General features: G+C 64.1%; 51 protein-coding genes and 1 pseudogene (2 of these 52 running past the window's edge). 36 read left to right on the plus strand and 16 right to left on the minus strand.

Going from position 1 to position 57,002, the window contains the following annotated elements; translation table 11 throughout:
• The 4 genes from FPJ27_RS26440 to bamC all read left to right on the plus strand — a co-directional run.
• Positions 1–925, plus strand: the 3' portion of a protein-coding gene (locus FPJ27_RS26440) for a hypothetical protein (RefSeq protein WP_204426243.1). It extends 206 nt beyond the left edge of the window; 925 of the gene's 1,131 nt are visible here — the last part of the coding sequence; its start codon lies beyond the left edge, outside the window; its stop codon occupies positions 923–925.
• A gap of 37 nt (positions 926–962) precedes the next feature.
• A complete protein-coding gene (locus FPJ27_RS26445) occupies positions 963–1,874 on the plus strand; it encodes a hypothetical protein (protein WP_204426244.1) in 912 nt (303 codons plus the stop codon).
• 16 nt (positions 1,875–1,890) lie between these two features.
• Positions 1,891–2,175 (plus strand): PAAR domain-containing protein, encoded by a 285-nt coding sequence (locus tag FPJ27_RS26450; protein ID WP_204426245.1) that lies wholly within the window; start codon positions 1,891–1,893, stop codon positions 2,173–2,175.
• A 420-nt stretch (positions 2,176–2,595) separates the two neighbouring features.
• A complete protein-coding gene (bamC, locus tag FPJ27_RS26455; RefSeq protein WP_204426246.1) occupies positions 2,596–3,804 on the plus strand; it encodes an outer membrane protein assembly factor BamC in 1,209 nt (402 codons plus the stop codon).
• Positions 3,805–4,055: 251 nt separating this feature from the next.
• On the opposite strand, the gene FPJ27_RS26460 is transcribed toward bamC, so the two are convergent.
• Complete coding sequence (locus FPJ27_RS26460; RefSeq protein WP_204426247.1) at positions 4,056–4,283, minus strand: hypothetical protein; 228 nt, start codon at positions 4,281–4,283, stop codon at positions 4,056–4,058.
• Positions 4,284–4,349: 66 nt separating this feature from the next.
• On the opposite strand from FPJ27_RS26460, the gene FPJ27_RS26465 reads away from it, so the two are divergent.
• Positions 4,350–4,640 (plus strand): putative quinol monooxygenase, encoded by a 291-nt coding sequence (locus tag FPJ27_RS26465; protein ID WP_204426248.1) that lies wholly within the window; start codon positions 4,350–4,352, stop codon positions 4,638–4,640.
• A 41-nt stretch (positions 4,641–4,681) separates the two neighbouring features.
• On the opposite strand, the gene FPJ27_RS26470 is transcribed toward FPJ27_RS26465, so the two are convergent.
• The 3 genes from FPJ27_RS26470 to FPJ27_RS26480 all read right to left on the minus strand — a co-directional run bounded on the left by FPJ27_RS26470 (position 4,682) and on the right by FPJ27_RS26480 (position 6,294).
• Positions 4,682–4,939, minus strand: a complete 258-nt coding sequence (locus tag FPJ27_RS26470; RefSeq protein WP_034184019.1) for a hypothetical protein — start codon at positions 4,937–4,939, stop codon at positions 4,682–4,684.
• A gap of 136 nt (positions 4,940–5,075) precedes the next feature.
• Entirely contained in the window at positions 5,076–5,357 is a 282-nt protein-coding gene (locus FPJ27_RS26475; RefSeq protein ID WP_072441725.1) for a hypothetical protein, read from the minus strand.
• Between the two features lie 220 nt (positions 5,358–5,577).
• Positions 5,578–6,294 carry a YdcF family protein gene (locus tag FPJ27_RS26480; protein WP_072441724.1) on the minus strand — a complete coding sequence of 239 codons (717 nt, stop codon included), beginning with the start codon at positions 6,292–6,294 and terminating at the stop codon, positions 5,578–5,580.
• A 157-nt stretch (positions 6,295–6,451) separates the two neighbouring features.
• On the opposite strand from FPJ27_RS26480, the gene FPJ27_RS26485 reads away from it, so the two are divergent.
• Positions 6,452–6,769: a hypothetical protein gene (locus FPJ27_RS26485; RefSeq protein WP_006495354.1), complete on the plus strand. Its 318-nt coding sequence runs from the start codon at positions 6,452–6,454 to the stop codon at positions 6,767–6,769.
• A 197-nt stretch (positions 6,770–6,966) separates the two neighbouring features.
• Here the strand turns inward: FPJ27_RS26485 and FPJ27_RS36630 are convergent, their stop codons facing one another.
• Both FPJ27_RS36630 and FPJ27_RS26495 read right to left on the minus strand, forming a co-directional pair.
• Complete coding sequence (locus tag FPJ27_RS36630) at positions 6,967–7,218, minus strand: hypothetical protein (protein WP_072441770.1); 252 nt, start codon at positions 7,216–7,218, stop codon at positions 6,967–6,969.
• 211 nt (positions 7,219–7,429) lie between these two features.
• Positions 7,430–7,816: pseudogene (locus FPJ27_RS26495) on the minus strand (transposase); the annotation flags it as partial.
• A gap of 429 nt (positions 7,817–8,245) precedes the next feature.
• Between FPJ27_RS26495 and FPJ27_RS26500 the strand changes: the two are divergent.
• From FPJ27_RS26500 to truB, 9 genes are all read left to right on the plus strand, one after another.
• On the plus strand, positions 8,246–9,148 hold the full coding sequence (locus FPJ27_RS26500) for a LysR family transcriptional regulator (RefSeq protein ID WP_034184023.1): 903 nt from the start codon (positions 8,246–8,248) through the stop codon (positions 9,146–9,148).
• A 75-nt stretch (positions 9,149–9,223) separates the two neighbouring features.
• Positions 9,224–10,426, plus strand: coding sequence for a pyridoxal phosphate-dependent aminotransferase (locus FPJ27_RS26505; RefSeq protein ID WP_204426250.1), 1,203 nt, complete (start codon positions 9,224–9,226; stop codon positions 10,424–10,426).
• A gap of 272 nt (positions 10,427–10,698) precedes the next feature.
• Entirely contained in the window at positions 10,699–11,754 is a 1,056-nt protein-coding gene (scpB, locus tag FPJ27_RS26510; protein ID WP_072441720.1) for an SMC-Scp complex subunit ScpB, read from the plus strand.
• Between the two features lie 60 nt (positions 11,755–11,814).
• Entirely contained in the window at positions 11,815–13,566 is a 1,752-nt protein-coding gene (rluB, locus tag FPJ27_RS26515) for a 23S rRNA pseudouridine(2605) synthase RluB (protein ID WP_204426251.1), read from the plus strand.
• Positions 13,567–14,025: 459 nt separating this feature from the next.
• On the plus strand, positions 14,026–14,484 hold the full coding sequence (rimP, locus tag FPJ27_RS26520) for a ribosome maturation factor RimP (protein ID WP_011351796.1): 459 nt from the start codon (positions 14,026–14,028) through the stop codon (positions 14,482–14,484).
• Positions 14,484–15,959 carry a transcription termination factor NusA gene (gene nusA / locus FPJ27_RS26525; RefSeq protein WP_034184027.1) on the plus strand — a complete coding sequence of 492 codons (1,476 nt, stop codon included), beginning with the start codon at positions 14,484–14,486 and terminating at the stop codon, positions 15,957–15,959. Before rimP ends, nusA begins: the two co-directional genes overlap by 1 nt.
• Positions 15,960–16,050: 91 nt before the next feature.
• On the plus strand, positions 16,051–18,987 hold the full coding sequence (gene infB, locus FPJ27_RS26530) for a translation initiation factor IF-2 (RefSeq protein ID WP_204426252.1): 2,937 nt from the start codon (positions 16,051–16,053) through the stop codon (positions 18,985–18,987).
• A 115-nt stretch (positions 18,988–19,102) separates the two neighbouring features.
• Positions 19,103–19,501: a 30S ribosome-binding factor RbfA gene (gene rbfA, locus FPJ27_RS26535; RefSeq protein ID WP_034184029.1), complete on the plus strand. Its 399-nt coding sequence runs from the start codon at positions 19,103–19,105 to the stop codon at positions 19,499–19,501.
• A 13-nt stretch (positions 19,502–19,514) separates the two neighbouring features.
• Positions 19,515–20,447, plus strand: coding sequence for a tRNA pseudouridine(55) synthase TruB (truB, locus tag FPJ27_RS26540; protein WP_204426253.1), 933 nt, complete (start codon positions 19,515–19,517; stop codon positions 20,445–20,447).
• 97 nt (positions 20,448–20,544) lie between these two features.
• On the opposite strand, the gene FPJ27_RS26545 is transcribed toward truB, so the two are convergent.
• The 4 genes from FPJ27_RS26545 to FPJ27_RS26560 all read right to left on the minus strand — a co-directional run bounded on the left by FPJ27_RS26545 (position 20,545) and on the right by FPJ27_RS26560 (position 25,481).
• A complete protein-coding gene (locus FPJ27_RS26545) occupies positions 20,545–22,104 on the minus strand; it encodes a DHA2 family efflux MFS transporter permease subunit (RefSeq protein WP_204426254.1) in 1,560 nt (519 codons plus the stop codon).
• A 28-nt stretch (positions 22,105–22,132) separates the two neighbouring features.
• On the minus strand, positions 22,133–23,353 hold the full coding sequence (locus FPJ27_RS26550) for an HlyD family efflux transporter periplasmic adaptor subunit (protein WP_204426255.1): 1,221 nt from the start codon (positions 23,351–23,353) through the stop codon (positions 22,133–22,135).
• A gap of 52 nt (positions 23,354–23,405) precedes the next feature.
• Positions 23,406–24,902: an efflux transporter outer membrane subunit gene (locus FPJ27_RS26555; RefSeq protein WP_204426256.1), complete on the minus strand. Its 1,497-nt coding sequence runs from the start codon at positions 24,900–24,902 to the stop codon at positions 23,406–23,408.
• An 87-nt stretch (positions 24,903–24,989) separates the two neighbouring features.
• Entirely contained in the window at positions 24,990–25,481 is a 492-nt protein-coding gene (locus FPJ27_RS26560; RefSeq protein WP_204426257.1) for a MarR family transcriptional regulator, read from the minus strand.
• A 327-nt stretch (positions 25,482–25,808) separates the two neighbouring features.
• Between FPJ27_RS26560 and typA the strand changes: the two genes are divergently transcribed.
• From typA to FPJ27_RS26590, 6 genes are all read left to right on the plus strand, one after another.
• Complete coding sequence (gene typA / locus FPJ27_RS26565) at positions 25,809–27,635, plus strand: translational GTPase TypA (protein ID WP_034184035.1); 1,827 nt, start codon at positions 25,809–25,811, stop codon at positions 27,633–27,635.
• 319 nt (positions 27,636–27,954) lie between these two features.
• Positions 27,955–30,819 (plus strand): 2-oxoglutarate dehydrogenase E1 component, encoded by a 2,865-nt coding sequence (locus FPJ27_RS26570; RefSeq protein WP_072441703.1) that lies wholly within the window; start codon positions 27,955–27,957, stop codon positions 30,817–30,819.
• A 135-nt stretch (positions 30,820–30,954) separates the two neighbouring features.
• The gene (gene odhB, locus FPJ27_RS26575; RefSeq protein ID WP_072441701.1) at positions 30,955–32,229 is read left to right on the plus strand and encodes a 2-oxoglutarate dehydrogenase complex dihydrolipoyllysine-residue succinyltransferase; all 1,275 of its coding nucleotides are present in this window, start codon (positions 30,955–30,957) and stop codon (positions 32,227–32,229) included.
• Positions 32,230–32,310: 81 nt separating this feature from the next.
• A complete protein-coding gene (gene lpdA, locus FPJ27_RS26580) occupies positions 32,311–33,741 on the plus strand; it encodes a dihydrolipoyl dehydrogenase (protein WP_072441699.1) in 1,431 nt (476 codons plus the stop codon).
• 97 nt (positions 33,742–33,838) lie between these two features.
• Positions 33,839–34,936, plus strand: coding sequence for a cell division protein ZapE (gene zapE, locus FPJ27_RS26585; protein WP_034184039.1), 1,098 nt, complete (start codon positions 33,839–33,841; stop codon positions 34,934–34,936).
• A 144-nt stretch (positions 34,937–35,080) separates the two neighbouring features.
• On the plus strand, positions 35,081–35,491 hold the full coding sequence (locus FPJ27_RS26590; RefSeq protein WP_204426258.1) for a transposase: 411 nt from the start codon (positions 35,081–35,083) through the stop codon (positions 35,489–35,491).
• Positions 35,492–35,594: 103 nt separating this feature from the next.
• Here the strand turns inward: FPJ27_RS26590 and FPJ27_RS26595 are convergent, their stop codons facing one another.
• The 4 genes from FPJ27_RS26595 to FPJ27_RS26610 form a co-directional block, all read right to left on the minus strand.
• On the minus strand, positions 35,595–36,056 hold the full coding sequence (locus tag FPJ27_RS26595) for a DUF2147 domain-containing protein (RefSeq protein ID WP_072441695.1): 462 nt from the start codon (positions 36,054–36,056) through the stop codon (positions 35,595–35,597).
• A 166-nt stretch (positions 36,057–36,222) separates the two neighbouring features.
• A complete protein-coding gene (locus FPJ27_RS26600) occupies positions 36,223–37,908 on the minus strand; it encodes a ShlB/FhaC/HecB family hemolysin secretion/activation protein (protein ID WP_204426259.1) in 1,686 nt (561 codons plus the stop codon).
• A 144-nt stretch (positions 37,909–38,052) separates the two neighbouring features.
• Positions 38,053–39,405, minus strand: a complete 1,353-nt coding sequence (locus FPJ27_RS26605) for a collagen-like triple helix repeat-containing protein (protein WP_072441690.1) — start codon at positions 39,403–39,405, stop codon at positions 38,053–38,055.
• A 40-nt stretch (positions 39,406–39,445) separates the two neighbouring features.
• Positions 39,446–41,041, minus strand: a complete 1,596-nt coding sequence (locus tag FPJ27_RS26610) for a collagen-like triple helix repeat-containing protein (RefSeq protein WP_204426260.1) — start codon at positions 41,039–41,041, stop codon at positions 39,446–39,448.
• A 683-nt stretch (positions 41,042–41,724) separates the two neighbouring features.
• Here FPJ27_RS26610 and FPJ27_RS26615 point away from each other — a divergent pair.
• From FPJ27_RS26615 to FPJ27_RS26680, 14 genes are all read left to right on the plus strand, one after another.
• Positions 41,725–41,952, plus strand: coding sequence for a Flp family type IVb pilin (locus FPJ27_RS26615; RefSeq protein ID WP_204426261.1), 228 nt, complete (start codon positions 41,725–41,727; stop codon positions 41,950–41,952).
• Between the two features lie 99 nt (positions 41,953–42,051).
• A complete protein-coding gene (locus FPJ27_RS26620; protein WP_204426262.1) occupies positions 42,052–42,552 on the plus strand; it encodes a prepilin peptidase in 501 nt (166 codons plus the stop codon).
• Positions 42,549–43,040 (plus strand): TadE/TadG family type IV pilus assembly protein, encoded by a 492-nt coding sequence (locus FPJ27_RS26625; RefSeq protein WP_204426263.1) that lies wholly within the window; start codon positions 42,549–42,551, stop codon positions 43,038–43,040. The genes FPJ27_RS26620 and FPJ27_RS26625 overlap by 4 nt, the downstream gene beginning before the upstream one ends.
• Positions 43,041–43,107: 67 nt before the next feature.
• A complete protein-coding gene (gene cpaB / locus FPJ27_RS26630; RefSeq protein ID WP_204426264.1) occupies positions 43,108–44,037 on the plus strand; it encodes a Flp pilus assembly protein CpaB in 930 nt (309 codons plus the stop codon).
• Positions 44,038–44,101: 64 nt separating this feature from the next.
• On the plus strand, positions 44,102–45,433 hold the full coding sequence (locus FPJ27_RS26635) for a type II and III secretion system protein family protein (protein ID WP_204426265.1): 1,332 nt from the start codon (positions 44,102–44,104) through the stop codon (positions 45,431–45,433).
• 60 nt (positions 45,434–45,493) lie between these two features.
• Entirely contained in the window at positions 45,494–46,768 is a 1,275-nt protein-coding gene (locus FPJ27_RS26640) for a fimbrial protein (RefSeq protein WP_204426266.1), read from the plus strand.
• A gap of 3 nt (positions 46,769–46,771) precedes the next feature.
• Complete coding sequence (locus FPJ27_RS26645) at positions 46,772–48,142, plus strand: CpaF family protein (protein ID WP_174421427.1); 1,371 nt, start codon at positions 46,772–46,774, stop codon at positions 48,140–48,142.
• A complete protein-coding gene (locus FPJ27_RS26650) occupies positions 48,135–49,133 on the plus strand; it encodes a type II secretion system F family protein (protein WP_204426267.1) in 999 nt (332 codons plus the stop codon). Before FPJ27_RS26645 ends, FPJ27_RS26650 begins: the two co-directional genes overlap by 8 nt.
• A 4-nt stretch (positions 49,134–49,137) precedes the next feature.
• Complete coding sequence (locus FPJ27_RS26655; RefSeq protein ID WP_204426268.1) at positions 49,138–50,130, plus strand: type II secretion system F family protein; 993 nt, start codon at positions 49,138–49,140, stop codon at positions 50,128–50,130.
• 18 nt (positions 50,131–50,148) lie between these two features.
• Complete coding sequence (locus FPJ27_RS26660; RefSeq protein WP_204426269.1) at positions 50,149–50,991, plus strand: pilus assembly protein; 843 nt, start codon at positions 50,149–50,151, stop codon at positions 50,989–50,991.
• Positions 50,992–51,011: 20 nt separating this feature from the next.
• Positions 51,012–51,341 (plus strand): DUF3613 domain-containing protein, encoded by a 330-nt coding sequence (locus FPJ27_RS26665; protein WP_204426270.1) that lies wholly within the window; start codon positions 51,012–51,014, stop codon positions 51,339–51,341.
• 11 nt (positions 51,342–51,352) lie between these two features.
• Positions 51,353–53,383 carry a pilus assembly protein TadG-related protein gene (locus FPJ27_RS26670; protein ID WP_204426271.1) on the plus strand — a complete coding sequence of 677 codons (2,031 nt, stop codon included), beginning with the start codon at positions 51,353–51,355 and terminating at the stop codon, positions 53,381–53,383.
• Between the two features lie 11 nt (positions 53,384–53,394).
• Positions 53,395–54,786 (plus strand): sigma-54 dependent transcriptional regulator, encoded by a 1,392-nt coding sequence (locus tag FPJ27_RS26675; protein ID WP_072441652.1) that lies wholly within the window; start codon positions 53,395–53,397, stop codon positions 54,784–54,786.
• A 56-nt stretch (positions 54,787–54,842) separates the two neighbouring features.
• Complete coding sequence (locus FPJ27_RS26680) at positions 54,843–55,550, plus strand: DUF2968 domain-containing protein (protein ID WP_072441650.1); 708 nt, start codon at positions 54,843–54,845, stop codon at positions 55,548–55,550.
• 79 nt (positions 55,551–55,629) lie between these two features.
• On the opposite strand, the gene hfq is transcribed toward FPJ27_RS26680, so the two are convergent.
• Positions 55,630–56,211, minus strand: a complete 582-nt coding sequence (hfq, locus tag FPJ27_RS26685; protein ID WP_034184055.1) for an RNA chaperone Hfq — start codon at positions 56,209–56,211, stop codon at positions 55,630–55,632.
• 294 nt (positions 56,212–56,505) lie between these two features.
• Here hfq and FPJ27_RS26690 point away from each other — a divergent pair, with 294 nt between their 5' ends.
• Entirely contained in the window at positions 56,506–56,790 is a 285-nt protein-coding gene (locus tag FPJ27_RS26690; protein WP_072441647.1) for a PXPV repeat protein, read from the plus strand.
• A 27-nt stretch (positions 56,791–56,817) separates the two neighbouring features.
• Here FPJ27_RS26690 and FPJ27_RS26695 read toward each other — a convergent pair whose 3' ends face one another.
• A protein-coding gene (locus tag FPJ27_RS26695; RefSeq protein ID WP_072441644.1) for a DUF1571 domain-containing protein crosses the window boundary here: on the minus strand, positions 56,818–57,002 show its 3' end. The gene runs 733 nt beyond the window's last position; 185 of the gene's 918 nt are visible here — the last part of the coding sequence; the start codon falls outside the window, past its right edge; the stop codon is at positions 56,818–56,820.

Consider the following 57,002-nt stretch of genomic DNA (forward strand, 5'->3'; position numbering starts at 1 on the left):
GGCAAGAGCCCGTCGGGTGGCATCAAGCTACGCACGCATGTTTCTTGAGGATTTTCATCTCGGAGAAAAGGACAAGCTTGGTCGGTTTTATTGGACTGGCCTAGGTGCGTTTGCGGCCAAACAGGTTTCAGCTAATTTGGAAAGTTGGCAGGTAGACAAGATGCCCGGCATGGGTATCGTCCATGAAGGATTGGGGAAAGGTAATCTGTGGATTTATAACGATCTTCTCGTCTGGTGCTACGGATATGCGGCGGACCCAGTGGCGTTCCAGGATTGCGCCAAGCAACGTGACAGTCGGCAATACCATCCCACCGTGCAGAAGAACCTGATGCGACAGCAGTGGGCGGTCGACGTGGTTCCAAAGTGCCCGGTGATCAATGAAGCCAGCGCCACAATGGACGATGCAGGATCCGGTAAATTCCTTGGCTCCAATTCGGAGAATCCGGGATATTTCAAATGGACTCCGCGAGTATCCATCGGCTTCAAGTTGGTCAAGCAATGGGAAGAAACGACCGACAGTACCTTTAAAGACAACTTTGCCTTCAATCATCTTTGGGTAATGGCGCAACATGAGCAGGGCGAAGTATTGCAAGGACTGATATATAATGACGCGGAATTCATCGGAAAGCTTAAATTTCAGCGAACTATGGATCAAGCGACTAGCTCGGAAAAATGGTGGGCTGCGCCGGCGCGTGCGTTCCACGCGTTAATCCCACCTTTGCAACTGAGCTTCACGGCCCAAAATGAAACGTCCGACATGAAGTATCGCTCCAACGCCCCGAAGGATCTAATCCTTGAAGATTACAAGCAACGAATGGCGTGGATTAAAGACACCGGGAAATTATTTCACTTTCTCATGCAAAAGCAGCGCAATTACATGCTAAGCGAACTAAAGGCAATTGCCGCAATGGGCGGCTTGACATGATTGGCCTGCTGATCGCGAACCATTATTCGAGCCATTCATGCGAAAGCCCTTGAAAATATTTGCATGCGCTTTAGCGGCCCTTTCCGCATGTTTCGCAATTATTGCATTGATGAACATTCAAGAGAAAAAGGACAAGCCAATGACGCCTCAAGTTGTCACGATAAAGTTCGGGGCCGACGGGAAATCCAATGCCCAGAATCAGGGTTTTTCCGTGATGAATCATCCATCTGGTGTGTATGCATACCAAATGAACTGGGATGACACAACGAAACTCGGATCGGTAAAATATATTCAAGGGCCTTATTCCTTCGATATCGACAACGCCATGATTGTAACTGGCTTGGGCGACAAAGACAGCCCCGAGGATGGCGTTGATAATTGGGACGTCAATTTTAATATCTCATCATCAAAAACAATTTCAGATGAAGAGGGGCGCGAAAAAATCATGTCCCTGCTTGGCAAACTGCGAGCCGCCGGATGGAAAAGGTATATATATGCCGCATCTCCTCGCCTCATTGGCAGAGAGGCGATGAAGTATGCCACTTCAGAATCCGGAACTCTTTACTCATTGGATTCCACCTATGTACCGACGATGGAAGAATGGAAGAGCTTGATTACCGTTGAGCCGCGATGGATTTTCTATGCTGATGGAGTGTTTCTTACTTTGTCGCTATCCCATCAACCATCCGGATCCCCTGGAATGGGATACTATTTGACCGACATTCAAGTCAGTACCGCATCTGATCACTACACCCCATACTTTACAGATAGTGTTGAACGCAGAAGAAACTGGAAGAAACTCATATCTAACGAGTTGAAACCGGCAGGGAACGAGCGATCAAAGAAAGAAGCTGAACTGAAAGCTTCCGGTTACACGATCGACACGACATACCAGGCTCCGCCGTTCGAGGCTCCAGACTTCTCGGCCAAGGCGGGTGCTGCTCATTGATCTGGAGGGGCAATCGATGCAACGAGCAAACTTGCACGGACGAGCGCAGATTGTGGTTGGCGATGCGACGAGCCACGGCGGCAAGGTGATTTCGGGTAGTCCGTCTTCGACCTGGGGCACGGCGAAGGTTCCCATTGCCCGCAAGGGGGATCAAGTGACTTGCCCGCTTTGTGCGCCGCATCTGTTTGAAATTGCTGAAGGGGTGGACGGGTGTGAGGATTTTGGGCAGCCGATGGCGCTGGAGGGTCATAAAACAACTTGCGGTGCGGTCTTGATCGCGCAGCCTGCGCCAAACGATTGACGGTCTTCAATTTGGTTCGCACACGTAGGGTCCCTGTTTTTTGCTCGACATTGTTTGCGCTTGGGAACTCTTAAAGGGCAGGAGCCGGGCGCTGCACCCTCGAGATGGTGAATACTCCTTGTAAGAGACGCGCCAGGCAGCCATCGCGGGTTTCTGCGCTTGCTCGTGCTACACTGCCTCGAACTGTGTCAATCGGCACGGCGGTTTTGACCGGTACACTCCCCGGAGAGCCTTATTCCACCGTGGGTTCGTAGAGGTTCAAATCCTCTCGCCCCGACCAGACAAGAACCCGCGTCAGTTCATGCTGACGCGGGTTTTTTCTTGCCGGTCGCTTTTTTGCACATCGCGGCGCGGCCCCGGTAAAATGCAAGGTTGATCCACGGAAAGCGCCGTGATTTAGCGGAAGAGGATTCCCCGAACATGACTGATCTTCGTCTTACCATGCGGTTCGCTGCAGTGCTCGCCACTGGCGCGCTCGTCGCCGGTTGCGGTACGTCGTCGCCCACGAAAGTGGACTACAAGAGCGATTCGAAATCGAAGGAAGCGTCGCTCGCAGTGCCGCCCAACATGCTCGACGAGACGGCCGATCAGCGTTCGCTGCCGCCCCAGGGCGGCGCGACTTCCCTGTCTGCGCTTCAGCAGGTCCAGCAGGCAGCGCCTGCGCTGGATACCGTCGCGCCAGCCGTGGCCGGCATGCATATCCAGCGCGACGGCACCGAGAGCTGGCTCGTGATCGACGGCAAGCAGCCGGCCGCCATCTGGCCGCAGGTGCGTCGTTTCTGGCAGGAGCAGGGCTTCCTGCTCGTCGTCGACCAGCGCGACAAGGGCGTGATGGAAACCGACTGGAACGAAACCCATCCACAGATCAACGACGGCCTGATCCGCAGCGTGATCTCGAAGGCGATGGGCAACTCGTACGTGACGGCCGAGCGCAACAAGTACCGCACGCGTCTCGATTCGGCACCGAACGGCGGCACCTACGTGTTCATCAGCCAGAAGGGGATGCGCGAGGCGATCACCGGCGCGAACAACGATTCGAGCAAGTGGGAGCCGAAGCCGAACGATCCGGCGCTCGAGACCGAGTACCTGAAGCGGTTGATGGCCGTGCTCGCGCAGAACGAGCAGCGTGCGAAGAACGGCGAGCCGCCGATCGCGAACATCAAGGACAACGAGGTGCCGAAGGACAAGAAGGCCGACGCCGACGCATCGTCGAAGGCTGCCGCCGCGATCGCCGCGCAGAACGTCTCGCGCACGTCGGCGCAGGGTAACGATGCGGCCGACGCGGCCGTGCCGTCCGAAGTCACGCTCGGCGAGCCGTACGACCGATCGTGGCTGCACGTCGGTCTCGCGCTTGATCGCGCGAACTTCACGGTCGACGATCGCGATCGCTCGAAGGGGTTGTATTTCGTGCGCTATGTCGATCCGAAGGACCTGAGCTCGGCCGAGCAGGGCTTCTGGAGCCAGCTGTTCCACGGCAAGAAGGAAAAGCAGGCGAAGCAGTACCGCGTCAACGTGAAGGCGCTCACGGCCGACCAGACGCGCGTCGCGGTCGTCGACGATTCGGGTTCTATCGACACGTCGTCGCCGGCGCGTCAGATCATGGGGCTGCTCGTGAATCAGCTCCGCTGATCCCGACGTTTCCCCGCATTCGTGCGAAGCCCGCCATTCGGCGGGCTTTTTTTATGACCGCTCGCCGGCGTGCGGCTTGCGCGCGCATGTGCGAGAGGTTCGGTCCCCCATCGTGACGTTACGTAACATCCGTGCGTTACGGCGGCAGAACGCGTGTCACATTGTTGTCGACCGAAAAATTGTCCTTATGAATCAATGGTATGGCCGGTGTTCGATGCTTGGCACGCAAACTGCTTTATATGTTGGAATCGTTAGAGCAGGGAGGATGACGTCAGATGCCGGGCGAGCGTCGCGAGCGCTCGATCAACGGTCTCGACGTTTTCAAATGCCGGCACAACCAGTGCCGGCGCAACTGATGACGATCCGTGCGCCAGCGCGCGGATCTCGATGGCCCCGTCGCCTATCCTCGTAGGGCGACGGTTTCGCCCGCGCTTCTCCGAAGCGCGGGCTATTTTTTTGGCCGTCGTGTAGTGCGGCATCGGCGTGGCCGATGCATGATGCGTGATTCGCGTATTCTCGGAATTTTCTGGATGAAGGAGTCGGGAATGGCGGAAATTGCAGTCGTGGCGCTGATCGTCGCGAAGCCGGGCGCCGAGGACAAGCTGCGCACCGTGCTCGAAGGGATCGTCGAGCCGACCCGCAACGAAGCCGGTGCCTTGCAGTACGACCTGCACCGGGATCTGAAGGAGCCCGCTCGGTTCGTGTTCGTCGAGCGCTGGGAGAGCGAGGAGGCGCTGGCCGCCCATGCGCGTTCCGCGCACATTCTCGCTTATCGCGAAGCGGCCGCGGACTGGATCGAAAGTTCCGAAATCCGCGTGCTGTCGAAGCTCGTCTGAGCAGGGTGGGGCGACCGGACGTGTCCGGTCGCAGTAGCGCGTCAGTGCGACGTGCCGGGTACGTCGAGGATCAGGATGATCGTCCAGTCGGCGTCGCCGTCGTGATGATACTGGCGCTCGGCGACGATGAACGGTTGCTGCTTGCCTTGCGGGCCGAGGAAAAGCACGTCGCCCTCCATCGGCAGGCACTCGATCGGCGGCAGCGCGAGGAATGCGTCGGCCGAGCCGCGGGGCATCAGTTGCTTGATCTGGCGAGTGGCGGCTTCGGTCCACTCGATGTCGAGTTGAATGTTGCTCATGCTGTCCTCCGCACCGGGGTGCGCACGGGTGGAAAATTTCGGTGCGCGACTTTAGCACAGCGCGCGGGCACCGCAACCAAAAAAGCCGAACCCGGTTGCCCGGATTCGGCTTTTCGCTTGTGCGGTATCGCCGAACTTACTGGCTGGCAGCTTCTGCCGGAGCGGCCTTGGCAGCCTTCTTGCCGGCCTTCTTCGCAGCAGCCTTGTGGTGAGCAGCCTTCTTGCCGTGATGCTCTTCCTGCATCGCCGGCTGAGCGGCTTCAGCCGCTTGTTGCTGCTGCAGCGCCTGTGCGCGCTGCTCGATCTCGGAGATCTTGGCCGGATCGGTAATGGTCTTGATTTCCGTGCTCTCTTGCGCATACGCTGCGCCAGTCAGCGCCGACATCGCTACCAGGATAGCCAGGGACGTCTTCTTCATTGCTTTACCTCCGCTAAGTGGTGATGAACCCGAATGTTGCCGTTTTGTCTGGCGACTGCAAACGAGTGCGTGTCGAGTGTAACAAAAGTGACGGATCAATGTGCACCGGATCTTGGCGCGACGCAAGGCCGCGTTGAAGTCGCGCAACACTTCGCGCACTTCGTCACGCGCCTGCCATCCTGGGCAGTACTGCCATTCCGCTCCCCTTTCCGCGCAGTTGTCAGAACCACCCGAGCCATCGGTAGACGTGGAATTGCGCGATGCCGACCAACTCGTGCAGCGCCTGCTCGGCGTTGGCCACATTGCGCCAGCGTGGCAGCCAGCCCGTTTGCGCGCGCCGTCGATTTGCATAAACGGGCTGCGGATCGATGCCGAATCGGCGGAAATCGAGCAGGGCACGGCGCATCTGGTACGACGAGGTGACGAGAATGCGTGCGTCGTCATACTGTGGGCGTAGTATAGACGCAGTGAATTTCGCGTTTTCGTAGGTTGTGCGGCTGTTCGGTTCGAGAACGAGGTCGCCGGGGGCGATGCCCTCCGCGACGAGCTGGCGTCCGTATACGGCCGCCTCGGTTTCGCCATGATGCTGCGGGTCGCCGCCCGACATCAATACGGTGCAGCGCTCGGCCTGCTGCCGGCACACGCGATAAAGTGCCGCCACCTTGTGGATGCGCGCAATGCCATCGGGCGGCGGTTGCAGCCCGGAGTCGGTGCGGTGCGTGCCGGTGCCGATGAGAATCAGCGTGGTTCGCCCATGCATGTCCGGGTGCTCGACCGGCACGACGCCCGCCTCGCTCCACGCGATCAGCGGCGCGGTGAGCCAGCCTGTCGCGAGCAGCCAGAACAGCGCAACGGCGGCGATCGAGATGACTCGTCGCCGCTTGCGGCAGAGCATGAAACAGATGAAGAGAAGTACAAATGAATCGAACAGAATCAATTTGATTGGGGTATGGTGTCTTTTTATGGACGGCTGACGATCCGGCCCTGAAGCGACGCCGAACGTCGGCCTCCAGAATCGGTGGCGGTATCGGCGGGCGGAGACCCTGCCCGGCGCACCGCTTCGCATTGTCGCTGCACTTTAAGAAAGAATCGAGATGGCCACGTATTCCAACGAAGCGGTGCTCGACGCATTGAGACGAGTGCAGTACCGCCAGGTACCGTGGGCACGCCGCCCGGGCGTGTTCGAGTATCTCCGTTCGCTCGGGCTGATGGACACGGTCAGGCAGAAGACCGTTGCCCCGGCGCCGGGTTTTCACGCACCGGTGGACATCGCCGTGCTGACCGACAGTGGTCGAGCCGAATTTTCGCGCCTCGAGCGCGACGAGAAATTACTTTCCTGGACCGATCGCCGCATGGACGACTACGCATTGAGCGAAGCCAGCGCCGTGGCGATTCTCGAAAGCCGCCTGTAGCGGCGTAGACCATCCCGCCTCGGGCGTCGCCGCGCAAGCCGGCGACGTCAAAAAAAAGCCCGTATCGCGAGGATACGGGCGTACCGGATACTTTTGCTGTTGCCACGCTGTGCTCATGGCAACGATGTGACTCGTCGCATGCGGCGCAGTTCCCGAAAACGGCCATTTTCTTCGGCGATATCCTGAAATTGGCAGGACTACGGATGACGCGGCATGTCGGACGGCTGCGAGCCGATGCGCGCCCGCGCATTGCTGGCGATATCGCCGCGCAGGTCGCCGCGCGGCACGGTTTGCCGGCCGGACGGGGCGGCAGACGGCGGCTGGCGGAGAGTATTGCGGTGATCCTGCTGGCGATGAGGCGGTTTCGCGCGATCGTCGGCGTGAACTGGAGCGGTCAGCGCCAGGGAAATGACAATGCCGCATGCGACAAGCAGTGACATTGGTTTCATGGCGGGGGCTCCCTTCAAGCCGTCGGCGCGGCCTGTTGATATTTCGCTAAGGTAAGCGTGGGAGTGCAGGCTTGCTGTAAATATTGGTAAATAGTTGTATCGCGGCACGACAACGGTATTCGACAGCAACGCAGGCGTCGCGAAAAGATCGCGTCGCGGAAAGAAACCGGGCGGCCGAAGCCGCCCGATCGAGCATTCGTTACGCCATCTTGACGGGGGCGCGCCAGGATTCCGGATTGGTCCAGAAGGCGCCGCGCAGCCGGTCGCGGCTCGGCGGTGCGGGCGGCTTCGCGGCGCTCGCGCCGATGCGCCCGCGCAGCGAGATCTGCCGGCCGCTCGTGCCGAGTCGCTTCACGATTTCGGCGAGCGTGCCGTCTGCCTGCCATTCGTCGAAGCGACGGCGGCAGGTCGGCGGCGACGGATAGCGGCCCGGCAGCTTCGACCAGCCTTCACCCGTCGACAGCACCCACAACACGGCGTTTACCACCGAGCGTGCTTCCACCCGGGGGCGGCCGCGCCGTTCACTCCGTGCGGGTTCCGAGCAAAACAGACCTTCGACCAGCGCCCACTCGTTATCTCTCAAATCGTCGAACAGCATCATGTCCTCACCTCAGCGAAGCTAACTCCGGTGCGCTGCCCTGCGCCGCGCACTCTTCAAGCACTCGATCGTCGAGTGCCGGGTGGGGGCGTCCGGTTGGCCGGCAGCGGCGTTTCTGCCTTTCCATCCGACGAAACCTACGCCCTGTGCGCCAGGTAATGCACGAAGCGTGCCACGTCGGAGGCGAATCCCTCGAGAGCCGCTTGGCAGCGAGCTAACGGCTAAGTCAGCTAGGGGCGTATAAGACGCCAAAATAACCCGCCAGCAAATCGGGACAATCACCAATCTTGTGCAGTTCGCCCGCGCTGCGTGCGTTTGCTTGTGTATTGCACCGCAGCGAAACATGTGCGGCCGGTGCCGGATTCGTACGTCGAAGCCGGTCGCGCATTAAAATCGTGCATCGATATCGACGATTGATGAGGTCAGGAGATGAACGTCACGCTGCGCCAGCTTCGCGTATTCATCGAGGTAGCGCGGCTCAAGAGCTTCAGTCGCGCGGGCGACGAAATCGGGCTCACGCAGTCCGCGGTCAGCCGCTGCGTGCGAGAACTCGAGGCCGAGCTTGGGCTGAAGTTGATCGACCGCACGACGCGCGACGTGCAACTGACCGACGTCGGCGCGAACCTGATCGCGAGCGTGTCGCGTCTGATCGACGATCTCGACGACACGCTGCGCGAGATTCGCGAGATCGGTGAGCAGCGCCGCGGGCGCGTGATCGTCGCGGCGAGCCCGACGATCGCCTGCAGGCTGATGCCGCGCGTGGTTGCATCGTGCGAGCGCCAGTTTCCGTTCGTGACGCTTGGCCTGCGAGACGACGTGCAGAGCGACGTGCTGCGCAAGGTGAAGTCGAGCGAAGTCGATTTCGGCGTCGTGATCGGGCCGCTTACGGTCGCCGATCTCGTCTGCGAACCGCTGATGACCGATTCGTTTTGCCTCGTCGCGCGTGCCGATCATCCGCTCGCGGCGCGTTCCGAGGTGCCGTGGACGGCGCTGGACGGCGAGCGCCTCGTGCTCCTCGATCACGCGTCGGGAAGCCGGCCGCTGATCGATGCCGCGCTGGCCGCCCATCATGTCAATGCGACGGTGATGCAGGAGCTCGGGCATTCGGCGACCGTGTTCGGGCTCGTCGAGGCCGGCGTCGGCGTGAGCGTGCAGCCGTGGCTGTCGCTGCCGCTGCCGGCCGGCTCGACACTCGTCGCTCGGCCGCTCACGCCGCGCACCGAGCGCACGGTCGAACTGGTGCGTCGCCGCGACAGGTCGTTGTCGCCCGCGGCGCAGGCGATCTGGGAACTCGTGCGGCAGATGCCGGCGAGGGCGGAAGACCTCGACTGACGTGCGCGGAAGCGACGCGGCCCGGCTTGCGGGCCGGTACACTACGCGGATCGTGTTCCTGGGCGGTGGTTCTCGATGACGCATTCCGCAGGTTTTTCCCCGACGACCGATGAGCCGGCGGCGCGCGCCGCGGTACACGCGCTGCGTCCGTCGCTGATTCGGGAGGTGGCGAACGCCGGCTTCGGCGTGCCTGACATGCTGCCGTTCTGGTTCGGCGAGTCCGATCGCGTGACGCCGGATTTCATCCGCGGCGCCGCGGCAGCGGCGCTGCGCGACGGCGCGACCTTCTACACGCACAACCTCGGCACCGCGCCGTTGCGCGATGCGATTGCGGCCTACGTGAGCGCGCGTCATGGTGCGACCGCGGCCGACACGGTCGCCGTGACGAGTTCGGGCGTGAACGCGCTGATGCTGGCCGCGCAGATGCTGGTCGGCCCGGGCGAGCGTGTCGTCGCGGTCACACCGCTGTGGCCGAATCTCGTCGAGATTCCGAAGATCCTCGGAGCGCAGGTCGATTGCGTACCGCTCGGCTATGGCGACGCAGGCTGGCAGCTCGATGTCGAGCGGCTGCTCGCCGCGCTGACGCCCGATACGCGGATGCTGCTGGTCAACTCGCCGAACAATCCGACCGGCTGGACGATGTCGCGCGACGATCAGCGGGCCGTGCTTGCCCATTGTCGGCGTCACGGCATCTGGCTGGTCGCCGACGAGGTGTACGAACGGCTTGCGTTCGGCGACGGCGGCGCGCCGTCGTTCCTCGATATCGCATCGCGCGACGAGCGGGTCGTTGTCGTGAATTCGTTCTCGAAGGCGTGGGCGATGACGGGCTGGCGGCTGGGATGGCTCATTGCGCCTGCATCGGTGATGGGCGATCTGTCGAAGCTCGTCGAATACAACACGTCGTGCGCGCCGGGCTTCGTGCAGGCCGCGGGCGAGGTCGCGCTGCGGGATGGCGAGCCGTTCGTGCGGTCGTTCGTCGCGGCGCTGCGCGAAGCGCGCGATCACCTGGTCGCCGCGCTGCGGACGCTGCCGGGCGTCGAGGTGCCGCCTCCGCCGGGCGCGATGTACCTGTTCCTGCGCCTGCCGGGCGCGGCCGACAGTCTCGCGTTCTGCAAGACGCTGGTGCGCGATGCGGGGCTCGGCCTTGCGCCCGGGCGGGCATTCGGCCCGGAGGGGGAAGGATTCGTGCGCTGGTGCTACGCATGCGATCCGGCACGACTCGACGCGGGCGTCGAGCGGCTGCGCCGGTTCCTCGCGCGCGGCGCGGCTGCCCGCTGAAGCAGGGCCGGAGCGGGCGCGGCGCACTGGCGGCGGGCCAATCTGCTCATCTTTACGCACCGGGCAATTTTGCGTAATATGGCGCTCAGTCACGCGGTTCCGTCGTTGAGCCGTGCTGTTCCGTCCGGTTTGGGCCTGGCCTGAAGTTGGTTCGCCGCCCCCGGTTCGTGCTCCCATCAATATGACCGATCAGAATCGGGCGAGCGCGTCTTCCGTTCCTTTCGTCTGTTTGTTGATCCGGTTCGTTTGACCACAGGGTCTGGCCTAGCTGCATGAATACCCAAGAGGCGAAGATCGTCCTCGAGACTGCTTTGATCTGCGCGCAGGAACCGCTGAAGCTCGGCGATTTGCGCAAGCTCTTTGCCGACGGCGTGTCGGCTGACACGGTCCGCACGTTGCTCGAAGATCTGAAACAGGATTGGTCCGGCCGCGGCGTCGAACTGGTGGCGCTGGCGACCGGATGGCGCTTCCAGAGCAAGCCGGCGATGCGTCACTATCTGGACCGCCTGCATCCCGAGAAGCCGCCGAAATATTCGCGCGCGGTGCTCGAAACGCTCGCGATCATCGCGTACCGGCAGCCCGTCACGCGCGGCGACATCGAAGAGATTCGCGGCGTCACGGTCAATACGCAGGTGGTCAAGCAACTCGAGGATCGCGGCTGGATCGAGGTGATCGGTCATCGTGACGTGCCGGGGCGTCCGGCGCTGTATGCGACGACCAAGCAGTTCCTCGACGATCTCGGCCTGAAGGCGCTGGACGAGCTGCCAGCGCTCGAAGAGCCGGCCGCGAACATCGAGGCCGCGCTGCTCGCGCAGCACGCAATGGACTTCGACGGCGGCGTACCGGTTGCCGACGACACGCCGCAAGCCGGTGACGCAACAGACGATGTGCCGCAGGCGCAGGCGGATGAAGCGTCTACCGGCCAATTGGCCGAATTGCCGGGGGATGTCGCGACCGATGTCGCGTCGACGCAGGAAATGCCGAACCGCGATACGCTCGATGCTGATCGCCGGCAAACGGAACAAACGGAACAGGTTGGCGCCGAAGCAGTGCCGACCGATGTGCAGCCCGAGCCGTTGCGCGCGGATCGGAGCGAGGAAGATCGCAACCCGGCCGCCGAAGCGGCTGCCGGAGACGGAGCGGAAGCGGCCGGCGACATGCCCGGCGAGGTTGGCCAGGCCGACGCCTCCCGTTCCCGTCCCGCGGACGGCGAGATGCTGGACGACACGTCCGACAGTCTCGCCGATGCCGTACGAAGCGCCAGTGCGCCCATCGGCGCCGACGCGCTGCCGGACGACGAAGCAGAACCCGAACAGCGTCGCGCCTGAACGCGGCCAACTTCTTGCCGCGCCCGCGCCGGGCGCGAGACCTGACATTTTGAGGTTGTTTTGACAGATATCCACGATATTGAATCGTCCGCGCCTGCCGTGCAGGCAGCGCGTGCCGACGATGCACCGGAGCAGGACGCTTCGGCCGCGGGTGGCGACGAGCGTCCCCGCCGCGGTCTGCGGCGAGGCCCGCGCAGCCTGATCGCACGGCGTCGCGCGGCGGCCAAGTCGAAGGGCGCCGAAGGCGAGCCGCAGGGCGGCGAAGGCGCGGACGCGCAGCCGGCCGAGGCCGTCGAAGCGCAGCCCGCGCGCGCGCCGCGCAAGGAAGGCGCGGCCAAGGGCGGCCGCAAGCCGGCCGGCAAGCGCGAAGGTGCTGCCAAGGGCGGCCAGGGTGCACAAGGCGGCCAAGGCCGCCGTGGCGGCGCACCGAAGGCTGAAGGCGGCTCGGCCAAGGCGGAGGGTGATGCGTCCCAGGACGAACTGTTCGCATACGTGACGTCGCCCGCATTCGACGCGGACAACTCCGCGGGCGGCAGCGGCGTGCGTGCGCCGATGCTGCGTCGCGGCCGCAGCCAGCCGGCGAACAAGCGCGTGCTGTCGCCGGACGACGACGCGCCGAAGCTGCACAAGGTGCTGGCGGAAGCGGGCATGGGCTCGCGTCGCGAAATGGAAGAGCTGATCGTCGCCGGCCGCGTGTCGGTGAACGGCGAGCCCGCGCACATCGGTCAGCGCATCATGCCGACCGACCAGGTGCGGATCAACGGCAAGCCGGTCAAGCGCAAGCTGCCGAACAAGCCGCCGCGCGTGCTGCTGTACCACAAGCCGACGGGCGAAATCGTCAGCCATGCGGATCCGGAAGGCCGTCCGTCGGTGTTCGACCGCCTGCCGCCGATGAAGACGGCAAAATGGCTTGCGGTGGGCCGCCTCGACTTCAATACCGAAGGTCTGCTGATGCTGACGACGTCGGGCGACCTCGCTAACCGCTTCATGCATCCGCGCTACAGCGTCGAGCGTGAGTACGCGGTGCGGGTGGTCGGCGAGCTCACCGAAGGCAACCGGCAGAAGCTGCTGCACGGCGTCGAGCTGGACGACGGCCCCGCCAATTTCCTGCGCATCCGCGATGGCGGCGGCGAAGGCACGAACCACTGGTATCACGTCGCGCTGGCCGAAGGCCGCAACCGCGAGGTGCGCCGGATGTTCGAGGCGGCCGGCCTGATGGTGAGCCGCCTGATTCGTACGCGTCACGGCCCGATCCCGCTGCCGCGCGGTCTGAAGCGCGGCCGCTGGGAGGAACTCGACGACGCGCAGGTGCGCAAGCTGATGGCGACCGTCGGCCTGAAGGCGCCGTCCGAGGAGAAAGGCAAGCGCGGCGGTGCCGGCCAGGCAGAGCGCCGCCAGCCCGATCCGATGCTGACGTCGATGGGCTTCATCAGTCGCGAGCCGGTGCTGACGACGCACGGGCAGCTCGACCAGCCGCGCCGTGGCGGTGGCCGTCGTGGCGGGCCGGGTCTGCCGGGCCTGAGCGGCTACGGCAGCCTGCCGGTTGCGCCGTCGGGCTACGGCAACCGTGCTGGCGGCGGCCGCGACGGTAACCGCTCGGGCGGTGGCCGAGATGGCAACCGCGCTGGCGGCGGCCGTGATGTCGACGGCAATCGCGCGTCGTACGGCGCTGGCCCCAAGCGTGAGGGCCCGGCGGGCGGCAAGCGAGGCGGCAGCAAGGGCGGCAATCGCAATCCGAACGGCAATCGTGCCGAAGGCGCCGGCAACAGCGGCGGCCCGCGTCCGCAGCGCAGCCGCACGCGCAGCCGCTAAGCGTCTCGCGGCATGCGGCGGCACAAAGCCGCCGACGTGCGGCAGGATCGGCATCCGTCCGGTTTTGTCGGCGCGACGCGTTGCGTTTTTTGATTGCGACTGTATATATATGCCGCGTGCCGCTGGATGGCGGCCGGCATGCCCGATCTCCGGTGCGGCCGGATTGCGCCGGTTGATCGGGTAGCCGGATTTCGCATTTTCGGTCCGTAAAGGCAGTCGAAACGCTGCTTTCACCGGCTGGCTTGGCGTTTGCGCCAAAAATCGCTATAATCGCGGAGTCGCTGGGCGTACGGATTCAATGTGCGGCTCAGGTGCGACCACCAGTAAGAAAGATGGGCGTTCCGCCCATTTTTTTTTGCTGAAACGGTTAGGCATCTCGGGTAGCGCTTCCTGCGCCGGCTAAGGCGCGCGCCCGCGGGTGAATCGCGAGCGGCGGGCGCGAACACCTGAGAGGACACTGTGCAACTGACGGAACTGATAGAAACCACGGTCACCGGGCTCGGCTACGAGCTGGTGGATCTCGAGCGCACCGGGCGCGGCATGCTTTGCATCTACATCGATCAGCCTGCCGGCATCTCGCTCGAAGATTGCGAAAAGGTCACGCGTCAGCTCCAGCACGTCTTGACGGTCGAAAACATCGATTACGAACGGCTCGAAGTCTCGTCCCCGGGGCTCGACCGCCCGTTGAAGAAGCTGGCCGACTTCGAGCGCTTCGCCGGCAGCGAAGTTTCCGTGACCTTGAAAAAGCCGCTGGACGGGCGCAAGACGTACCGGGGCATTCTGCACGCGCCGAATGGCGAAACGATCGGTTTGGAATTTGAAGGGAAGAAGGGCGAGGCGGCCATGCTGGATTTCACGCTGGCCGATATCGACAAAGCCCGCCTGATTCCGCAAGTTGACTTTAGGAGCCGCAAATAATGAGTCGCGAAGTGTTGATGCTGGTGGATGCGCTGGCGCGCGAGAAAAACGTCGACAAGGATGTGGTGCTGGGCGCCCTCGAGGCTGCGCTCGCGTCTGCTTCCAAGAAGCTGTTCGACGAAGGCGCCGAAATCCGCGTCCATATCGATCGCGAAAGCGGCGAGCACGAAACCTTCCGTCGCTGGCTCGTCGTGCCCGACGAGGCAGGCTTGCAGGAGCCGGATCGCGAGATCCTGCTGTTCGAAGCACGTGAGCAGAAGCCCGACGTCGAAGTCGGCGAATATGTCGAGGAACCCGTACCGTCGATCGAGTTCGGTCGCATCGGCGCGCAGGCCGCGAAGCAGGTGATCCTGCAGAAGGTGCGCGACGCGGAGCGCGAGCAGATCCTGAACGATTACCTCGAGCGCGGCGAAAAGATCATGACGGGCACGGTGAAGCGCCTCGACAAGGGCAACTTCATCGTCGAATCGGGCCGTGTCGAAGCGCTGCTGCGCCGCGACCAGCTGATCCCGAAGGAAAACCTGCGCGTGGGCGACCGCGTGCGCGCGTACATCGCGAAGGTCGACCGCACCGCGCGCGGCCCGCAGATCGAGCTGTCGCGCACGGCGCCCGAGTTCCTGATGAAGCTGTTCGAGATGGAAGTGCCGGAAATCGAGCAGGGCCTGCTCGAGATCAAGGCGGCGGCCCGCGACCCGGGCGTGCGCGCAAAGATCGGCGTCATCGCGTACGACAAGCGGATCGATCCGATCGGCACCTGCGTCGGCATTCGCGGCTCGCGCGTGCAGGCCGTGCGCAACGAGCTCGGTGGCGAAAACATCGACATCGTGCTATGGTCGGAGGATCCCGCCCAGTTCGTGATCGGCGCGCTCGCGCCGGCAGCTGTCCAGTCGATCGTCGTCGATGAAGAAAAGCACTCGATGGACGTCGTCGTCGACGAGAACGAGCTGGCTGTCGCGATCGGCCGCAGCGGTCAGAACGTTCGCCTTGCCGGCGAGTTGACCGGCTGGCAGATCAACATCATGACGCCGGACGAATCCGCCTTGAAGCAGGGTGAAGAGCGCGACCGGCTGCGTGCGCTGTTCATGGCGCGTCTCGACGTCGACGAAGAAGTTGCCGACATCCTGATCGACGAAGGCTTCACGAGCCTCGAAGAGATCGCGTACGTGCCGCTCAACGAAATGCTCGAAATCGAGGCGTTCGACGAGGACACCGTGCACGAACTGCGCAACCGCGCACGCGACGCGCTGTTGACGATGGCCATCGCGAACGAAGAAAAGGTCGAGAACGCAGCGCTGGATCTGAAGAGCCTCGACGGCGTCACGCCGGAGCTGCTCGCGAAGCTGGCCGAACATGGTGTGCAGACGCGAGACGATCTCGCCGAGCTTGCAGTGGATGAACTGGTCGACCTGACCGGGATGGAAGAGGATGCCGCTAAGGCGTTGATCATGAAAGCACGTGAACACTGGTTCCAGTGAGAAATGACCATGGCGCACTGATTTGATGGCGGCCGTATGGCCTGACCCGATGCTAACAGCAAGGAATCGGTCCTTGCACTAAGAGGAATGAATGGCGAGTAACAACGTAGCCCAATTTGCCGCGGAACTGAAAATGCCTGCTGGTGTGCTGCTCGAACAGCTGCAGGCAGCGGGCGTCCAGAAAGCGAGTGAAGACGATGCGCTGTCCGAAGCGGACAAGGCGCGTCTGCTCGATCATTTGCGCAAGTCGCACGGCGCAACCGACGGCGACAAGCGCAAGATCACGCTGACCCGCAAGCATACGTCGGAGATCAAGCAATCTGACGCGACGGGCAAGGCTCGCACCATTCAGGTCGAGGTCCGCAAGAAGCGCACGTTCGTCAAGCGCGACGACGTGAGCGATGGCGCGGAACAGGGTCAGGCGCAGGCCGCCGAAGCGGACGACGATGCAGAACTGAAGCGTCGCGAGGAAGAAGCGCGCCGCGAGGCCGAGCTGCTCGAGAAGCAGGCTCAGGAACTGCGCGAGCGCCAGGAGCGCCTTGAGCGCGAGGAAGCCGAGCGCCGCGCTCGCGAGGAAGCGGCTGAAGCCGAGCGCCGTCGCGCCGAGGAAGAAGCTGCGGCGAAGCGTGCCGAGGCCGAAGCCGCAGCGGCACAGCAGCAGGCGGCAGCGCAGCAGGCCGCCGCGGCCGAGCCGGAAGCACCGAGTGCGCAGTCCGCGCAGGACGAAGCGCGCGCGGCCGCCGAAGCCCGTGCGGCTGCCGAACGTGCGGCGCAGCGCGAAGCGGCGAAGAAGGCCGAGGATGCTGCCCGCGAGGCGGCGGACAAGGCGCGCGCCGAGCAGGAAGAGATCAGCAAGCGCCGTGCGGCCGCCGAGGCCGAAGCGCGCGCGATCCGCGAAATGATGAACACGCCGCGCAAGGCCGTGGTCAAGGCAGTCGAGCCGCCGAAGCCGGTCGAGCCGCCGAAGCCGGCCGAAGCGAAGGGCACGCTGCACAAGCCGGCGAAGCCTGAAGGCGCGCAGGCGCGTCCGGCAGTGAAGAAGCCGGCCGGCGCAGCACCGGCCACGACGCAGGCACCGGCAGGCGCGGGCGACCGCAACAAGAAGCCGGGCGCAGGCAAGGGCGGCTGGCAGGACGACGCGGCGAAGCGCCGCGGCATCAAGACGCGCGGCGATTCGAGCGGCGGCGTCGACCGCGGCTGGCGCGGCGGCCCGAAGGGCCGTGGCCGTCACCAGGACAGCGCATCGTCGTTCCAGGCGCCGACCGAGCCGATCGTGCGTGAAGTGCACGTGCCGGAAACCGTGTCGGTTGCCGATCTCGCGCACAAGATGTCGATCAAGGCCTCGGAAGTCATCAAGGTGATGATGAAGATGGGCCAGATGGTCACGATCAACCAGGTGCTGGACCAGGAAACGGCGATGATCGTCGTCGAGGAACTGGGCCACCGCGCGGTTGCCGCGAAGCTGGACGATCCGGAAGCGCTGCTCGTCGAAGGCGAAACGACCACCGATGCGGAGCAACTGCCGCGTCCGCCGGTCGTTACGGTGATGGGTCACGTCGACCACGGCAAGACCTCGCTGCTCGACCACATCCGCCGCGCGAAGGTTGCCGCGGGCGAAGCGGGCGGCATTACGCAGCACATCGGCGCATATCACGTCGATACGCCGCGCGGCGTCATCACGTTCCTCGATACGCCGGGTCACGAGGCGTTCACGGCAATGCGTGCACGCGGCGCGAAGGCGACCGACATCGTGGTGCTGGTGGTGGCGGCCGACGACGGCGTGATGCCGCAGACGAAGGAAGCAATCGCCCACGCGAAGGCGGGTGGCGTGCCGATCGTCGTCGCGATCAACAAGATCGACAAGCCGGATGCGAACCCCGAGCGCGTCAAGCAGGAGCTGGTCGCGGAAGGTGTCGTGCCGGAAGAGTACGGTGGCGATTCGCCGTTCGTGCCGGTGTCGGCGAAGACGGGTGCCGGCATCGACGATCTGCTCGAGAACGTGCTGCTTCAGGCCGAAGTGCTGGAACTGAAGGCACCGATCGAAGCGCCGGCCAAGGGCATCGTGATCGAAGCGAAGCTCGACAAGGGCAAGGGCCCGGTCGCGACGATCCTCGTGCAGTCCGGTACGCTGAACCGTGGCGACATCGTGCTGGCGGGTACGGCCTACGGCCGCGTGCGCGCGATGCTCGACGAGAACGGCAAGCCGACGAAGGAAGCCGGCCCGTCGATCCCGGTCGAAATCCAGGGTCTGTCGGAAGTGCCGGGTGCGGGCGAGGAAGTGATCGTGCTGCCGGACGAACGCAAGGCACGTGAAATCGCGCTGTTCCGTCAGGGCAAGTTCCGTGACGTGAAGCTCGCGAAGCAGCAGGCCGCAAAGCTGGAAAGCATGCTCGAGCAGATGGGCGAAGGCGAAGTACAGAACCTGCCGCTCATCATCAAGGCAGACGTGCAGGGTTCGCAGGAAGCGCTCGTGCAGTCGCTGCTCAAGCTGTCGACCGACGAAGTGCGCGTGCAGATCGTGCACAGCGCGGTGGGCGGCATCAGCGAAAACGACGTCAACCTCGCGACGGCATCGAAGGCGGTCATCATCGGCTTCAACACGCGTGCGGATGCACAGGCGCGCAAGCTGGCCGAGTCGAACGGCATCGACATCCGCTACTACAACATCATCTACGACGCAGTGGATGAGGTGAAGGCGGCAATGTCGGGCATGCTGGCGCCGGAGAAGCGCGAAGTCATCACCGGCATGGTCGAGGTGCGTCAGGTCTTCAAGGTACCGAAGGTCGGCACGGTCGCCGGCTGTATGGTGACGGACGGTATCGTCAAGCGCTCGTCGTCGGTTCGCGTGCTGCGCAACAACGTCGTGATCTTCACGGGCGAACTCGAATCGCTGAAGCGCTTCAAGGACGACGTGAAGGAAGTGAAGCAAGGTTTCGAGTGCGGTGTGTCGGTGAAGAACTTCAACGACGTCATCGAAGGCGACCAGTTCGAAGTCTTCGAAGTGACCGAAGTCGCGCGTACGCTGTAACCGTCGCGCATCGGCTCATGGGCGGGGCAGGCTTGGGCCTGTCCCGCCCATTTTCATAGTGGCGCGCCAACAATGGCCCGCCGCTTCATCCTGATAAACGGATCACGGATCGATCATGTCCAGGAAACGGACTTCTCCCAATCGCAACGTTCAGATCGCCGACCAGATTCAGCGCGATCTGTCCGAACTCATCATGCGCGAGGTCAAAGACCCGCGCATCGGCATCGTCACCATCCAGAGCGTGGAGCTCACGCCGGACTACGCGCACGCGAAGGTCTACTTCACGGCGCTCACCGGCGATCCGGAAAAGACGCAGGAGGCGCTGAACCATGCGTCGGGGCACCTGCACAACCTGCTGTTCAAGCGTCTGCACATTCATACGGTGCCGACGCTGCACTTCCATTACGACCAGACGATCGAGAAGGCCGTGGAAATGTCGCGCCTGATCAAGGAAGCGAATTCGACGCGTGCGAAGGACGACGACGAAGCCGACGCGCCGACCAAGGACGACTGAACTCGACCGGCCTATGACGAATGCAGCATCCCAACGCCCGCGCGTGCCCCGGCGCGCGCTGGACGGTGTCCTCCTGCTCGACAAGCCGGTCGGCCTGTCGAGCAACGATGCGCTGATTCGCGCGAAGCGGCTGCTTTTCGCGAAGAAAGCCGGCCATACCGGCACGCTCGATCCGCTGGCTTCGGGCCTGCTGCCGCTGTGTTTCGGCGAGGCGACGAAGTTCTCGCAGGATCTGCTCGAGGCCGACAAGACCTACGAAGCGACGATGCGCCTCGGCCTGCGCACGGCCACCGGCGACGCGGAAGGCGAAGTGATCGACACGCGGCCGGTCGGATGCGACCGCGCAGCGGTGGAGGCCGCGCTCGCGCGCTTCACCGGCGAGATCGTGCAGGTGCCGCCGATGTATTCGGCACTCAAGCGTGATGGCAAGCCGCTGTACGAATATGCGCGCGCGGGTCAGACCGTCGAGCGCGAAGGCCGCAAGGTGACGATCCATGCGCTCGACCTGCTTGCCTGCGAGATGCCCGACGTAACGTTTCGCGTGACCTGCAGCAAGGGCACTTATGTGCGCACGCTGGCAGAGGATATCGGCGAGGCGCTCGGTTGCGGTGCGCATCTGACGATGCTGCGTCGCACGGGCGTCGGCGCGCTGACGCTCGAGCATGCGGTGACGCTCGATGCGCTGTCGGATGCGGATGAGTCGGCGCGCGATGCGTGGCTCCAGCCGGTCGATGCATTGTTGTCGACGTTTCCGTCCGTTCGTCTCGACGACGCGTGCGCGAAGCGGTTCCTGCATGGTCAGCGCCTGCCGCTGTCGGAGCTCGGGCCGATCGATGCGGCCGACGGCGAGCGCGTGCGCGTCTACGACGCAGCGCGTCTGCTCGGCGTGGCGCGCAAGGCGAATGGCGTGCTCGCACCGGAACGGCTCGTCGTGACGGCAGCCTGACGCAGCGGCGAGAGCGCGCCGTCGAAGCAACAAAAAGCCCGGTCGAAATCGACCGGGCTTTTTGTTTGGCGCGCGATGGCGCGGTGTCGGGCGGCGCTCAGTGTGCCGCCGACGCTGCCGCACCGGCATCGCCGCCGCCCGCGCGTTCGGGCTTCGTAATCCAGATCAGCCCAATCAACAGCACGAAGATCACGGCCGAGATGTAGAACAGGTCGTTCACGCCGAGCTGCGCGGCCTGTTGCGTGGCCTGGTTGTTGATGAGGCCCTGCGCCTGGTTCTGCGTCAGCCCGAGATTGCCCATCTGCGTGACGGCCTGGTTGAACGTCGGGTTGTACACGTTCGCCTGCTCGACCAGCTGCGCGTGATGGAAGTTGTTGCGGTGATCCCACGCGGTCTGGAAGATCGACGTGCCGATGCCGCCGCACATGATCCGCACGAAGTTCGACAGGCCGGAAGCCGCGGGAATGCGGTGGCCGGGCAGGCCGGACAACGTGATCGACACGAGCGGGATGAAGAAGCCGGCCATCGCGATGCCCTGCACGAGTGTCGGCAGCGTCAGCGACCATTCGTCGACGCCCGTCGTGTAGCGCGAGCGCATCCAGAAGCACAGTGCGAACGTGAGGAACGCGGCAGTCGCGATGTAGCGAGGATCGGTGCGCGGCAGATACTTCCCGGTGAGCGGGGACAGCAGGATGGCGAACAGCCCGACCGGCGCCATCACGAGACCGGCGTCGGTCGCGGTGTAGCCGATCTGCGTCTGCAGCCATAGCGGCAACAGCACGAGGTTGCCGAAGTACAGGCCGTACCCGATCGACAACGCAACCGTGCCGCCCGTGAAGTTGCGAATCCGGAACAGCGACAGGTCGACGACGGGGTGCTCGGCGGTCAGTTCCCAGATCACGAAGAACGCGAACGAGATGATCGCGATCAGCGCGAGCGCGACGATCGTCGTCGATGCGAACCAGTCGAGATCCTTGCCCTTGTCGAGCATGATCTGCAGCGAGCCGACCCACAGCACCAGCAGCGCGAGACCGACGCCGTCGATTGGGGCGCGGCGCACGGCCGACTCCCGATTGCGGTAGATCGCCCACGTCGCGGCGGCGGCAGCGATGCCGACCGGGATGTTGACGTAGAAGATCCACGGCCACGAGTAGTTGTCCGAGATCCAGCCGCCGAGAATCGGACCGGCAACGGGCGCGATCAGCGTCGTCATCGCCCATAACGCGAGCGCCATCGGCGCCTTCGCGCGCGGATAGCTCGACAGCAGCAGCGATTGCGACAGCGGAATCATCGGGCCCGCGACCGCACCCTGCAGCACGCGCGACGCGAGCAGGAACGGCAGCGTCGGCGCGAGGCCGCACATCCAGGACGAGATGACGAACAGGATGATCGACGCGAGGAACAGGCGGACCTGCCCGAAACGGTCGGTCAGCCAGCCCGTCAGCGGCACCGAGATCGCGTTCGCGACCGCGAACGACGTGATGACCCACGTGCCCTGGTCGGACGACACGCCGAGGTCGCCCGAGATGGTCGGGATCGCGACGTTCGCGATGGACGTGTCGAGCACGTTCATGAACACCGCGAGCGACACCGCGATCGTCCCGAGCACGAGTTGCCCGCCCTGCAAGGGCGGGTAGGAGACAGGAGCCTGTGCCATTTCGGTTGTTTTTCCGGAGTCGGAACGGTTACATCATCTTCGCGGCGCTGCCTTGCTTCGCCGCGGCCGGCACTGCCGACGCGTTGCTGCCGGCGTTCTCGGCGATGACGCGCGCGATTTCGGCATCGGCTTCGTCGCCGTACTTCGCGAACACGTTGGTCTCGTAGACGGTGTTCGGCGCGTTGACGAGCTGGTTGCCGCGTTCGTCCTTGATGTCCACGTCGACCTGCATCGACAGGCCGATGCGCAGCGGATGCTTGTCGAGATCCTTCGGATCGAGCTCGATACGCACCGGCAGGCGCTGCACGACCTTGATCCAGTTGCCGGTCGCGTTCTGCGCCGGCAGCAGCGAGAACGCCGAGCCCGTGCCGGCCGAGAAGCCGACGACCTTGCCGTGGTAGACGGCCGACGAGCCGTAGATGTCGGCCGTCAGCTCGACCGGCTGGCCGATGCGCATGTGCTTGAGCTGGACTTCCTTGAAGTTCGCGTCGACCCACACGGCATTCAGCGGCACCACCGACATCAGCGGCGTGCCCGGCGACACGCGCTGGCCGACCTGCACCGAGCGCTTCGCGACGTAGCCCGTCACAGGCGCCGGCAGCACGTTGCGCGCGTTCGCGAGATACGCGTCGCGAACCTTCGCTGCGGCGGCCATCACGTTCGGGTGCGACGCGATCGTGGTGTTCGCGGTCAGCGCGCGGTTCGATGCGAGCTGCTGCTGCGCGCTATCGAGCGACGCTTGCGCGGCTTTCACGGCGTCACGTGCGTGCGAGATCTCTTCCTGCGACACGGCGCCCGTCTGCGCGACGGCCACACGGCGGCGCAGATCGTCCTGGGCCTTCGACAGGTCGGACTGGCGCAGCGCGACCTGCGCGCGGTACTGGTCGTCGTTGACGAACAGGCCACGCACCTGGCGCACCGTCTGCGCGAGGTTGGCTTCCGCCTGTTGCAGCGCGACCTGCGAATCGGCCGGGTCGAGCACGACCAGCGGGTCGCCGGCCTTGACCGTCTGCGTATCGTCGGCCTTTACGGCGATCACGGTGCCGGTGACCTGCGGCGTGATCTGCACGACGTTGCCGTTCACGTACGCATCGTCGGTTCCTTCATGGAAGCGGGCAACGAGGAAGTAGTACAGGCCGTACGCGATGGCCGCGATCACGATGACCGCGACGAGCAGCGTCATCATCCGTTTGCGCTTCCCGTTGTTCTGCGACTGTGCGCTGGCGGCATTTTGTTGAGGGTCGCTCATGGCGATTTTCTCCGTCCGTTATTTCGAGTGTCTGCGTAGTGGTGGCGCCGGATCAGTTGGCGGCCTGTTTTGTCGGTTTGTCGGCGTCGGGCGCGGCGAGCGGCGTGCCGGTCGCGTCGAACCCGCCGCCGAGCGCCTTGATCAGCGCGAGCTGCATGTCGCGGCGGCGCATCTTCAGGTTGGTCACCGTCTGCTCCGATGCGAGGCGGTTGCTGTCCGCGGTCAGCACCTGCAGTTGCGGCGACAGGCCGGCCTTGTAGCGGATCACGGCGAGATCGTAGGCGCGCGTCGACGCGTCGAGCGCGCGTTGCGCGTCGCCCATCTGGCGATCGACCGCGCGGATCGACGCGACTTGCGTCGCGACGTCGTTCAGCGCGCCGATCAGCGTCTGGTTGTAGTTCGCCACCGACAGGTCGAAGTCCGCATAGCGGCCCTTGAGCTGGGCGCGCAGCGCGCCGGCGTCGAAGATCGGCAGGTGGATCGCCGGGCCGAACTGCGCCTGGCGGCTCGCGAAGTTCAGGAATTTGCCCCAGCCGAACGCATCGAAGCCGAAGCCGGCCGCGAGGTTCACGTCGGGATAGAACTCGGCCTTCGCTTCCTTCACGTCGTGCATCGCAGCCTCGACCTGCCAGCGTGCGGCGACGATGTCGGGGCGGCGCGAGACGAGATCGGCCGGCAGGTTGCCGGGCAGTGCGACTTCGCCGCTCGGGTTCATCACGGGCGCCGCGATCTGCAGCCCGCGATCAGGCCCCTTGCCGAGCAGCGCGGCGAGCTGGTAGCGCACCGTCGTGATCTGGCCGTCGAGATCCGACAGCGAAGCCTGGGTCGTCGCGATATTGCCGCGGGCCGTCTGGCGTTCGACGTTGGTGTCGAGGCCGGCCGACACGCGGCCGTCGGTGATCTTGCCGACCGTCTCGCGGTTGGCGATCTCGCGTTGCGCGATGTCGCGCAGCGCGTAGAGCTGGGCGAGCGAGTTATAGGTGCGCGCGACCGATGACGCGAGCGTGATGCGTGCCTGCTGCATGTCGGCTTCGGCCGCTTTTTCCTGCGACACGGCGGTGTGCAGGCGTTCGCGGTTCTTGCCCCACAGGTCGAGCTCCCACGACGCGCTCGCGAGCGCGTTGTTCTCGCTGTACCACTGGCCGCCGTACGGGGGCGGGAACAGTGCGTTCGACGAATACAGTTCGCGGGTCCACGAGTAGCTGGCCTCGGCTTTCGGCAGCAGGTTCGAGCGCGACGATTCGATGTACGACGATGCCTTCGCGATGCGCGCCTGCGCCTGCGCGATCGACGGATTGCCCTGAAGGGCCTCGTCGATCAGCTTCGGCAACTGCGGATCGCCGAACTGATTGGCCCAGTCGAGCGCCGGCCACTGGCCGCCCTGGGCCGGCAGGCTCTGCGCGGATTCGAATTGCGACGCGGGGGCGATCTGCTTGTCGCTCTTGATGCCGATGTAATTCGCGCAGCCCGCCAGCGCCAGTGCGGCGACCGCGGCGGCGACGGCGGCGCGGCACGACCCGGCACGCACGGACAATGGGGAGGATTTCATCGCGCTGACCCCTGACTCGGAATGAATGATGGACACTGCAAGGATTTCCTTACATTAATCTGTCAAAAGTAATTGTTATGGCAACTATTACGCGATGCCGCCGCCGGCCGTCTCGCAATAGTTGCTGAGAATGCGGCGCAGCATGCTCTTCAGGAACCCGACTTCTTCCGGCGTAAATCCGTCCAGCACCTGGTCGAGCACGCTGCGGAAAATGGGTGGCAGCCGTTCGGCAAGCGCGCGGCCTTCGTCGGTCAGTTCGAGGCGCACGACGCGCCGATCCTCGATGCTGCGCACGCGGGACAGCAGGCCGCGTTTCTCGACCCGGTCGAGCAGGCGCGTGACCGCGCTCGCGTCGATCCCGTATTCGCGAGCGAGCTCGGCGGCCGTCGAGCACTTGCCGACCGCGATCATGAACAGCATGCTCGCCTGCGTGCCCGTGATGCCGAGCTCTTCCTGCGTGCGTTGCGTGACGAGGTTGGTCATCACCGACTTCACGCGCGACATCAGATAACCGACGCTGTCGTTCATCTGATACGAAGACAGCGGCGAAACCGGCGGTTGGGTAGGAGAATCCGACATAAAACCCTGAAGCTGCAATAGTTGACTAGGCAGCAGTATAGGGACAATTGCTTGCCGCGGCAAATGTTAATCGAACGGCAACGGGCGTGCTCCGCGTTGCAGGAATCCCTTATCGCGACAAGGGTTTTCGGTCTGCTGGCGGCGGCGCCTGCGGCAGAGCTGCGCGTTCGAGGAGAGGCCGGGCCGGCCCGGCTTGCTGCGTTGCAACGTGCCAGCCAGCTTTCGACACTCGCACGTGCTATAATTTGAGGCTTTCCCAGCTGCAACGCGCGCGCCCGTGAAAAACGAGCGGGCGCGCTTGCGCGTTCAAACGATTTCCAGGTTTCTATGACCCGCGCCCTTCGCAACATCGCCATCATCGCCCACGTCGACCACGGCAAGACTACGCTCGTCGACCAACTGCTCCGCCAGTCCGGCACCTTCCGCGAGAACCAGCAGATTGCGGAGCGGGTGATGGATTCGAACGACATCGAAAAGGAGCGCGGGATCACGATTCTCGCGAAGAACTGTGCGGTCGAGTATGAAGGCACGCACATCAACATCGTCGACACGCCGGGGCACGCGGACTTCGGTGGCGAGGTGGAGCGCGTGCTGTCGATGGTCGACTCGGTGCTGCTGCTCGTCGACGCGGTCGAGGGCCCGATGCCGCAGACGCGCTTCGTCACGAAGAAGGCGCTCGCGCTCGGCCTGAAGCCGATCGTCGTCGTCAACAAGATCGACCGCCCGGGCGCGCGGATCGATTGGGTCATCAACCAGACGTTCGACCTGTTCGACAAGCTCGGCGCGACGGAAGAGCAGCTCGACTTCCCGATCGTCTACGCATCGGGCCTGAACGGCTATGCGTCGCTCGACCCGGCCACGCGCGAAGGCGACATGCGCCCGCTGTTCGAGGCGATCCTCGCGCACGTGCCGGTCCGCCCGGCCGACCCGGAAGCGCCGCTGCAGCTTCAGATCACGTCGCTCGACTATTCGACGTACGTCGGCCGGATCGGCGTCGGCCGCATCACGCGCGGCCGCATCAAGCCGGGTCAGCCGGTCGTGATGCGTTTCGGCCCGGAAGGCGACGTGCTGAGCCGCAAGATCAACCAGGTGCTGTCGTTCAAGGGGCTCGAGCGCGTGCAGGTCGACTCGGCCGAAGCCGGCGACATCGTGCTGATCAACGGTATTGAAGATGTCGGTATCGGCGCGACGATCTGCGCGGTGGATACGCCGGAAGCGCTGCCGATGATCACTGTCGACGAGCCGACGCTGACGATGAACTTCCTCGTCAACTCGTCGCCGCTCGCAGGCCGCGAAGGCAAGTTCGTGACGAGCCGCCAGATCCGCGACCGCCTGATGAAGGAACTGAACCACAACGTCGCGCTGCGCGTGAAGGACACCGGCGACGAAACGGTGTTCGAAGTGTCGGGCCGCGGCGAACTGCACCTGACGATTCTCGTCGAGAACATGCGTCGCGAAGGCTACGAGCTGGCCGTGTCGCGTCCGCGCGTCGTGATGCAGGAAATCGACGGCGCGAAGCATGAGCCGTACGAACTGCTGACGGTCGACGTCGAGGACGAGCATCAGGGTGGCGTGATGGAAGAGCTCGGCCGCCGCAAGGGCGAGATGCTCGACATGGCGTCGGACGGTCGTGGCCGCACGCGTCTGGAATACAAGATCTCGGCGCGCGGCCTGATCGGCTTCCAGAGCGAATTCCTGACGCTCACGCGCGGCACGGGCCTGATGAGCCATATCTTCGACTCGTACGCACCGGTCAAGGACGGCTCGGTCGGCGAACGCCGCAACGGCGTGCTGATCTCGCAGGACGACGGCGCGGCCGTGGCGTATGCACTGTGGAAGCTGCAGGATCGCGGCCGCATGTTCGTGAAGCCGGGCGACGCGCTGTATGAGGGCATGATCATCGGCATCCACAGCCGCGACAACGACCTCGTCGTGAACCCGATCAAGGGCAAGCAGCTGACCAACGTGCGCGCGTCGGGCACCGACGAAGCCGTGCGTCTCGTTCCGCCGGTCCAGATGTCGCTGGAATACGCGGTCGAGTTCATCGATGACGACGAGCTCGTCGAGGTGACGCCGCAGTCGATCCGCCTGCGCAAGCGCTTCCTGAAGGAGCACGAGCGTCGCCGCGCGAGCCGCGAAGGCGCGGTCGACTGAGCGTTTCGACCGTTCCCGTGCATGACAAAAAAGGCTGCCTCCGGGCGGCCTTTTTTGCGTCTGCGCGACGCGCAACCGGATTGTCTGCAAAACACTGTTCCCGCGGGTCGTGGCAATCCGGCAAAACCCCGTCGCGCGGTGCTTTCGGGCACATTTCGCCGTGAACTCCGGTATCGGTTCTGTGATATGCTGCGCGCACGCAAGTTTTAGGTCCTTCCAAGCAAGACTTGATTCGCAATCCGCTAAACGGTCAGGCCGTGTCGCGGAAGGTTGAGTAACCCGCTATTTCTCGAGAAGCTCGAAGAAAGGTGAGCGTAAAATGTCAGATGTAATGAAGCAGTTTCAGCTGAACTCCTATCTGTTCGGCGGCAATGCTTCGTACGTTGAAGAACTGTACGATGCATACCTCAACAATCCGGCGTCGGTGCCGGAGAATTGGCGAGAGTATTTCGACGCGCTGCAGAATGTGCCTGCAACGGACGGTTCGAATGCCAATGACGTCGCGCATTTCCCGATCGTCGAATCGTTTGCCGAGCGTGCGAAGGCCAATGCCTTCATCCCGCGCGAAAGCGGCACCAATCTGGCTGCGGCACGCAAGCAGGTTCACGTCCAGTCCCTCATCAGCGCCTATCGCTTCCTTGGCTCGCAATGGGCCAATCTGGATCCCCTGAAGCGTCGCGAACGTCCCGCCATTCCCGAACTCGAACCCGCGTTCTACGACTTCTCCGAAGGCGACCTCGACCAGACCTACAGCGCGAGCAACCTGTATTTCGGTTTCGACCAGGCTTCGCTGCGCGATATCGTCAAGGGCCTGCGCGACACGTACTGCGGCACGATCGGCGCCGAGTACATGTACATCAGCGACCCGGAACAGAAGCGCTGGTGGCAGGAGCGCCTGGAGTCGACCCGCGCGACGCCGAACTTCTCGGCAGACGAGAAGAAGCACATCCTGAATCGCCTGACGGCTGCTGAAGGCCTCGAGCGTTACCTGCACACCAAGTACGTCGGCCAGAAGCGCTTCTCGCTCGAAGGCGGCGAAAGCTTCATCGCGGCGATGGACGAAGTCGTCCAGCATGCGGGCAAGCGCGGCGTGCAGGAAATCATCATCGGCATGGCCCACCGTGGCCGCCTGAACGTGCTCGTCAACACGCTCGGCAAGATGCCGGCCGACCTGTTCGCCGAATTCGAAGGCAAGCACGTCGACGACCTGCCGGCCGGCGACGTGAAGTACCACAAGGGCTTCTCGTCGGACGTGTCGACGGAAGGCGGCCCGGTTCACCTGTCGCTTGCATTCAACCCGTCGCACCTCGAAATCGTGAACCCGGTGGTCGAAGGTTCCGCGAAGGCGCGGATGGACCGCCGCGGTGACGAAGACGGCCTGCAGGTGCTGCCGGTGCAGATCCACGGCGACGCGGCCTTCGCGGGCCAGGGCGTCGTGATGGAAACGCTGAACCTCGCGCAGACGCGCGGTTACGGCACGCACGGCACGCTGCACATCGTCATCAACAACCAGATCGGCTTCACGACGTCCGACCCGCGCGACGCGCGCTCGACGCTGTACTGTACCGACGTCGTCAAGATGATCGAGGCGCCGGTGCTGCACGTGAACGGCGACGATCCGGAAGCGGTGATCCTCGCGACGCAGATCGCGATCGACTACCGGATGCAGTTCCACAAGGATGTCGTGATCGACATCGTCTGCTTCCGCAAGCTGGGTCACAACGAGCAGGACACGCCGGCCGTCACGCAGCCGCTGATGTACAAGAAGATCGCGCAGCACCCGGGCACCCGTGCGCTGTACGCCGAGAAGCTCGTGCAGCAGGGCGTGATCACCGCGGAAGACGCCGACAACTACGTGAAGGCGTACCGCAAGGCGATGGACGACGGTCACCACACGGTCGACCCGGTCCTGTCGAACTACAAGAGCAAGTACGCGGTCGACTGGGTTCCGTTCCTGAACCGCAAGTGGACGGATGCGGCCGACACGGCCGTGCCGCTCGCGGAACTGAAGCGCCTCGGCGAACGCATCACGACGGTCCCGGAAAACTTCAAGGTCCACCCGCTCGTCGAGCGCGTGATCAACGACCGCCGCAACATGGCGCGCGGCGACCAGCCGCTCGACTGGGGCATGGGCGAGCACCTCGCGTTCGCGTCGCTCGTCGCATCGGGCTACTCGGTGCGCCTGACGGGCCAGGACTCGGGCCGCGGCACGTTCACGCACCGTCACGCGGTGCTGCACGACCAGAACCGCGAGCGCTGGAACGACGGCACGTACGTGCCGCTGCAGAACATCGCCGAAGGCCAGGCGAAGTTCACGGTGATCGACTCGGTGCTGTCGGAAGAAGCGGTGCTGGGCTTCGAATACGGTTACTCGACCGCCGAGCCGAACACGCTCGTGCTGTGGGAAGCGCAGTTCGGCGACTTCGTCAACGGCGCGCAGGTCGTGATCGACCAGTTCATCTCGTCGGGCGAAGTGAAGTGGGGCCGCGTGTCGGGTCTGACGATGCTGCTGCCGCACGGCTATGAAGGCCAGGGTCCGGAACACTCGTCGACCCGTATCGAGCGTTTCCTGCAACTGTGCGCGGATCACAACATGCAGGTCGTCCAGCCGACGACGCCGGCGCAGATCTTCCACCTGCTGCGTCGCCAGATGATCCGCCTGTTCCGCAAGCCGCTGATCGTCGCTACGCCGAAGTCGCTGCTGCGTCACAAGGAAGCGGTGTCGGACCTGTCGGAACTCGCGAAGGGTTCGTTCCAGCCGGTGCTGGGCGAAACCGACGGCGGCATCGACGCGAAGAAGGTCAAGCGCGTGCTGGCATGCTCGGGCCGCGTGTATTACGACCTCGTCGCACATCGCCGCGAAGCGAAGGCGAACGACGTCGCGATCATCCGTATCGAGCAGCTGTATCCGTTCGCGCACAAGCAGTTCGAAGCCGAAATGAAGAAGTACGAGAACGCGACTGAAGTGGTCTGGGTGCAGGACGAGCCGCAGAACCAGGGCCCCTGGTTCTACGTCGAGCACCATCTGAAGGAAGGCATGAAGGAAGGACAGAAGCTGGCATACAGCGGCCGTCCGGCTTCGGCCTCGCCGGCGGTTGGCTACTACGCGAAGCACTACGAGCAGCAGAAGGCCCTGATCGAAGGTGCTTTCGGCCGCCTGAAGAGCGCATCGATCGCGAAATAACCGACGGAAGCGAAACGGGAAGGCGCGCGGCGCTTTCCCGTCTCTTTTGGCCTGCCGGGCGCGTCGCGCGCCGCACCGGCCGAAGGAATCGCACGAACCTCGTCATTACCCAGATTAAGCATCCAGGAAAATCACATGGCTATCGTAGAAGTCAAAGTCCCCCAGCTTTCGGAGTCGGTTTCGGAAGCCACCATGCTGCAGTGGAAGAAGAAGCCGGGCGAAGCAGTCGCGCAAGACGAAATCCTGATCGAACTCGAGACCGACAAGGTCGTGCTCGAAGTGCCGGCACCGGCCGCGGGCGTGCTCGCGCAAGTGCTGCAGAACGACGGTGACACGGTGGTTGCCGATCAGCTGATCGCGACGATCGACACCGAAGCGAAGGCAGGTGCGGCCGAAGCAGCGGCGGGCGCCGCCGAAGTCAAGCCGGCAGCAGCGCCTGCTGCGGCCGCACCGGCAGCACAGCCGGTCGCCGCAACGGCATCGAGCTCGGCCGCCGCATCGCCGGCCGCATCGAAGCTGCTGGCCGAGAAGGGTCTGTCGGCAGGCGACGTCGCAGGTTCGGGCCGCGACGGCCGCGTCACGAAGGGCGACGCGCTGGCAGCAGGCAGCGCACCGAAGGCCGCTCCGGCCGCCGCACCGGCCAAGGCCGCTGCGAAGCCGTCGCTGCCGGAAGTGAAGGTGCCGGCGTCGGCGACGACCTGGCTGAACGACCGTCCGGAACAGCGCGTGCCGATGTCGCGCCTGCGTGCGCGTATCGCCGAGCGTCTGCTCGAATCGCAGCAGACCAACGCGATCCTGACGACGTTCAACGAAGTCAACATGGCTCCGGTCATGGAACTGCGCAACAAGTACAAGGACAAGTTCGAGAAGGAACATGGCGTGAAGCTCGGCTTCATGTCGTTCTTCGTGAAGGCGGCCGTGCATGCGCTGAAGAAGTTCCCGCTCGTGAACGCGTCGATCGACGGTAACGACATCGTCTACCACGGCTACTTCGACATCGGTATCGCCGTCGGCTCGCCGCGCGGCCTCGTCGTGCCGATCCTGCGCAACGCGGATCAACTGAGCCTCGCCGACATCGAGAAGAAGATCGCCGAATTCGGCCAGAAGGCGAAGGACGGCAAGCTGTCGATCGAGGAAATGACGGGCGGTACGTTCTCGATCTCGAACGGCGGCGTGTTCGGCTCGATGCTGTCGACCCCGATCATCAACCCGCCGCAGTCGGCGATCCTCGGCGTGCACGCGACCAAGGAGCGTCCGGTTGTCGAAAACGGCCAGATCGTGATCCGTCCGATCAACTATCTCGCGCTGTCGTACGACCACCGGATCATCGACGGCCGCGAAGCCGTGCTGTCGCTCGTCGCGATGAAGGATGCGCTCGAGGATCCGGCACGCCTGCTGCTCGACCTGTAAGCCGAGTTTCACCGCATTGACCCGCTCCGCACGGGCGCGCAGACGCGCGACCGTGCGGACGTACAAGTAGAAAGGATTTCCATGTCCAAGGAATTTGACGTCGTCGTGATCGGCGCCGGTCCCGGCGGCTACATCGCCGCGATCCGCGCCGCGCAGCTGGGCAAGACCGTTGCCTGTATCGAAAAGTGGAAGAACCCGGCCGGCGCGCTGAAGCTCGGCGGCACCTGCCTGAACGTGGGCTGCATCCCGTCGAAGGCGCTGCTCGCGTCGTCGGAAGAGTTCGAGAACACGTCGCATCACCTGGCCGATCACGGCATCACCGTCGATGGCGTGAAGATCGACGTGGCGAAGATGCTTGGCCGCAAGGACGCGATCGTCGAGAAGATGACGAGCGGGATCGAGTTCCTGTTCAAGAAGAACAAGATCACCTGGCTGAAGGGCCATGGCAAGTTCGCCGGCAAGACCGACGCCGGCGTGCAGATCGAAGTGAGCGGCGAGGGTGAAACCGAAGTCGTCACCGCGAAGAACGTGATCATCGCGACGGGCTCGAAGGCGCGTCACCTGCCGGGCATCCCGGTCGACAACAGGATCGTGTCGGACAACGAAGGTGCGCTGACGTTCGACTCGGTGCCGAAGAAGCTCGCCGTGATCGGCGCAGGCGTGATCGGCCTCGAACTCGGCTCGGTGTGGCGTCGCCTGGGTGCCGAAGTGACGGTGCTCGAAGCGCTGCCGGCATTCCTCGGCGCAGCCGACGAAGCGCTCGCGAAGGAAGCGGCCAAGCTGTTCAAGAAGCAGGGCCTCGACATCCATCTCGGCGTGAAGATCGGCGAAGTGAAGACGACCGCGGACGGCGTGTCGATCGCCTACACGGACAAGGACGGCAACGCGCAGACGCTCGACGCCGACCGCCTGATCGTGTCGGTCGGCCGCGTGCCGAACACCGACAACCTCGGCCTCGAGGCAATCGGCCTGAAGGCGAACGAGCGCGGCTTCATCGACGTCGACGACCACTGCCGCACGGCGGTGCCGAACGTCTACGCGATCGGCGACGTGGTGCGCGGCCCGATGCTTGCGCACAAGGCGGAAGATGAAGGCGTGCTGGTCGCGGAAGTGATCGACGGCCAGAAGCCGCACATCGACTACAACTGCATTCCGTGGGTGATCTACACGTACCCGGAGATCGCGTGGGTCGGCCAGACGGAGCAGCAACTGAAGGCGGAAGGCCGCGAGATCAAGACGGGCAAGTTCCCGTTCTCGATCAACGGCCGCGCGCTCGGCATGAACGCGCCGGACGGTTTCGTGAAGATGATCGCGGACGCGAAGACCGACGAACTGCTCGGCGTGCACGTGATCGGCGCGAACGCGTCGGACCTGATCGCGGAAGCCGTGGTGGCGATGGAGTTCAAGGCGGCGTCGGAAGACATCGCCCGTATCTGCCATCCGCACCCGTCGATGTCGGAAGTGATGCGCGAAGCGGCGCTCGCCGTCGACAAGCGCTCGCTGAATAGCTGAGCGCGGTAAGCGCCAGCCGGCTCTCGGCCGGCGCAGCCGTCTCATGACGAAGGCGGGCGGGGTTTCCCGCTCGCCTTCGTTCTTTCCGGTTTGCCCGATGAACGTCACCGAATACTACACGCGCGAACTGACCACGCGCGGCTATCAGTCCGACCCCGCGCAGCGCGCCGCGGTCGATCGCCTGCAGCGCTGTTTCGACGAGTGGGTCGAATACAAGGCGCGCCGCTCGAACGCGTTCAAGAAGCTCATCATTCATCCGGACCTGCCGCGCGGCGTCTACATGTGGGGCGGTGTCGGTCGCGGCAAGAGCTTCCTGATGGACAGCTTCTACGCGGTCGTACCCGTGCAGCGCAAGACGCGCCTGCACTTCCACGAATTCATGCGCGAAGTGCACCGCGAGCTCGAGGAACTGAAAGGGCAGGCCGATCCGCTCGACGAACTTGCGCGGCGCATCGCGAAGCGCTACCGGCTGATCTGCTTCGACGAGTTCCACGTGTCGGACATTGCCGACGCGATGATCCTGTACCGTCTGCTCGATCGCCTGTTCAACAACGGCGTGCAGTTCGTGATGACGTCCAACTACGATCCCGACGACCTGTATCCGGACGGGCTGCATCGCGACCGCATGCTGCCGGCGATCGCGCTGATCAAGGAAAAGCTCGACGTGCTCAACGTCGACGCGGGTGTCGACTATCGCCAGCGCACGCTCGCGCAGGTGCAGATGTATCACACGCCGCTTGGCGCCGACGCCGATCGCGAACTGCGCCATGCGTTCGCGAAGCTCGCCGCGGTACCCGACGAAAGCCCGATCCTGCATATCGAGAAGCGCGAGCTGAAGGCGCTGCGCAAGGCGGACGGCGTCGTATGGTTCGACTTCGCGACGCTGTGCGGCGGCCCGCGATCGCAGAACGACTATCTCGAACTCGCGAGCCGCTTCCACGCGATCGTGCTGTCCGAGGTGCCGCAGATGTCGCCGCGGATGGCGTCCGAGGCGCGCCGCTTTACCTGGCTGATCGACGTGCTGTACGACCACAAGGTCAAGCTGCTGATGTCCGCGGCGGTGCCGGCGGAGCAGTTGTACGTCGAAGGCCCGATGGCGAACGAATTCGCGCGCACGGTCTCGCGTATCGTCGAGATGCAGTCGAAGGAGTATCTTGAAACGCCGCGCCGTATCGTCGATACTTCGCTGACCTGATTGCGATTCTCGGTAATTGGCGCGATTCAAACGTCAATTCCGGTCAAATCCGCGTAATCTCGGGGTATTTTCGGATTTGTCTTATATTCATTGTTGAGGTGAGCCGATATCGTTGTGTCATGGTTACCAAGGCTGGAGATGTCCATGACACCGTATCGCGATCTGACCGACCACGAGTGGCGCTGCGTCGCGCCGCTTCTGCCCGAAATGCAGCCGCGCACCGAGTTGCGCGGCCGACCGTTAGCCAATACGCGTGCCGTGCTGAACGGCGTGCTCTGGGTGATCTACAGCGGCGCAACGTGGTCCGCCATGCCGCGCCGTTACCCTTCGTATCAGACATGCCATCGCCGCTTCAAGGTATGGCACGAGACGGGCACGTTGTTGAACGTGATGCGTGAGCTCTATGGCGATTCGGGCGTGAGTCTGTGCAACGAACTGTCCACACGGATGCGCAAGCATACGCAATCGAAGGCAGCGGAGGCGCGTAGCAGCATCGCGCCCGCATGTCGTGCGCCGAGCGGCTATGCATCGGACACGTTGAAGCACGCGGCGTGATGTCCGCCGTTTGCTTCTGCGTCTGCACCAAAAGAAAATCGGCCTGACGACTTTGTCGCAGGCCGATTTTTTTATCGAGCCGCGCGTTTCAGCGCGTGCTGCGTTATTGCTGGCGTACCCAGGTCTGCGAACGGCCGAGCAGCGACACGCCGATATAACCGCGCACGACGAGCTTCTGGCCGCCATCTTCAAGCGTCATCTTGCACTTGTAGACCTTGCCGTTTTCCGGGTCGAGAATGTTGCCGCCGTCCCAGTGATCGCCTTCCTTCTTCATCGCCTTGATGATCGTCATGCCCTTGATGAGCTGATCCTTGCGTTCGTCCGTGCAGGCGGTGCAGCGGCGATCGGGCGTATCGTTCGCGCCGAGGCCCTTGACGACCTTGCCCGACAGCGAACCGTCGCCGTCCTCGGCGATTTGCACGAGTGCCTTCGGCTGATGGGTGTTGTCGTCGATGGTCTGCCACATGCCGACGGGGTTGTCGGCTTGAGCGAACGTGGGTGCTGCGCAGGCGAGCAGTGCGCCGGCGACGGCGATTGCACGCAACGGACGGGTCAGTTGAATCATTGTCATCCTCCTTGTTTTGCATGTCGTGTTCGATTCGCCCGCACGACCGCCTGCATGGGGCGGGCATGTTGCGAGCTTCGCCAGAATACGTGAAACCGCGCGCCACGTTTGATAGAGGGGACTCTATTCGAAACAGCCCACGAGACGCGGGCTGGTTGCTGACCGATCAGTTGAGCTGATACGAGAATGCGGCGTTGATGCGCGGGCTGCGCGACGCGCTTTCGACCGGCGCGTCGCCAATCGGTTTTGCGACGTTCAGGTCGAGACTGTAGTAACGGCTGTCCGTGAACCGCACGCCGATGCCGACCGACGACATGCGGTTCGGCGACGGCGTGCCCGCGTGCAGGTACACGCGCGCCATGTCATACGCGATGTACGGCGTGACGGATTTCATATACGTCCAGCCCGGCGAGAAGCCGCGGTTGACCTCGAGCGACATCCCCCAGCCCGAGTCGCCCGACGTTTCGCCTGGCTGGTAGCCGAGCGCGTAGCGGGTCGATCCGAACGAGATCTGTTCGGACGTCGGCAGCGAGTCGGGGCTGTATTGCCCGGTCAGCGAAACCGACGTGCCGATCCGGAACGGCCATTCGTTCGTTTGCGTGAAGGTCGCGCCGGTGCGGACGAAGGTCAGCGAAATCGGGCTGTCCACCGAGGTCGTCGTCGTGCCGACGGTCACGTCCTGCGCTTTCGACGCGCCGAGGATGTTGAACCCCTTCGCGACGTTGACGCTCAGCTTCTGTACCTGTTTCGGCGAAACGCTCGTGTAGTCGAGCTGCATCTGCAGCACGCGGACCTGCGAGCGCGTGTCGATGGAGTTGCCGGTGATCTTGTTCTGGTAACGGTCTTCGTTGTGCGATGCATAACCCGACACGGTGCCGAGCAGACTGCGCTGGTTGTTCAGCAGCAACGGATAGGATGCCGAAAGACCGAGTTTTTCGTTCTTGACGGTCCGCTCGACGGTCGACGGCAAACCCGGGTTGTCGGTCGGCTTGCCGCGATAGGTGCTTGCGTCGAGGCGTGTGATCAGGCCGCTGCTGCCGACGGGTACCGCGCCGCTGAACGCGAAGTAGGTCTGCTTGTCACGCCCCGGCGGCGCAAGCGCGGAGATGCTCAGTTGCTCGCCGAACGACGTCAGGCCGTTTTCGGTCGCGGTGATGAGACCCTGGACGCCCGGGTGATTGAAGTCGATACCGGTGCTGACGTTGAACGGCTTGCGGTCGACCGCGAGTTCGAGTGTCGTGGCCCCGTCGGTGGTTTGCGGCGGCGGCACGTTCGCTTTTACCGTGAGGCCGGGCAGCAGGCCGAACGTATTCACGTAGCGCTCGAACGTCGCGCGGCGCAGCGGGCGATCTGCAGTGATATGCGCGGCGATCGCGCGAATCTTCGGTTCCATTGCGCCGGGCTTGCCGGTGACCTTGACGTCCGACACATAGCCTTCGACGACCGTGATTCGCACGACGCCGTTCTCGAACGTCTGCGCGGGAACGAACGCGAACGACAGCGCGTAGCCGCGATCCTGGTACAGCTTCGTCACGCCGTTGGCGGTTTCGATCAACTCGCCGATCGTGATGTCCTTGCCGACGAGGGGCGTGAAGCGACGCGAGATTTCCTCGAACGGTACCGACTTCACGCCTTCGACCTGGAACGTCGTCGGCGTCAGGTGTCGCGACAGCAGTTCCTGCAATTGCGGCGCCTGGGGCGCGACCTGCACGGTGACGTTCGGGCCCGTCTTCGGTGCGTTGATCTGGGGCAGGGAGTCGAGCGGGTTACCTCCGACGCGCGTTTGTGCTTGTGCCGTGCCTGCTGCCGCGATGGCGAGCAGCATCATCCATCTGTCGAGTCTGGATTTCATTGTTCTTCCTCGTAGGCCTTGCTTTTCATCTTCTTTCTAATGCTGTCGCGCGACACCTGGGTGTCGCGCGACGCGTGCCGCTATGCCGGGTGTATTTGTACGGCCGCGCCGTTCGCTCCGGCTGCGAAGGTGCGACCGTCGTCCTTATTTGCCAACGCTACCCAGCGTGCCCAGCAACCCCGTTACCGGTGCGAGCAGCCCCGTCGAACCGCCACCCGACGATGCCGTACCCGACACGCCGCCGACCAGCGACGTGACCGGTGCGAGCGGGCTCGAGCCCCCGGACCCTGCTGCACCGCCGACTGCTCCGGTGACAGTATTCAGCAAACCGGTGACAGGCGCGAGAGGGTTTGCACTGCCTGCGCCGCCCGTTGCGCCGCCGAGCGTGCCCGTGACCGTCGATACGAGATTCGTGATCGGAGCGAGCGGGCCGCTGCTCGTGCCGCCCGTTGCGCCGCCGACTGCACCCGTGAGCGAGCCGAGCGGCGTCGAGCCCAGACCCGACAGCAGGCCGCCGAGCGGGTTCGTCGAACCGGAGCTCGACGACGTGCCGTTCTGGACGCCAGCTGTCGAGCCGCCGACGAGGCTCGTGATCAGACCGGGGATCGGTGCTGCACCGTTCGGGCCGTTCGGGTTGACGAGACCACCCGCGTTGGTGACGGTGTTGCCGACCGCGGTCACGAGTTGACCGACATCGCCGACGAGCGGTTGGTTCGACGTGCTACCGACCTGCTTGCCGGCCGAGCTGATCGCGCCGCCGATCTGGCCGAGCAGGCCCGAGACGGGTTGGCCGAGGCCGGTCGTCGTGCCGACCTGTTGCGTGACCTGGCCGGCGGTGATCACGAGCGGCGTGATCACCGAGCTGAGCGGCTGCGTGACCTGCTGCACGGCACCCGACGACAGCGTCGAACCGATCGTCGTGCCGGCGGCCGTCAGGCCGTTGGCGACCGTGTCGAGCACGGTGCCGACCGGGGTCGTGACGGGAGCGAGCGGCGCGAGCGGGCCCGTGCCGAGCGCCTTGACCGTCGAACTCAGGCCGGACACCGTGTTGCTCGTCGCGCCGACGACATTGCCCAGACCGGCAACCGTCGTGCCGACCGGATCCTTCGTCGAGCCGATCTGTCCCAGCCCGTTGCTCACCGCATCGGCGGCTGCGCCGACGATCGTGCCGGTGCTGGCGACCGTGCTGCCGACACCCTTCGTTACGCCGTCGCCGAGGCCCGGTAGGCTGATGTTGCCGACCGTGCTGCCGAGGTCGGTGGCCGTCTGGCCGACCGTGCTGACGACACCCTTGGTGCCGGTGGTGGTCGTGCCGCTGGTGCCGCTCGTGCCGGACGTACCGCTCGTGCCGCTGGACGAGCCGCCATTGTTGCTGGTCGGCGGCGAGCTGACGCCGCCGCCGCCGCAGGCGGCCAGCAGGCAGGCTGCGGCGAAAGCGGTGAGGGGCATGCGCCACTGGCGCAGGGTGGCCGTCGTGAGAGAACGTTGCTGGGACATGGTGAACTCCTCGCTGTCTTGTCGATGAATGGATATCGGTTTATTTGCCGTGCGTGCCGCCGAGCAGGCCGCCGATCAGCGACGTGACAGGCGCGAGCAGATTCGACGACGAGCCCGAACTCGTGACGGCGCCCGTGCCGCCGGTCAATGCCGGTGCACCGACCGTGCTGGTGACCGTGGACACCGCGTTCGTCACCGGTGCGAGCGGGCTGCTGCCGCCTGCGCCGCCCGTTGCGCCGCCAAGTGCGCCCGTGACTGCGCCGAGGAGACCCGTGACCGGCGCGAGCGGGCCGCCGCTCGTGCCGCCCGTTGCACCGCCGAGCGCGCCCGTGATCGTCGAAACGAGGCCCGTGACCGGCGCGAGCGGGCTGCCGCTGCCGCCCGTTGTGCCGCCGAGTGCGCCGGTGACCGTGGAGACGAGGCCGGTGACCGGTGCAAGCGGGCCGCTGCCGCCACCCGTTGCGCCACCGAGAGCGCCGGTGACCGTGGAGACGAGACCGGTGACCGGGGCGAGTGGGCCGCTGCCGCCACCCGTTGCGCCGCCGAGTGCGCCGGTCACCGTCGAGACGAGGCCAGTGAGCGGTGCGAGCGGGTTGGTCGCGCCACCGGTGCCGCCCGTGAGCAGGCCGCCGACAGCCTTCACGGTGTTGCCGGTCGACGAGACGGTGTTGCCGAGGCCCGTCGTGACAGGGTTGCCGCCCGTCGATGCGAGCAGTGCGCCGGCCTGGTTCAGGCCGTTGCCGACCGTGCCGAGCAGCGTGTTGACGGGCGCGCCGAGGCCGGTCGCCGTGCCGATCGTCTGGGTCGTCTGGCCGACCATCGTCGTGATCGGCGTGATGGCCGAGCTGACCGTCTGCGTGACCTGCTGGATCGGGCCGGTCGACAGCGCGTTGGTGAGGGTGGTGCCGCCGTTCGACACGGCGCCGCCGAGTGTCGACACGAGGCCGCCGACGGCACCTGTGACCGGTGCGAGCGGCGACAGCGGGCCGCTGCCGAGACTCGTGACCAGGTTGCCGGTCTGCGTGACTGCGCCGCCGAGCTGGTTGACCACGCCGCCCGTGCTGGCAACCGTGGTGCCGATCGGATCCTTCGTCGCGCCGAGCTGGCCGAGACCATTGCCGAGGCCGTTGCCGAGCGCGGTGACTGCGCCGCCGACGCTCTGCACGATGCCGCCCGCGGCTTGCGTGGTGGCCGGGTTGACGCCCGGCAGCGATTGGTTGGCGATGACGGAGCCGAGACCCGAGACGGTTCCGCCGACACCCGTGACGAGATTGCTGCCGCTTGCGAGGACACTCCCTACCGCGTTCGACGACACACCCGAGGTGCCGCTCGTACCGCTGGTCGTTCCGCTCGTCGAGCCGCTGGTACTGCCGCTCGTCGAACCGCTCGTGCTGCCGCTGGTCGATCCGCTGGTGCTGCCCGACGTGCTGCCGCTCGTTGAGCCCGACGTGCCGCCGGAGGTGCCGCCACCCGACGTCGAGATCGAATCGCCGCCGCCCGAGCTCGAGCCGCCGCTGCCCAGACCCTGGCTGATGGAACCGGAGCCGCCGCACGCGGAGAGGGAAAGCATGGCTGCAACGGTGGCCGCGATCAGAGTCGTCCGGAACACGCCATGAGGGATAACCTTAATGTCCATGTTGTCCTCGCATTAAAAATGTGTTGTGAACTGCCGTTGTGTTGAGTGCCGCGAGGACTACTCTGCAACTGTCGTGCCATTTCGATGGCCGACGGTTCGACAACAGGTTTTAAACGAGGCAATTCCTTGTCGGGAAAGGAACTTCTGGGAATTGAAAGATTGTTGAATCTGTTTAAGCGCAGATGAATGAGAACGGTTTCGGCCGTTTCGTAACGTAACGTCACAACATTGGCGTTACGGCTGCGGCGTAACGTGGGGTCCGCGCTGCCTTGGTGGACGAGGCAATTGTTTTACTGGTGGATTAGGTATGCACATCTAACCTATCGTAAATCCTATGTGTAAGACCTACCGAAACGCCGTACAAATACGTCGTGCTCGCGGTCATTTTTTTCGATCCGAGTGGTTAAAAGAGGTTGGAACTTAAATGAGATCGGATATAGAATCCGGAGCAGATGTAAGCAAATGTACGGTTCGGTACACAACGTTCGAGGAGGATTGCTATCGCGAATGTTAATTTGCATCAAATCGTGAGACATGCCCCTTGGGGCGACCTATAAAGAAAGCGCACCCGGTTGTCGTCGCAAAAGATGTGGCGAACAGCGCGGGGCAATGGCCAGATATGCAGAGATGGATACGTATAAAAGGCCAAAGAACGTACGTACAAACAGGCACGAGGAAATACAATGAAAGCACTCATCAAGCGCTTCCTTAAGGAAGAAAACGGGGTCACCGCGATCGAGTATGGACTGATTGCGGGGTTGATCGCCGTGGCGATCGTTGCCGGGGTTTCGTCGATCGGGGGCAGTCTTGGGAACATGTTCAACAATCTCGGGAACTGCATAACCTCGCCTACAACGGGCACCGGTACTAGCGCTACCACCAATACTGCCTGCACGGCGCCCTGGAAATAAGTCAATCTCATCACCGCTATAAGATTGCCCCGATGTGGTGGTAGGCGGATTGCTTTGCGCAATCCGTCTGTCGCAGCATGCTCGGCTGGTAGTGATGCGATGGCACATTTTATTTTTATCGGGACATTCCTGGCTTGGGCGATGCTTGTCGCGGCAAGCGATATTCGTTTTCGGAGAATTTCGAATTCGCTGACCTTGACTGGATTGGCGGTTGGTTTTTTGGGCGTGTTTCTCAACGAGAACCCATTCGGCATTTCCCCAGTCCAGGCAATGATTGGCATGCTGGTCGGGTTGATCGCTTTTCTCCCGCTCTTCCTGCTGCGCGTAATGGGCGCGGCAGACGTGAAAGTCTTCGCCGTACTCGGGGCATGGTGTGGTGTGGGTGCGCTGCTCTGGCTCTGGATTGTCGCTAGTCTTGCGGCCGGCGTTCATGTTCTTACCCTGATGCTGTTATCGCGCACGCCAATTCGGTCGTTGTGGCTGCATGGGGAGCCCACGCTAATGCTTGGCGGACGCCGGGCGACGCCCTATGCGGCGTGTCTCGTGGCGCCGGTGGCCGCATGGCTCGTCTACCTCGTTGCGACGGAGGGGGCACGATGAAACACCAAAGAAGGCCATGCCGATGGCGGCATCAGCGCGGTGCTACGGCCGTCGAATTCGCGATCGTGTTCCCGCTGTTCTTCATGATTTTCTATGCGATCGTCAGCTTCGGGATGATTTTCGTCATCCAGCAGAGCCTGACGTTCGCCGTCAGCGAAGGGGCGCGCGCCGGCTTGAATTATGCGTCTAGTCTCGGGTCCGACCAGAGCCCCTGTACTTCTGTGCCGAATCCGCTCATGCGCACGCAGAACGCATGCAATACCACGTTGAATGCACTGGGATGGTTGAACAGCAATTCGCAACTGTTATCGGTGACGGTAAAGACCAAAACGTGCACCGATGGCTCGTCGAGTTCGACGAACTGTCTGACGGTCACTGCAAGCTATTCGCCTCTACAGTGGCTGACGATGATGCCGCTTGCGGGGCAAATATTGAATGGGCCGTTGACGAGCTCAGCGGTTGTGCAAATCCCGCAGTCCATGTTGTGACATACGCATCATGAGTCGCGTGACGTAAGAATTTTCGGGCTTCTTTTCCCGGCATCCACATTTCAACATGACCAACAATTTGACGAAGATCATCGCCGGGCTGCTAATCGCGATCGCCGTACTGCTCGGAATCTACGCCTGGATGCTCGGACGCAGCATGCCACATCCCGCGCCCACATCGCAGGTTGTTGCCGTGAACCCGGTACCGGTCGTGGTCGCAACGCGCACGCTGCCGGTCGGTCAACCGATTGCTGCCGACGCATTGAAGGTTCAAGCGACCGCGCCCGCGCCGACAGGCGCGTTTACCGATCCGGCTGTAGTGGTCGGTCGAGTTCCTGCGAGGGACATCCCGGCATCGACCCCGGTCGTCTCGGACGCGCTGGTGTCAGGGCTCGCCGAGGATGTTCAGCCGGGTGAGCGCGCGATCGCGGTTCGCGTCGACGAGACCAACGCGGTCGGCAATCGGCTGCGGCCCGGCAATTTCGTCGACGTGTTCCTGAACCTCAAGCGCGAGGGCTCGCTGCTCGACGGCGAAGTGTCGCAGACGCAAGCGCGACTCCTGATGTCGAGGGTGCGTGTGCTGTCGTTCGGCGATGCGACACCGGATCGCGACAGCGGCAACAACACGAACGGCAATAACGGTCAGCCGAGCAATGTTCGTATCGCGGTGCTTGCAGTACCGACGGCGCAGGTCGATGCATTGACGCTCGGTGAGGCGAGCGGCCGGCTGACGCTCGCTTTGCGCAATCCGCGCGATGACGAGCTTGCGATGCAGACAGTTGCGGCACGCACGGATAACAAGCTGTCGCCGTCGGCGCTTGCCGCGGCCGGCGTATCGCTGCAACAACTGTCCGGCACACCGAGAAGCGCCGTGGCCAACGTGAACGTGCCGCCGTTGCCGTCGCGCCTGCCACCGGTCGTGCGGCCGGTTGGGGGGAGCGGCGGCGGTAGCGTCGAGGTGGTCCGCGGCGGCCGGTCGGAAACGGTTGCGTATTGAACAACATCGATGGCCATCGATATCAGCGACGACACATAAAGACCGTGCGACGGTCTACTGAACAATGAAAAACACACTGATTGCATTCGCGATTGCTATCTGGACCATGACGTTCGCATCGCTTGCGAGCGCGAGCGGCACGATCGAACTCGCGGTCGGCGCACAGCGGCAGATTTCGGCTGGCCGCGCACTGCAGCGAGTCGCGGTCGGCGATCCGGCGATTGCCGACGTGCTGATCATGAAGGGTAGTCGTTCCGGTTCCTTGTTGTTGACCGCAAAAGCGCCGGGGGCGACGAACGTAATGTTGTGGGAGCGCGGTCATGACGAGCCGACGGTCTGGAACGTCGAGGTCGTCGATGCGGCTGCGCAAGCGGTCCTGGACGCTTCCACACCGCGCGCGAACGCGTATGGCGGAACGGCCGTGTTACGGGGAACATCGGCATCGCTCGACGCGCATGAACGTGCAGTCGCAGTCGGCAGGAACATGGCGGGGAAAGGCACGGTGATCGATCGCTCGACGATCGCCGGCAAGAATGTCGTGCAGGTCGATGTGCGCGTCGTCGAATTCAGCCGCTCGGTGCTCAAGCAGGTCGGTTTCAACTTCTTCAAGCAAAGCAACGGGTTCTCGTTCGGCTCGTTCTCGCCGGGCGGTGTGCAGTCATACAACGGCGGAGCAGGCCCCGGTACCGCCGGCTACATCCCGACGCTCGGTGCGCCCGTGGCGTCGGCCTTCAACCTGGTCGTGAACGCAGCCGGGCGCGGCATCTTCGCCGACCTGTCGCTGCTGGAGGCGAACAATCTTGCGCGCGTGCTCGCGGAGCCGACGCTTGTCGCGCTGTCCGGGCAGAGTGCGAGCTTCCTGGCGGGCGGCGAGATTCCAGTGCCGTCGCCGCAAGGGCTCGGCTCGACCGCGATCCAGTGGAAGCAATACGGTGTCGGACTCTCGCTGACACCGACGGTGCTGAGCCCGCAGCGGATCGCGCTGAAGGTCGCGCCCGAGTCGAGCCAGCTCGATTTCGTGAACAGCGTGACGATCAGCGGCGTCGCAGTTCCGGGTATCACGACCCGCCGCGCGGATACGACCGTCGAACTCGGTGACGGCGAGAGCTTCGTGATCGGCGGCCTGATCGATCGCCAGACGATGTCGAATGTGAGCAAGGTGCCGTTGCTCGGCGATCTGCCGATCATCGGCACGTTCTTCAAGAATCTGAACTATCAGCAGAATGACAAAGAGCTGCTGATCATCGTGACGCCGCATCTCGTTGCGCCTATCGCGAAGGGGGCGGTGCTGCCTGCAACGCCTGGTGAGCTGTCCGAACAGCGCAACGGGCCGGTCTGGCAGTCGTATCTGGGCGGCGCCGCATCGCCGGACGCTGCACCGGGGTTTTCGAAATGAGTGCGAAGCATCGCGTGTTGCGGTGCATCGGCACGCCTTGCTTAATCGGGGGTGTTCAACATGAACGCGCGAACCCAATCATTGTGTGAACCCGCCGTGACCGACTATTTCATTTGCGCATCGCAACAGGACGCGCATGTCCGTTGGCTGGCCGACACGCTCGTGTCGGCCGGCGCGGTCGAGGCCGCATCGCTCAAACCGGGCGTGCTTGCACAGCGCATCACGGGCCTCAATCCAGCGCTCGTCTTCATCGATTTCTCGGATGGCAGCACGGCAGCGAGCAGTGCCGCCGCCGCGGTTCGCGCCGCGCATCCGGGGTTGCCGATCGTCGCGCTCGGCTCGCTCGCACAGCCGGAGAGCACGCTCGCCGCATTGCGCGCCGGCGTTCGCGATTTCATCGACGTGTCGGCACCGGCCGAGGAGGCGTTGCGCACGACGCGCGGGCTGCTTGCGAACGTAGCCGAGCCGGCGAGCCGCCACGGCAAGCTGGTCGTGTTGCTTGGTGCGCGCGCCGGCATGGGCGTGAGCACGCTCGCGGCGAATCTCGCCGTATGGCTGCAGAAGCGCGCCGCGAGCCCGGGGGCGGCCGGGGTGCCGAATGGCGGCACCCCGGCCGGTCGCCAGACCGCGCTCGTCGACCTGGGGCTGCCGGCAGGCGATGGCGCGCTGTTCCTGAATACCCGCTGCGAATTCCATTTCATCGATGCGGTTCACAACCTGCGCCGCATCGACCGGACCTTCGTGAATACCGCGCTGACGCGGCATGAGAGCGGCATCGCATTGACGACGCTGCCGGCCGATCTCGGTGGGCTGCGCGACGTCTCGTATGCGTCGTGTGCCGGTTTGCTGAACCGGTTTCGCGCATTCTTCGATCAGCAGATCGTCGATCTCGGCGGCTTTTCGAACCGCGAGTTCGTCGCCCAGATCACGAGCCCGGCCGACGAAGCGTGGCTCGTCTGCGATCAGGGCGTCGCGTCGATCGTGTCGGCAGCCGATCTGCTTACCGGGCTGCGCGACGCGGGTGTCGAAACCGATCGCGTGCGGCTCGTCGTCAACCAGTACGACCCCGCACTCGACCTGACGCCCGCGCAGATCGCCGAACGCCTCGGCCTGTCGCTGGCTGGAACCTTGCCGTCGCGCCGCGTCGCGATCGGCCGTGCGGCGAACCAGGGCCGGCTCATCGTCGATATGGCCGAGCGCGATCCGTACGTGCGCGCGCTCGAGTCTCTCGCCGCGCGGCTGCCAGGCGTGTCGGTCAGATCGGCGGCACCGCGTTCTGCATCCGGCCTGTCCGCGCTGAAGCGTTTCATTCAACCCTCGTCCAAGCGGTCGTAAGCGATGGCACACGACATTCAATTTGCCGACGGCGCAGCGCCGTTCTCCCAGACGCAGCAATTCCACGACATCAAGAATGCCGCGCACGAGCACTTGCTGACGCGCATCGAAGAACTGGGCGCCGAGTTCGGCAGATGGTCCCGCCAGGCGATCAATCAGTTCGTCGATCTCGAGATCGACAGCTTCGTGCGCCTGCGCCGCATTCCGCTCAACGAGAACGAGGTGCGCGCGATCGCCGAGGCGCTGACGAAGGAACTCGCGGGCTTCGGGCCGATCGAGGACCTGCTCGCGGACCCGGCTGTCGAGGACATCCTGATCAACGGCTACAACGACGTGTACGTGTCGCGTCACGGGATCCTCGCGAAGCTGCCGGTGCGCTTCACCGACAACGCGCACCTGTTGCGGATCGTGCGGCGCATCCTCGCGCCGATCGGCCGCCGTCTCGACGAGTCGAACCCGATGGTCGATGCGCGGCTGCCCGATGGCGGCCGTGTGAACGTCGTGATCGAGCCGCTGTCGATCGACGGCCCGGTCGTATCGATCCGGAAATTCCGCAAGGATCCGCTGAAGCCGTCCGACCTGCTCGCCAACGGAACCTTCAATGAAGAGATCGACACGCTGCTCCAGGCGGCGGTCGAGGCGCGCTGCAACATTCTCGTATCGGGCGGTACGAGTTCCGGCAAGACGTCGCTGCTCAACGCGCTCGCGTTCCACATTCCCGAGATCGAGCGTGTCGTGACGATCGAGGATACGGCGGAACTGTCGCTGAACCACCCGCACGTCGTGCGGCTCGAGAGCCGGCCGGGCGGCTTCGACGGCACCGGCATCGTGTCGATTCGCGATCTGTTGCGCAATACGCTGCGGATGCGCCCGGACCGGATCATCGTCGGCGAAGTGCGCGGCGGCGAAGTACTGGAAATGCTGCAGGCGATGAACACGGGTCACGACGGCTCAATGGGCACCGTGCACGCGAGTTCGCCGCGCGAGTGCCTGTATCGTCTCGAGATGCTGGCGGGCTTCGCGGGCTTCCAGGGGACCGAGTCGAGCCTGCGTCGGCAGATCGCGAACGCGATCGACTTCATCGTGCAGATCGGGCGCCTGTCGAACGGGCGGCGGCGGATCCTGTCGATCACCGAAGTTACCGGGTTGTCCGACAACATCATCGCGATGCAGGAGCTTTACCGCTACGAAGCACGCGTGACGCCCGAGGGCGAGGAGGTCGACCACTGGGAAACGCTGGGCATTCATCCGCATTCGCCGAAGCTTGCGCGCTTCCGTCAGACGCTGACGAGCGGCGGATTCGGCGATGGCGGGTTTGGCGGCGGCTTCGGCGGTGGCGGGTTCGGCCGCGGCGGCGGGGGCTTCAATGTATAGCGCGATGGTATGGGTGCTGGCGTGCGCAATGCTGTGCGTCGCGGCGGCGATGATGCTGTGGCGTCACGCGGAGACCCGGCGCGTGCGAACCGACGCGAAGCGCTTCATCGACAGCCGGCTCGAACCCGGCGCACGTGCCGGTGTCGCCGCGCAGCCGGCACGGCAGTCCGCGGCAGGTGCTGTGCGTACCGTACCACAGCCGGGCGCAGCACGGAATGTATCGACCGACGCATTCTGGGCGCACTGGTATGCGACTGCATCCGAGTATCTGACGAACCTCGCGAGTCGCGCCGGGATCGAGGATGCACGAGGCAAGACGCTCGTCGCGCTTGCCGTGCTGGTTGTTGCCGCGGCATTCGCGGGCAGTCGCGGGGGTGCGCTTGCGTGCTTCGCGGCGCTCGCGTGCGGCAGCTCGATGCTCGGCGTCTGGCTCGCGTCGCGAATTCAGCGGCGCAGACTGAAGATTGTCCGGCAGATCCCGTCGTTTCTCGACGGGATCGTGCGTCTCGTGACGCTCGGCAACAGCGTGCCGGCGGCGTTCCAGTCCGCGCTGCTGACGACCGAGGAGCCGCTGCGCGGCTGTCTCGACCTCGTGTCGCGGATGCTGCGCGGCGGTATCGAGATCGATCGCGCCATGATGCACATCGCGAAGGTCTACCGGACCGAAGAGTTCGAACTCGTGGGCTCGGTGCTGCGCTTGTCCGTCAAATACGGTGGCCGTGCGGACGTAATGCTCGAACGGATGGCCGTGTTCATGCGCGATCTGGAGCAGGCCGAGCGGGAATTGACCGCGATGTCGTCGGAGACGCGGCTGTCGGCGTTCGTCCTCGTGATGCTGCCGATCGCAATCGGCAGCTTTGTCGTGATGACAAACCCGAGGTATCTGCACGGGATGTGGAACGATCCGAGCGGGCGAACGCTCCTCATGACCGCGTTCCTGATGCAATTGGTCGGCAGCGTATGGCTGTATCGGATGGCTCGACTCAGGTGATGTTATGACAGCGACTCAAATCGGGGCGATTGCGTTGGCGGTGGGCGCGCTCGGGGTGCTGCTGCTCGGCATTGTTGCCATGTTGCGCGCGAGTGCCGCGGCGCGTGCCGAACGCGCGCTGGTCGATGCGCTGGACCGGCGCATGGCCGCGCTCGCGGCAGCGAAAGCGCGAACCGCGCCGGATGGCGATGCGCCTGCGAAGCCCGACGTGCGTGGCGGGCAGCGCGTCGAACGTTTTCTCGACAGGCTGTCGGCGGCGGGCGTGCGCTGGCTCGATACCGGGTTCGGCAAATACGCTGTCGCGGAAGAGGATCGCCGCCTGCTCGAGCAATGCGGCTATGTCGACGCGCGCACGCGCGGGCTGTTCCTGAGCGCGCGGGTCGCGTGCGGGATCGGGTTGCCGCTGCTGTTCGCGATCTTCGCGAGCGGGCGCATGAAGGGCGGTATCTGGATGGTCGGCATGTTCGCCGCCTTCGGGCTCGGCTTCATGTTGCCGAAGCTCTACGTGCAGCGCCGTGCGGCGGCGCGTCGGCAGAGCGTGGTCGACGAACTGCCGTTGCTCGTCGACATGCTGCGCTTGCTGCAAGGGGTTGGACTGTCGTTGGACCAGAGCCTGCAAGTCGTGACGAACGATTTTCGCGGGATGTTGCCGGTGCTGTCGTCGGAGGTGGGAATCGCGCAGCGCCAGTTCGCTGCGGGTCGCACGCGCGAGCAGTCGCTGCAGCGGCTGTCCGTCGGATTCGACAACGAGGACTTGCGCGCGATCGTGCGATTGATGATCCAGGTCGACAAGCATGGCGGCGCGGTGCAGGAGCCGCTCAAGCAGTTCGGGGACCGGCTGCGCGAAACGCGTCGGGCCATGCTGCGCGAGCGGATCGGCCGGTTGACCGTGAAGATGACCGGGGTAATGGTGCTGACGCTGTTGCCCGCGCTGTTGATCGTGACGGCCGGGCCCGGCATGTTGGCGGTGATGCACGCGTTGTCGCGGCATCATTGACGGACGGAAGGAATGACGATGAAGCGGATCGGCGGAATGGCTATACGGGCGGGTGCGGTAGCGGCGGTGTTGCTGCTGGGCGCGTGCGCGACCAAGGACAGCGGTTATGGCGTGAGCGCGCAGACGGAGCGCGCGGCGCTGATACAGGCGGCCGACCAGAAGCAGGCCGTGCCGGATACGCCGGGCATGTACCTCGGCCTGATCCAGCGGATGCAGTCGCAGGGGCTCTATTACGCGTCGCTCGCGCACATCGACGCGTACGACAAGACCTACGGTGTCATGCCGGAGTCGATCCTGCTGCGCGCGGACGCGCTGCGGATGACCGACCAGCCGGCCGCGAGCGCAGCCGCCTACACGCAGTTGCTGAAGACGCCGCTCGCCGCGCGCGGCTATCGCGGGCTCGGGCTGCTCGCGGGCGCGGCGGGTGATTTCGACCGCGCGGCGCAGACGCTGACGCAAGCGTCGGAGCTGGCGCCGACCGATGCGTCGATGCTGTCCGATCTCGCATACGCGAAGTTGCGCGGCGGCGATGTTGTCGGAGCGCGCGTGCCGCTGATGAAGGCGGCGGAGCTGGATCAGCGCAATCCGAAAATCGTCAGCAACCTCGTGCTTTACCTGTTTGCAGCAGGTCGCGCGCAGGACGCGCAGAGGCTGATGAACCAGCAACATCTGCCGGCGGATATCCGCAAGGACATCGCCAGCGACGCCGCGAGGATTACCGCGGCGGCGCGCGCGCAGCAACGCGCGGTCGCGACGCCGCCGGTGGTGTCGCGGCGCGGCACCACCGCGCCGATCACGCCGATGGCGAACAATGTTGGCTACGATCAGACCGTGCCGCTGTTGCAACGGTTTGCACAATGAACAGGCATCGGGGGAACGACATGAACGGCAACAAACATCATCGAAGCGTGCGCGCGGGTCGGATCGCGGTGCTGGCCGCGATCGTCTGCGCGGCGGCCGGTTCCGCCGGGGCATTCGGGCAAGAGGCCGTGACTGCGGGCGCGTCCGACGTAGGCCACTCGACAAGAGACTGGCTCACGATGCAACGCGACAATCGCGCGGCGGCACCGACGCAGCCGTTGCTCGGCGACGTGGCGTCGCTCGTCTACCAGCGCTATCTCGATTCGTTCAAGAACAAGGTTCCGGGTTCGATGAGCTCGCAGCTCGGTTCCGCCAGCGGCATGTCGGGCGGTGGTCAAGGAGCGCAGTAAGCGAGATGACGATGCGCGCAGATCAGTCATACGTGGTTCGGCGGCACGGCGCAGGCTGGATGAGGAGACGTCGTCAGCGTGGCTCCATTGCGGTCATGGCGGCCATCTGGGTAATGGTTGCGATTGTCGTGTTAGGGGCGATTGACGTCGGGAATCTGTATTTCCAGAAGCGGGATCTGCAAAGGATCGCGGATATGGCGGCGTTGGCGGCAGTACAGCCGATGACGAGCGATCCGAACCGTTGCCTGAGCGATGCGAAAAATAACGTGACGACTAGCCTGAACTTCAACGACAAGGGCTATTCGTTTACGTTGATAGACGCTGCGGCTAAGGCAACTCCCACATTGGGTAACGATCAATTCGCCGTTAGCTGTGGGGGATGGGATCCGGCGGCGGCTTACGTGACACCGGCGCCGTCTGTGGCGAATGCAGCCCAGGTTACGGCATACCGACAGGTGAACTACTTTTTCCTGGGACTGTTGAACCAGTTAAGTGGTCGGCAGGCGGTCGTTTCGGCGACTGCGACCGCGCGTGCGGCGGCGATCGACACGTTTAGCGTAGGTGCGACGCTCGCCAATCTGGATACCTCCTCGTCGGCGATACTCGATCCGTTGCTCACCGGTTTGCTGGGCGCGTCGACTAACGTCAATGTAGGCTTGGCCAGTTATCAGTCATTGGCCGGGGCAAACGTCACGCTGGGTCAGTTGGCAAGTGCCGCGACGCAACTCGGCACAGCCGGCATGTCGACTCCACCCCGTATTGGGCAATTGCTCGGCCTCAATCTGTCCGTATCCGATATCCTTAATCTTGCCGCTACGGCGGTGGGCACGAATAGCACGGTCGGCATTGTGCTCACTTCGCTGGGTGCCAAAGTCGGCGCAAATGTCAATGCCAACAAGATCTCGTTGGGTAATCTCCTTCAATACTCGGGTAGCACTCCGGAGGCGGCGGCGAACGTCAGTGTCAATGTGCTTCAGTTGCTGCTCACGACGGCAGAGATAGGCGCATACAACAGCGCACTGACGCTGTCGGTGAATCAAACCAACTGCCCCGGCAGTGCGTTTTGTCCGCTCATTGCAGCGGTATCGTCGCTTGCTCGAGTCAATAGCTTGCAATTGCAGGTGCTGGCGCCGCCGTCGATTGGAATTGGCGAGGCCGGACAAGTGAATGGCATCTGGCGCACACAGGCGTCGCAGGCGGAGATCGGGGTCTACGCAGATTTGCAAGTGTTGTCGGATCCGCCGCCGCTGGGAATTCCTGGCCTATTGACGATTCAGCTTTCCGGGCCGCATTTGCCGCTCTATATCGTTCTGGGCGGCCCGGCGCGCGCTTGGTTGGCTAATACGAATTGCCAATCTAATCCGGCATCGAGCACCGCGACCTTCGGAGCGTTGCCGGGCGTGGCGATGATTTGCGCCGGGCCAAGGACCGGGGGGGCGCTGAACCTCAATTCTCCCAGTTGTGCGTCTGACTCGGGTGTGATTCCTGTTGCGCAGGTGTCAGGGGCAGGGATACTCGGCAGTTTTTCGCTTGTGCAAGTCAGTCTATCGCTGTCGAATCCCGTAGCCTCCATCGGGAGCGGCACTAATGCGCCCGTCTATAGCGGACCGCCGTTGCCTTCGACCCCGGGCGCGCTGAATGCCAGCCTGTCGCTGACCTCGACCGGCTCGATTTACCCGAATAATCAGCCATACTCGTTCTGCAATACCAAGCCGAGTAACGGCGCATGTACTTCGTCCGCATGGTCACCGGGGCCTACCTGGAGCACGTCGTCGACAGCGACCAATTCCCTCAACGTGCAACTGACCAATCTGTTGAATGGGCCGTCGGTCCAGATCAGCGTTCCGGGGCTGGATTTATCGATTCTGAGTGTACTTCTCCAGCCGCTCACGAAGCAGCTCATTCCTTTGCTGCTCGGCCTGGTCAACCCGTTGATCAACACGTTGGTAACGCCCTTGTTGACGGCGTTAGGATTGCAAATCGGCCAGTTGACAGTGATACAACATAGCTTGACCTGCAACGCCCCGCAAATCGTCCATTAAAAGCATTAGCAATGAGAACCACGCCCGCAATCGCAGAACTCGACCTCTACGTCTGGGAAGGCAAGGCGGACATCGTCGACCGCGTCGCCCGGTGCATGGCGAGCTTCGACGTCGAAGTGATCCGTGCCGACAACGCGGAGATCTCGCCCGAACGCGCCGCGTTGCGGCCGTCGCTGGCGATCATCAGCGTGTCGATGATCGAAACCGGCGCGGCGTTCCTGCGCGACTGGCAGGCCAACATCGGCATGCCGGTCGTCTGGGTCGGCGCGGCGCGCGACCACGACGCGTCGCAGTATCCGCCCGAGTATTCGCACATCCTGCCGCTCGACTTCACGTGCGCCGAACTGCGCGGCATGATCGGCAAGCTCGTCACGCAACTGCGTGCGCACGCGGCCGAAACGTTACAGCCGTCCGAACTCGTCGCGCACTCGGAATCGATGCAGGCGCTGCTGCACGAAGTCGATACGTTCGCCGACTGCGACACCAACGTGCTGCTGCACGGCGAAACCGGCGTCGGCAAGGAGCGCATCGCGCAACTGCTGCACGAAAAGCATTCGCGCTACCGGCACGGCGAATTCGTACCGGTGAACTGCGGCGCGATTCCGGACGGCCTGTTCGAATCGCTGTTCTTCGGCCATGCGAAAGGCTCGTTCACGGGCGCGGTTGTTGCGCATAAAGGCTATTTCGAGCAGGCGGCGGGCGGCACGCTGTTCCTCGACGAAGTCGGCGATCTGCCGCTGTACCAGCAGGTCAAGCTGTTGCGCGTGCTCGAGGACGGCGCGGTGCTGCGCGTCGGCGCGGCGACGTCGGTCAAGGTCGATTTCCGCCTGGTCGCGGCGAGCAACAAGAAGCTGCCGCAGCTCGTGAAGGAAGGCCTGTTCCGCGCGGATCTCTACTACCGGCTCGCGGTGATCGAGCTGAGCATTCCGTCACTGGAAGAGCGCGGCGCGGTCGACAAGATCGCGCTGTTCAAGTCGTTCGTCGCGCAGGTCGTCGGCGAGGACCGGCTCGCCGAGTTGTCGGATCTGCCGTACTGGCTGACGGATTCGGTCGCGGACAGCTATTTTCCCGGCAACGTGCGCGAATTGCGCAATCTCGCCGAGCGTGTCGGCGTGACGGTGCGGCAGACGGGCGGGTGGGATGCCGCGCGGCTGCAGCGGCTGATTGCGCATGCGCGTAACTCGGCACAGCCGGTGCCGGCGGAGAGTGCGGCCGAGGTCTTCGTCGATCGAAGCAAGTGGGACATGAACGAGCGCAATCGCGTCATCGCGGCGCTCGATGCAAACGGTTGGCGGCGTCAGGACACGGCGCAGCAGCTCGGCATCAGCCGCAAGGTGTTGTGGGAAAAAATGCGCAAATATCAGATCTTCGACGAAGAGCCCGAGACACGCGAAAGCGAGTAATTAATGAGATAAAATCGCGTTGGATTACAACGACTCGGGCGGGGAATAAAAACTTCATGAGCCATATGACGGGGTTGGGGCGGGCGTGTGTGTTGTTCGCCATGGTAGGAGGCATGCAGGGCGCTTACGCGCAGGGGCTGGCAGGCAGCGATTCGCCGGCGGTGCAGCAGGCGTCGGCGCCGGTGGCAGCGATTCCGGTGATCGATTCGCAGGTCCAGACGTCGGTGCAGCCGCAGGCGGGCGAGACGACGGGGCCGAGCACGGTCGACGACCTGCAGCGCCAGATCCAGGCGCACACGCTGACGGAAATGCGCACGAGCTACAACGGCAGCTACGGTGCGAGCCTGCTGTTCAACGTGAAGGATGGTGCGTACTTCGTCGCGCTGTTCCAGCAGAAGGCGTTCTGGCGCGTGATCAAGACTTACGACGAAACGCGCGCGGAAGCGATCTATCGCGATTTCTCGCATCAGGCAGAGCGGCTGGCCGTCAACGAACTGCGAGCGACTAAGCTGGAGTCGCAGAAGGCGCAAATGGACAAGCAGATCGAAGTCACGCAGGACCGTGCGCGGCGTCTGCAGGCCGATATCTCGATTGCACGCCAGCAGCAGGCAGCGGTCGCGGATCGCCAGAAGAGCGTACGCAGCGAGACGGTCGCGTTGCAGGCGCAGCAGGCCGAACTCCAGTCGCAACTGCGCGCGTTGCAGCAGCAGGTGCGTTCGCTGCAGCGCGAGGCCGACGCGGGCCTGCCGAGGACGGCACGCTGAGCCGAGAGTGGCGGTGCGGCGACATGCCGCGCCGGCCGCACAAGAGAAAAGGGCAAGCCCGTTGGCTTGCCCTTTTGTTTTACTGGCCGTCCGGCACGATTCGCCGGCGGCGGGTGACGATCACCGGCCCGTTGCCGCCGCGTGCATCCGACGGCGATGTGTTGCCAGATGCGTCACCGGTGTCGCGCGGCGCGCCGTAGCTTTCGCGCGGCTCACGGGGTTCGCGCGGTGCGCCGTAGCCTTCGCGTGGTTCACGCGAGCCGTAACCTTCGCGCGGCTCGCGGGAGCCATAGCCTTCACGCGGTTCGCGGGAACCGTAGCCGCCGCCGTCGCCACGCGATTCGCGCGGGCCGCCGTGCGAGCCGTACGGGCTGTGACCGCCGCCTTCACGGCCGCCGGGGCGCCCACCGGTGCGCGGACCGCGGGGGCCGCCGCCGCCCGGGCGCGAGCCGCCCGTGTCGAGCTGGATCGTGGAAATCGCGCGCTTGTAGATGCCTTGCAGACCCACGGGGGTGCGCAGCATCACCAGGTACTGGTCGAACGACTCGATACATCCCGTCAGACGAATGCCGTTGACGAGATAGATTTCAACGCGCTTACGTTCCTTGCGCGCCGAATTGATGAAGTCGTTTTGCGGATGGGATTCTGCGGGATTGGCCATTGAGGTGCGGCAGGAGCCTGCGTCAGAGAATATGTTGTGCGTGTGTGGCATGTTCGTCCACAAGGCGTTTGGCGGAATTCTACCCTGTTCGATAGGGAAGCGCGCAGTCGTGATTGTGTCGAACCGTAACCCACTATAGACGTTCCGGCGCATTTTCGCGATTCGGCCGAACGGCCAAAGCCGTTTCGTTACGTCGCGTTACGACTCTCGCAGCGCCGTATCACCTCGGTGCGTGCGCGGCGCTTACATTTGGTCGCGCGAGCCGGGCGGGCCGGCTTATCAGGGATCCGGAGCATGAACAAGAGTCAAGTGGCAGGGTTGGTCGGGGGCATGGCGTTGCTGGCTTCCGGAAGTGCAATGGCGGGGCATGTCGACCTGTCGGTCGGCATCGGCGTACCGGTCGCGCCGGTCTATGTCGAGCCGGCACCGGTTTATGTGGCGCCGCAGCCGGCTGTGGTCGCCTATCCGGGCTACGGATACGGCTATTACGGCGATGACGACGACGATCGCTACCGGAAGTGGCGCAAGCACTATTACAAGCATTGGCGCAAGCACCACGGCGACGACGATGACGATTGAGCCCGAGGTCGGCCCTGCCGGTGCGCATCAGAACGCGTAGTCGGGGTTTTTCGGGTCGAATGCGGTGTCGTCTAGCGTCGCCGGCGCGATTTTCTCGATGACGATCCGCTCGAAGATCTTGCCGTCGTTGTCGTAGGACTCGACGGTCCGGAAATAGGGCGCGTGCAGGTCGAGCCCGAGGACTTCCTTCTTCGCGTAGAACTGCGGCCGGC

The sequence above is a fragment of the Burkholderia sp. MS455 genome (assembly GCF_016899445.1).
Lineage (GTDB): Bacteria > Pseudomonadota > Gammaproteobacteria > Burkholderiales > Burkholderiaceae > Burkholderia > Burkholderia pyrrocinia_C.

Bases quoted from the DNA above. Each gene is read 5' to 3' on its own strand.
- FPJ27_RS26475 (WP_072441725.1), bottom strand. From the start codon at position 5,357: ATGAAGAAGACGTCCCTGGCTATCCTGGTAGCGATGTCGGCGCTGACT.
- FPJ27_RS26500 (WP_034184023.1), top strand. From the start codon at position 8,246: ATGAACGTCACGCTGCGCCAGCTTCGCGTATTCATCGAGGTAGCGCGG.
- FPJ27_RS26595 (WP_072441695.1), bottom strand. From the start codon at position 36,056: ATGATTCAACTGACCCGTCCGTTGCGTGCAATCGCCGTCGCCGGCGCA.
- FPJ27_RS26640 (WP_204426266.1), top strand. From the start codon at position 45,494: ATGAACGCGCGAACCCAATCATTGTGTGAACCCGCCGTGACCGACTAT.
- FPJ27_RS26660 (WP_204426269.1), top strand. From the start codon at position 50,149: ATGAAGCGGATCGGCGGAATGGCTATACGGGCGGGTGCGGTAGCGGCG.
- FPJ27_RS26675 (WP_072441652.1), top strand. From the start codon at position 53,395: ATGAGAACCACGCCCGCAATCGCAGAACTCGACCTCTACGTCTGGGAA.
- FPJ27_RS26445 (WP_204426244.1), top strand. From the start codon at position 963: ATGCGAAAGCCCTTGAAAATATTTGCATGCGCTTTAGCGGCCCTTTCC.
- FPJ27_RS26665 (WP_204426270.1), top strand. From the start codon at position 51,012: ATGAACGGCAACAAACATCATCGAAGCGTGCGCGCGGGTCGGATCGCG.
- FPJ27_RS26605 (WP_072441690.1), bottom strand. From the start codon at position 39,405: ATGTCCCAGCAACGTTCTCTCACGACGGCCACCCTGCGCCAGTGGCGC.
- bamC (WP_204426246.1), top strand. From the start codon at position 2,596: ATGACTGATCTTCGTCTTACCATGCGGTTCGCTGCAGTGCTCGCCACT.
- FPJ27_RS26680 (WP_072441650.1), top strand. From the start codon at position 54,843: ATGAGCCATATGACGGGGTTGGGGCGGGCGTGTGTGTTGTTCGCCATG.
- FPJ27_RS26615 (WP_204426261.1), top strand. From the start codon at position 41,725: ATGAAAGCACTCATCAAGCGCTTCCTTAAGGAAGAAAACGGGGTCACC.
- hfq (WP_034184055.1), bottom strand. From the start codon at position 56,211: ATGGCCAATCCCGCAGAATCCCATCCGCAAAACGACTTCATCAATTCG.
- nusA (WP_034184027.1), top strand. From the start codon at position 14,484: ATGAGTCGCGAAGTGTTGATGCTGGTGGATGCGCTGGCGCGCGAGAAA.
- rbfA (WP_034184029.1), top strand. From the start codon at position 19,103: ATGTCCAGGAAACGGACTTCTCCCAATCGCAACGTTCAGATCGCCGAC.
- FPJ27_RS26560 (WP_204426257.1), bottom strand. From the start codon at position 25,481: ATGTCGGATTCTCCTACCCAACCGCCGGTTTCGCCGCTGTCTTCGTAT.
- FPJ27_RS26625 (WP_204426263.1), top strand. From the start codon at position 42,549: ATGAAACACCAAAGAAGGCCATGCCGATGGCGGCATCAGCGCGGTGCT.
- FPJ27_RS26655 (WP_204426268.1), top strand. From the start codon at position 49,138: ATGACAGCGACTCAAATCGGGGCGATTGCGTTGGCGGTGGGCGCGCTC.
- FPJ27_RS36630 (WP_072441770.1), bottom strand. From the start codon at position 7,218: ATGAAACCAATGTCACTGCTTGTCGCATGCGGCATTGTCATTTCCCTG.
- FPJ27_RS26610 (WP_204426260.1), bottom strand. From the start codon at position 41,041: ATGGACATTAAGGTTATCCCTCATGGCGTGTTCCGGACGACTCTGATC.
- infB (WP_204426252.1), top strand. From the start codon at position 16,051: ATGGCGAGTAACAACGTAGCCCAATTTGCCGCGGAACTGAAAATGCCT.
- FPJ27_RS26690 (WP_072441647.1), top strand. From the start codon at position 56,506: ATGAACAAGAGTCAAGTGGCAGGGTTGGTCGGGGGCATGGCGTTGCTG.
- zapE (WP_034184039.1), top strand. From the start codon at position 33,839: ATGAACGTCACCGAATACTACACGCGCGAACTGACCACGCGCGGCTAT.
- truB (WP_204426253.1), top strand. From the start codon at position 19,515: ATGACGAATGCAGCATCCCAACGCCCGCGCGTGCCCCGGCGCGCGCTG.
- FPJ27_RS26470 (WP_034184019.1), bottom strand. From the start codon at position 4,939: ATGAGCAACATTCAACTCGACATCGAGTGGACCGAAGCCGCCACTCGC.
- FPJ27_RS26545 (WP_204426254.1), bottom strand. From the start codon at position 22,104: ATGGCACAGGCTCCTGTCTCCTACCCGCCCTTGCAGGGCGGGCAACTC.
- FPJ27_RS26650 (WP_204426267.1), top strand. From the start codon at position 48,135: ATGTATAGCGCGATGGTATGGGTGCTGGCGTGCGCAATGCTGTGCGTC.
- typA (WP_034184035.1), top strand. From the start codon at position 25,809: ATGACCCGCGCCCTTCGCAACATCGCCATCATCGCCCACGTCGACCAC.
- odhB (WP_072441701.1), top strand. From the start codon at position 30,955: ATGGCTATCGTAGAAGTCAAAGTCCCCCAGCTTTCGGAGTCGGTTTCG.
- FPJ27_RS26460 (WP_204426247.1), bottom strand. From the start codon at position 4,283: ATGCCGCACTACACGACGGCCAAAAAAATAGCCCGCGCTTCGGAGAAG.
- FPJ27_RS26670 (WP_204426271.1), top strand. From the start codon at position 51,353: ATGCGCGCAGATCAGTCATACGTGGTTCGGCGGCACGGCGCAGGCTGG.
- scpB (WP_072441720.1), top strand. From the start codon at position 10,699: ATGAATACCCAAGAGGCGAAGATCGTCCTCGAGACTGCTTTGATCTGC.
- FPJ27_RS26550 (WP_204426255.1), bottom strand. From the start codon at position 23,353: ATGAGCGACCCTCAACAAAATGCCGCCAGCGCACAGTCGCAGAACAAC.
- FPJ27_RS26450 (WP_204426245.1), top strand. From the start codon at position 1,891: ATGCAACGAGCAAACTTGCACGGACGAGCGCAGATTGTGGTTGGCGAT.
- FPJ27_RS26505 (WP_204426250.1), top strand. From the start codon at position 9,224: ATGACGCATTCCGCAGGTTTTTCCCCGACGACCGATGAGCCGGCGGCG.
- cpaB (WP_204426264.1), top strand. From the start codon at position 43,108: ATGACCAACAATTTGACGAAGATCATCGCCGGGCTGCTAATCGCGATC.
- FPJ27_RS26485 (WP_006495354.1), top strand. From the start codon at position 6,452: ATGGCCACGTATTCCAACGAAGCGGTGCTCGACGCATTGAGACGAGTG.
- FPJ27_RS26600 (WP_204426259.1), bottom strand. From the start codon at position 37,908: ATGAAATCCAGACTCGACAGATGGATGATGCTGCTCGCCATCGCGGCA.
- FPJ27_RS26635 (WP_204426265.1), top strand. From the start codon at position 44,102: ATGAAAAACACACTGATTGCATTCGCGATTGCTATCTGGACCATGACG.
- FPJ27_RS26465 (WP_204426248.1), top strand. From the start codon at position 4,350: ATGGCGGAAATTGCAGTCGTGGCGCTGATCGTCGCGAAGCCGGGCGCC.
- lpdA (WP_072441699.1), top strand. From the start codon at position 32,311: ATGTCCAAGGAATTTGACGTCGTCGTGATCGGCGCCGGTCCCGGCGGC.
- FPJ27_RS26570 (WP_072441703.1), top strand. From the start codon at position 27,955: ATGTCAGATGTAATGAAGCAGTTTCAGCTGAACTCCTATCTGTTCGGC.
- FPJ27_RS26555 (WP_204426256.1), bottom strand. From the start codon at position 24,902: ATGAAATCCTCCCCATTGTCCGTGCGTGCCGGGTCGTGCCGCGCCGCC.
- FPJ27_RS26590 (WP_204426258.1), top strand. From the start codon at position 35,081: ATGACACCGTATCGCGATCTGACCGACCACGAGTGGCGCTGCGTCGCG.
- FPJ27_RS26620 (WP_204426262.1), top strand. From the start codon at position 42,052: ATGGCACATTTTATTTTTATCGGGACATTCCTGGCTTGGGCGATGCTT.
- FPJ27_RS26645 (WP_174421427.1), top strand. From the start codon at position 46,772: ATGGCACACGACATTCAATTTGCCGACGGCGCAGCGCCGTTCTCCCAG.